The sequence below is a fragment of the Thermithiobacillus plumbiphilus genome, from assembly GCF_038070005.1.
Taxonomy (GTDB): Bacteria; Pseudomonadota; Gammaproteobacteria; order Acidithiobacillales; family Thermithiobacillaceae; genus JBBPCO01.
Genome location: NZ_JBBPCO010000015.1, coordinates 1 through 56,134, shown reverse-complemented (window position 1 = coordinate 56,134; position 56,134 = coordinate 1). Strand labels below are relative to the sequence as shown.

The 56,134-nt window shown below is 62.7% G+C and carries 56 protein-coding genes (1 of these 56 cut by a window edge); 20 read left to right on the top strand and 36 right to left on the bottom strand.

Features of this window, described 5'->3' with window-relative positions; all coding sequences use genetic code 11:
* A protein-coding gene (locus WOB96_RS13435; RefSeq protein ID WP_341371811.1) for a hypothetical protein crosses the window boundary here: on the bottom strand, positions 1–61 show its beginning. 395 nt of this gene lie to the left of the window's left edge; the window shows 61 of its 456 coding nt (coding positions 1–61); its start codon is at positions 59–61; its stop codon lies beyond the left edge, outside the window.
* Between the two features lie 15 nt (positions 62–76).
* The gene (locus tag WOB96_RS13430) at positions 77–3,022 is read right to left on the bottom strand and encodes a M4 family metallopeptidase (protein WP_341371810.1); all 2,946 of its coding nucleotides are present in this window, start codon (positions 3,020–3,022) and stop codon (positions 77–79) included.
* Between the two features lie 321 nt (positions 3,023–3,343).
* On the opposite strand from WOB96_RS13430, the gene WOB96_RS13425 reads away from it, so the two are divergent.
* Entirely contained in the window at positions 3,344–4,864 is a 1,521-nt protein-coding gene (locus tag WOB96_RS13425; protein ID WP_341371809.1) for a SulP family inorganic anion transporter, read from the top strand.
* 112 nt (positions 4,865–4,976) lie between these two features.
* Here the strand turns inward: WOB96_RS13425 and groL are convergent, their stop codons facing one another.
* The 4 genes from groL to WOB96_RS13405 form a co-directional block, all read right to left on the bottom strand.
* Complete coding sequence (gene groL / locus WOB96_RS13420) at positions 4,977–6,623, bottom strand: chaperonin GroEL (protein ID WP_341371808.1); 1,647 nt, start codon at positions 6,621–6,623, stop codon at positions 4,977–4,979.
* A gap of 42 nt (positions 6,624–6,665) precedes the next feature.
* On the bottom strand, positions 6,666–6,956 hold the full coding sequence (gene groES, locus WOB96_RS13415; RefSeq protein WP_341371807.1) for a co-chaperone GroES: 291 nt from the start codon (positions 6,954–6,956) through the stop codon (positions 6,666–6,668).
* Between the two features lie 118 nt (positions 6,957–7,074).
* Entirely contained in the window at positions 7,075–7,503 is a 429-nt protein-coding gene (locus WOB96_RS13410) for an FxsA family protein (protein WP_341371806.1), read from the bottom strand.
* A complete protein-coding gene (locus WOB96_RS13405) occupies positions 7,496–8,269 on the bottom strand; it encodes an alpha/beta fold hydrolase (RefSeq protein ID WP_341371805.1) in 774 nt (257 codons plus the stop codon). The genes WOB96_RS13410 and WOB96_RS13405 overlap by 8 nt, the downstream gene beginning before the upstream one ends.
* Before the next feature lie 342 nt (positions 8,270–8,611).
* On the opposite strand from WOB96_RS13405, the gene cutA reads away from it, so the two are divergent.
* From cutA to WOB96_RS13390, 3 genes are read left to right on the top strand one after another with little or no spacing between them, the layout of a single operon-like run.
* A complete protein-coding gene (gene cutA / locus WOB96_RS13400; protein ID WP_341371804.1) occupies positions 8,612–8,956 on the top strand; it encodes a divalent-cation tolerance protein CutA in 345 nt (114 codons plus the stop codon).
* A 43-nt stretch (positions 8,957–8,999) separates the two neighbouring features.
* Positions 9,000–10,817, top strand: coding sequence for a protein-disulfide reductase DsbD (locus tag WOB96_RS13395; protein WP_341371803.1), 1,818 nt, complete (start codon positions 9,000–9,002; stop codon positions 10,815–10,817).
* 10 nt (positions 10,818–10,827) lie between these two features.
* Positions 10,828–11,391 carry a TlpA family protein disulfide reductase gene (locus WOB96_RS13390; RefSeq protein WP_341371802.1) on the top strand — a complete coding sequence of 188 codons (564 nt, stop codon included), beginning with the start codon at positions 10,828–10,830 and terminating at the stop codon, positions 11,389–11,391.
* A gap of 82 nt (positions 11,392–11,473) precedes the next feature.
* Here the strand turns inward: WOB96_RS13390 and WOB96_RS13385 are convergent, their stop codons facing one another.
* The 22 genes from WOB96_RS13385 to WOB96_RS13280 all read right to left on the bottom strand — a co-directional run bounded on the left by WOB96_RS13385 (position 11,474) and on the right by WOB96_RS13280 (position 34,010).
* Complete coding sequence (locus tag WOB96_RS13385) at positions 11,474–12,040, bottom strand: GNAT family N-acetyltransferase (RefSeq protein ID WP_341371801.1); 567 nt, start codon at positions 12,038–12,040, stop codon at positions 11,474–11,476.
* A gap of 42 nt (positions 12,041–12,082) precedes the next feature.
* Positions 12,083–13,306, bottom strand: a complete 1,224-nt coding sequence (locus WOB96_RS13380; protein WP_341371800.1) for an acetylornithine transaminase — start codon at positions 13,304–13,306, stop codon at positions 12,083–12,085.
* A gap of 75 nt (positions 13,307–13,381) precedes the next feature.
* On the bottom strand, positions 13,382–14,290 hold the full coding sequence (locus WOB96_RS13375) for a DMT family transporter (RefSeq protein ID WP_341371799.1): 909 nt from the start codon (positions 14,288–14,290) through the stop codon (positions 13,382–13,384).
* 256 nt (positions 14,291–14,546) lie between these two features.
* On the bottom strand, positions 14,547–15,641 hold the full coding sequence (locus WOB96_RS13370) for a CgeB family protein (RefSeq protein WP_341371798.1): 1,095 nt from the start codon (positions 15,639–15,641) through the stop codon (positions 14,547–14,549).
* The gene (locus tag WOB96_RS13365) at positions 15,638–16,753 is read right to left on the bottom strand and encodes a CgeB family protein (protein WP_341371797.1); all 1,116 of its coding nucleotides are present in this window, start codon (positions 16,751–16,753) and stop codon (positions 15,638–15,640) included. Before WOB96_RS13365 ends, WOB96_RS13370 begins: the two co-directional genes overlap by 4 nt.
* A gap of 10 nt (positions 16,754–16,763) precedes the next feature.
* Positions 16,764–17,945, bottom strand: coding sequence for a glycosyltransferase family 4 protein (locus tag WOB96_RS13360; protein ID WP_341371796.1), 1,182 nt, complete (start codon positions 17,943–17,945; stop codon positions 16,764–16,766).
* Positions 17,942–19,258, bottom strand: a complete 1,317-nt coding sequence (locus WOB96_RS13355) for a TIGR04295 family B12-binding domain-containing radical SAM protein (protein ID WP_341371795.1) — start codon at positions 19,256–19,258, stop codon at positions 17,942–17,944. Before WOB96_RS13355 ends, WOB96_RS13360 begins: the two co-directional genes overlap by 4 nt.
* Positions 19,255–21,255 carry an NAD-dependent epimerase/dehydratase family protein gene (locus WOB96_RS13350; protein ID WP_341371794.1) on the bottom strand — a complete coding sequence of 667 codons (2,001 nt, stop codon included), beginning with the start codon at positions 21,253–21,255 and terminating at the stop codon, positions 19,255–19,257. Before WOB96_RS13350 ends, WOB96_RS13355 begins: the two co-directional genes overlap by 4 nt.
* Positions 21,252–22,370, bottom strand: coding sequence for an NAD-dependent epimerase/dehydratase family protein (locus WOB96_RS13345; protein ID WP_341371793.1), 1,119 nt, complete (start codon positions 22,368–22,370; stop codon positions 21,252–21,254). The genes WOB96_RS13350 and WOB96_RS13345 overlap by 4 nt, the downstream gene beginning before the upstream one ends.
* Before the next feature lie 43 nt (positions 22,371–22,413).
* Positions 22,414–23,445 (bottom strand): UDP-glucuronic acid decarboxylase family protein, encoded by a 1,032-nt coding sequence (locus WOB96_RS13340; protein WP_341371792.1) that lies wholly within the window; start codon positions 23,443–23,445, stop codon positions 22,414–22,416.
* Between the two features lie 353 nt (positions 23,446–23,798).
* Complete coding sequence (locus WOB96_RS13335; protein ID WP_341371791.1) at positions 23,799–24,041, bottom strand: hypothetical protein; 243 nt, start codon at positions 24,039–24,041, stop codon at positions 23,799–23,801.
* A 54-nt stretch (positions 24,042–24,095) separates the two neighbouring features.
* Complete coding sequence (locus WOB96_RS13330; protein WP_341371790.1) at positions 24,096–24,734, bottom strand: BON domain-containing protein; 639 nt, start codon at positions 24,732–24,734, stop codon at positions 24,096–24,098.
* Between the two features lie 67 nt (positions 24,735–24,801).
* A complete protein-coding gene (locus WOB96_RS13325; RefSeq protein ID WP_341371789.1) occupies positions 24,802–26,394 on the bottom strand; it encodes a bifunctional metallophosphatase/5'-nucleotidase in 1,593 nt (530 codons plus the stop codon).
* A 22-nt stretch (positions 26,395–26,416) separates the two neighbouring features.
* Positions 26,417–26,710: a hypothetical protein gene (locus WOB96_RS13320; protein WP_341371788.1), complete on the bottom strand. Its 294-nt coding sequence runs from the start codon at positions 26,708–26,710 to the stop codon at positions 26,417–26,419.
* A gap of 75 nt (positions 26,711–26,785) precedes the next feature.
* Positions 26,786–27,529 (bottom strand): DUF4142 domain-containing protein, encoded by a 744-nt coding sequence (locus WOB96_RS13315; protein WP_341371787.1) that lies wholly within the window; start codon positions 27,527–27,529, stop codon positions 26,786–26,788.
* Positions 27,530–27,559: 30 nt separating this feature from the next.
* Complete coding sequence (locus WOB96_RS13310) at positions 27,560–28,426, bottom strand: SDR family oxidoreductase (RefSeq protein WP_341371786.1); 867 nt, start codon at positions 28,424–28,426, stop codon at positions 27,560–27,562.
* A 57-nt stretch (positions 28,427–28,483) separates the two neighbouring features.
* Positions 28,484–28,618 carry a hypothetical protein gene (locus tag WOB96_RS13305; RefSeq protein ID WP_341371785.1) on the bottom strand — a complete coding sequence of 45 codons (135 nt, stop codon included), beginning with the start codon at positions 28,616–28,618 and terminating at the stop codon, positions 28,484–28,486.
* Between the two features lie 13 nt (positions 28,619–28,631).
* Positions 28,632–29,546, bottom strand: a complete 915-nt coding sequence (locus tag WOB96_RS13300; protein WP_341371784.1) for a hypothetical protein — start codon at positions 29,544–29,546, stop codon at positions 28,632–28,634.
* 325 nt (positions 29,547–29,871) lie between these two features.
* Complete coding sequence (locus tag WOB96_RS13295; RefSeq protein WP_341371783.1) at positions 29,872–30,462, bottom strand: hypothetical protein; 591 nt, start codon at positions 30,460–30,462, stop codon at positions 29,872–29,874.
* Positions 30,463–30,594: 132 nt separating this feature from the next.
* On the bottom strand, positions 30,595–32,547 hold the full coding sequence (locus tag WOB96_RS13290) for a hybrid sensor histidine kinase/response regulator (RefSeq protein WP_341371782.1): 1,953 nt from the start codon (positions 32,545–32,547) through the stop codon (positions 30,595–30,597).
* Positions 32,548–32,715: 168 nt separating this feature from the next.
* Positions 32,716–33,309 (bottom strand): response regulator transcription factor, encoded by a 594-nt coding sequence (locus WOB96_RS13285; protein WP_341371781.1) that lies wholly within the window; start codon positions 33,307–33,309, stop codon positions 32,716–32,718.
* The gene (locus tag WOB96_RS13280) at positions 33,306–34,010 is read right to left on the bottom strand and encodes an ATP-binding protein (RefSeq protein WP_341371780.1); all 705 of its coding nucleotides are present in this window, start codon (positions 34,008–34,010) and stop codon (positions 33,306–33,308) included. Before WOB96_RS13280 ends, WOB96_RS13285 begins: the two co-directional genes overlap by 4 nt.
* A 375-nt stretch (positions 34,011–34,385) precedes the next feature.
* Between WOB96_RS13280 and rph the strand changes: the two genes are divergently transcribed.
* Together rph and rdgB are read left to right on the top strand one after the other, a co-directional pair.
* Positions 34,386–35,105, top strand: coding sequence for a ribonuclease PH (gene rph / locus WOB96_RS13275; protein ID WP_341371779.1), 720 nt, complete (start codon positions 34,386–34,388; stop codon positions 35,103–35,105).
* Entirely contained in the window at positions 35,106–35,726 is a 621-nt protein-coding gene (gene rdgB / locus WOB96_RS13270) for an RdgB/HAM1 family non-canonical purine NTP pyrophosphatase (protein WP_341371778.1), read from the top strand.
* 70 nt (positions 35,727–35,796) lie between these two features.
* Here the strand turns inward: rdgB and WOB96_RS13265 are convergent, their stop codons facing one another.
* From WOB96_RS13265 to mpl, 3 genes are read right to left on the bottom strand one after another with little or no spacing between them, the layout of a single operon-like run.
* Positions 35,797–36,114, bottom strand: a complete 318-nt coding sequence (locus WOB96_RS13265) for a PepSY domain-containing protein (protein WP_341371777.1) — start codon at positions 36,112–36,114, stop codon at positions 35,797–35,799.
* Between the two features lie 59 nt (positions 36,115–36,173).
* The gene (locus WOB96_RS13260) at positions 36,174–36,788 is read right to left on the bottom strand and encodes a flavin prenyltransferase UbiX (RefSeq protein ID WP_341371776.1); all 615 of its coding nucleotides are present in this window, start codon (positions 36,786–36,788) and stop codon (positions 36,174–36,176) included.
* Positions 36,785–38,143 carry a UDP-N-acetylmuramate:L-alanyl-gamma-D-glutamyl-meso-diaminopimelate ligase gene (gene mpl / locus WOB96_RS13255; RefSeq protein WP_341371775.1) on the bottom strand — a complete coding sequence of 453 codons (1,359 nt, stop codon included), beginning with the start codon at positions 38,141–38,143 and terminating at the stop codon, positions 36,785–36,787. The genes WOB96_RS13260 and mpl overlap by 4 nt, the downstream gene beginning before the upstream one ends.
* Before the next feature lie 98 nt (positions 38,144–38,241).
* On the opposite strand from mpl, the gene WOB96_RS13250 reads away from it, so the two are divergent.
* The gene (locus tag WOB96_RS13250; RefSeq protein WP_341371774.1) at positions 38,242–38,610 is read left to right on the top strand and encodes a hypothetical protein; all 369 of its coding nucleotides are present in this window, start codon (positions 38,242–38,244) and stop codon (positions 38,608–38,610) included.
* Positions 38,611–38,637: 27 nt separating this feature from the next.
* On the opposite strand, the gene WOB96_RS13245 is transcribed toward WOB96_RS13250, so the two are convergent.
* Positions 38,638–39,213, bottom strand: a complete 576-nt coding sequence (locus WOB96_RS13245; protein WP_341371773.1) for a hypothetical protein — start codon at positions 39,211–39,213, stop codon at positions 38,638–38,640.
* A 182-nt stretch (positions 39,214–39,395) separates the two neighbouring features.
* On the opposite strand from WOB96_RS13245, the gene WOB96_RS13240 reads away from it, so the two are divergent.
* Together WOB96_RS13240 and WOB96_RS13235 are read left to right on the top strand one after the other, a co-directional pair.
* Positions 39,396–39,914 (top strand): Slp family lipoprotein, encoded by a 519-nt coding sequence (locus tag WOB96_RS13240; RefSeq protein WP_341371772.1) that lies wholly within the window; start codon positions 39,396–39,398, stop codon positions 39,912–39,914.
* 5 nt (positions 39,915–39,919) lie between these two features.
* Positions 39,920–40,447 (top strand): Slp family lipoprotein, encoded by a 528-nt coding sequence (locus WOB96_RS13235; RefSeq protein ID WP_341371771.1) that lies wholly within the window; start codon positions 39,920–39,922, stop codon positions 40,445–40,447.
* Between the two features lie 7 nt (positions 40,448–40,454).
* On the opposite strand, the gene WOB96_RS13230 is transcribed toward WOB96_RS13235, so the two are convergent.
* The 3 genes from WOB96_RS13230 to WOB96_RS13220 form a co-directional block, all read right to left on the bottom strand.
* Positions 40,455–42,008: a DHA2 family efflux MFS transporter permease subunit gene (locus WOB96_RS13230; RefSeq protein ID WP_341371770.1), complete on the bottom strand. Its 1,554-nt coding sequence runs from the start codon at positions 42,006–42,008 to the stop codon at positions 40,455–40,457.
* A complete protein-coding gene (locus WOB96_RS13225; RefSeq protein ID WP_341371769.1) occupies positions 42,005–43,024 on the bottom strand; it encodes an HlyD family secretion protein in 1,020 nt (339 codons plus the stop codon). The genes WOB96_RS13230 and WOB96_RS13225 overlap by 4 nt, the downstream gene beginning before the upstream one ends.
* Before the next feature lie 126 nt (positions 43,025–43,150).
* The gene (locus tag WOB96_RS13220; protein ID WP_341371768.1) at positions 43,151–43,639 is read right to left on the bottom strand and encodes an LEA/WHy family protein; all 489 of its coding nucleotides are present in this window, start codon (positions 43,637–43,639) and stop codon (positions 43,151–43,153) included.
* Between the two features lie 123 nt (positions 43,640–43,762).
* On the opposite strand from WOB96_RS13220, the gene WOB96_RS13215 reads away from it, so the two are divergent.
* From WOB96_RS13215 to WOB96_RS13185, 7 genes are all read left to right on the top strand, one after another.
* On the top strand, positions 43,763–44,908 hold the full coding sequence (locus WOB96_RS13215) for an MlaE family ABC transporter permease (RefSeq protein ID WP_341371767.1): 1,146 nt from the start codon (positions 43,763–43,765) through the stop codon (positions 44,906–44,908).
* Positions 44,908–45,705 carry an ABC transporter ATP-binding protein gene (locus tag WOB96_RS13210; RefSeq protein WP_341371766.1) on the top strand — a complete coding sequence of 266 codons (798 nt, stop codon included), beginning with the start codon at positions 44,908–44,910 and terminating at the stop codon, positions 45,703–45,705. The genes WOB96_RS13215 and WOB96_RS13210 overlap by 1 nt, the downstream gene beginning before the upstream one ends.
* Positions 45,706–46,659 carry an MlaD family protein gene (locus WOB96_RS13205; RefSeq protein WP_341371765.1) on the top strand — a complete coding sequence of 318 codons (954 nt, stop codon included), beginning with the start codon at positions 45,706–45,708 and terminating at the stop codon, positions 46,657–46,659.
* Complete coding sequence (locus WOB96_RS13200) at positions 46,656–47,318, top strand: ABC-type transport auxiliary lipoprotein family protein (RefSeq protein WP_341371764.1); 663 nt, start codon at positions 46,656–46,658, stop codon at positions 47,316–47,318. Before WOB96_RS13205 ends, WOB96_RS13200 begins: the two co-directional genes overlap by 4 nt.
* Before the next feature lie 335 nt (positions 47,319–47,653).
* On the top strand, positions 47,654–48,577 hold the full coding sequence (locus tag WOB96_RS13195) for a sigma-70 family RNA polymerase sigma factor (protein ID WP_341371763.1): 924 nt from the start codon (positions 47,654–47,656) through the stop codon (positions 48,575–48,577).
* A 77-nt stretch (positions 48,578–48,654) separates the two neighbouring features.
* Positions 48,655–49,053: a ClpXP protease specificity-enhancing factor gene (locus WOB96_RS13190; protein ID WP_341371762.1), complete on the top strand. Its 399-nt coding sequence runs from the start codon at positions 48,655–48,657 to the stop codon at positions 49,051–49,053.
* Between the two features lie 160 nt (positions 49,054–49,213).
* Positions 49,214–49,843 carry a transglycosylase SLT domain-containing protein gene (locus WOB96_RS13185; protein ID WP_341371761.1) on the top strand — a complete coding sequence of 210 codons (630 nt, stop codon included), beginning with the start codon at positions 49,214–49,216 and terminating at the stop codon, positions 49,841–49,843.
* A 43-nt stretch (positions 49,844–49,886) separates the two neighbouring features.
* Here WOB96_RS13185 and metE read toward each other — a convergent pair whose 3' ends face one another.
* The gene (metE, locus tag WOB96_RS13180) at positions 49,887–52,229 is read right to left on the bottom strand and encodes a 5-methyltetrahydropteroyltriglutamate--homocysteine S-methyltransferase (protein WP_341371760.1); all 2,343 of its coding nucleotides are present in this window, start codon (positions 52,227–52,229) and stop codon (positions 49,887–49,889) included.
* A 226-nt stretch (positions 52,230–52,455) separates the two neighbouring features.
* Between metE and WOB96_RS13175 the strand changes: the two genes are divergently transcribed.
* From WOB96_RS13175 to WOB96_RS13160, 4 genes are all read left to right on the top strand, one after another.
* A complete protein-coding gene (locus WOB96_RS13175) occupies positions 52,456–53,385 on the top strand; it encodes an MBL fold metallo-hydrolase (protein WP_341371759.1) in 930 nt (309 codons plus the stop codon).
* A gap of 33 nt (positions 53,386–53,418) precedes the next feature.
* On the top strand, positions 53,419–54,702 hold the full coding sequence (locus WOB96_RS13170; RefSeq protein WP_341371758.1) for an NAD(P)H-binding protein: 1,284 nt from the start codon (positions 53,419–53,421) through the stop codon (positions 54,700–54,702).
* On the top strand, positions 54,702–55,169 hold the full coding sequence (locus WOB96_RS13165; protein WP_341371757.1) for a DUF2269 family protein: 468 nt from the start codon (positions 54,702–54,704) through the stop codon (positions 55,167–55,169). Before WOB96_RS13170 ends, WOB96_RS13165 begins: the two co-directional genes overlap by 1 nt.
* 143 nt (positions 55,170–55,312) lie before the next feature.
* A complete protein-coding gene (locus tag WOB96_RS13160) occupies positions 55,313–56,071 on the top strand; it encodes a hypothetical protein (protein WP_341371756.1) in 759 nt (252 codons plus the stop codon).
* Positions 56,072–56,134 lie beyond the last annotated feature (63 nt).

Genomic DNA, 56,134 nt, shown 5'->3' with positions numbered 1-56,134 from the left:
CCGTCAGGCCAATCATGCCCAGGGCCAGGAGTGCGGTCGTACGAAGTGCGAATCCAGCCATCGGTCATCCTCCCCGTCATTTTTTCTGCTTGCGGCGCTGCCACTGTGCTGCACCCAGACCTGCCATCAGCAAGGTGAGCGCCCCGGCGTCGAGACCGCCACCACCGCCCATTGCAGATGAGCTGGGGGCTGGGCTGCCCTGGCTCTGGGCAGAGCTGGAAATGGAGGTCATATCAAGGACATTGATAGTGACATTTTCGCTGTCGCGCAATCCACCCGCATCCGTTGCGGTGAAAGTCACCGTATAGTTGCCGAGCGGACCGGCCTGAGGCCAGCTGAATTGTCCCGTAGCAGCGTCGAACCGCGCGCCCGACGGAAGTCCCGTTGCCGAGAGCGTGACCGTATCGGTATTGGCATCCCGTGCGCTCACCTGGAAATTGAGCGGCTGCCCCAGAACAGCCTGCCGGGCACCAATCGATGCCAGCTCCGGCGCGGTGTTGCTGACGGTCACCGTGACATCGTCGCTGGCGCTCTTGCCCTGACTGTCGGTGACCGTGAGCCGCGCGACCACCCTGCCGTTGAGTGGCGCCACGAAGCTTGGCACGGCGGTATTGGCTCCTGTCAGGCTGGCCGAGCCGCTGATCACCTGCCAGGCAAGGCTGATCCGCTGCCCTTCGGGGTCCTTGCTGCCAGAGCCATCGAGGCTGACAGTCGCGCCGGGGGCAGCGATCAGGTCCGGTCCGGCATTGGCCAGCGGCGCCTGATTGTCGACGTCCGCCAGGCAGGTATAGATGCGGACATCATCCACCCACCAGCCATCGCTCGCAACACGGTCGTCGGTGGCGATGCGGAAACGGAAGCGCACTGACTGTCCGGCCAGGCTGCTGAGATTGTAGAGGCTGGCGATATACCCATGACTCCTGCCGACGAAGGCCGAGTGCCCTGCCAGTGTGTTGCCATAATGACCATCCAGCTTGTCACTGTAGTTGCCACCATCAGCGAAGAGACTGGCGGCATCCTGCCAGTTCGCGCCGTTGTTGACCGAATACTCCAGCACACCACCGTCATAGTAGATGTCAGCCTCGCCATCTGCCTCGAAGTCATAGCTGTGACGGAAATGCAGAAAGGCATTGGCAGGCAGCATGACGGCACTGGGCATGACGGCGATATCATCCGCCACGGAACTCATCCCCTTGCCCCAGAGCGCCTGTTTGCCGGAACTGACATTCTGGGTATCCAAGCGCCAGGATGCCTGACTGCCGTTCAGGGTGCTCACCGTCCAGCGCAGCGTGGGGCTTTCCAGATCATCGGAAAAGAGATCTCTGGGCTGGGACCCGGCCGGACAGGGATCCGGCTGGGGCTGGAAACTGTTAACGGGCTCCGCCTGCATTTCCACAGCTTCGGTGGCCTGGCGCACCATGTCGCACTCGGCACCATTGATCCCGGAGCCGGCATCGGCCGACAGATTCAGGCAGCCCTGATACAGGGCATTGGCCAAGTCCTTGTAGGTGGCACCCGAAGTCAGCAGCCGCGTCTGGGCCTCGTAATAGATCTTTGCGACCTTGTCGATGCCGAGCCCGGTGATGGTCCGGCCATTGAAACTGCCGCCTTCGACCATCAGGTAGGCGGCCTTGTTGTTGATGCCACTGTTGTGGTGCACCCCGCCGTTGTCCTGGAAGCCTTTATCAAAATCGTAATTGGGGCTGCTCATGCGATCCGGATCGCCAAAGCGGGTCGGGTCGGCCATGTCGCGGATCGCACCGATGCCGGGGATATCCTCGCCAATCTGCCATTTCACAGCGGCAGTATCGGTGCCGCTGTTGTTGCGCTGATCGATGAATTCGCCCCAGATGTCCGACAGCGACTCGTTGATGGCGCCAGACTGATAATAGTAGAAAAGTTTGGAGCTGTGCTGGGTGACACCGTGCGTCAGCTCATGGCCGACGACGTCATCAGCGCGCGAGAAGCCATCGCCATAGGCGATCTGACGGCCATCCCAGAAGGCATTCTGGTAACCGACGGCGCCGTAATGCGTCGAAGACAGCAGGGCCATGCCCTTGTTGTCGAGGCTGTCCCGCTGATGGGTGTTGAAATAGAAGTCGTAGGTATCCCTGGCATAGCGATGCGCAAGCTGCGCGTCCAGATCACCATTGGCGCAGGACGGATTGCCCTCGTCGCAGATCAGGCTGCCCGGCAGGGTTTCGGTGTTGCTGGCGGTATAGGTCTGGCGGCTGAGTGCCGCGTCGATCTGATTGAAGTGCAGCGCCACATTGCCGCTTCGGGCATCCACCAGCACCAGCTCGCGCACCGGCTCGCTGCCGCGGGCGCTCACTTCCAGCCGGTAAACCAGCCGGGTCGGCTCCTGCCCCGGTCCCAGCAGCCGCGGATCATAGATCGACAGCACCGGATCGCTCGCTTCGAGTTTCTCCGGCGCCAGCTTGCGCCATTTGGCGGTGGCCTGCAGCGCCGTCGACTGCGCGACACTGGCCGACAACATCGGGGTCACGGACAGGGAAAGATCCGGCGACAGCTCGCCGCTCATGGCGAGCAGGCCCCGCCCGCGCAGGTTCACCAACAGCTCGCCACCGATGACCGGAAGCCCTTGATAGAGTTGCTGATAACGCGAGGTGCTGCGCCCGTCCTTGCCATCCTGGCGCTTGAGCAACTGCATGGCTTGCCCCGTCCCCCGCGCGCCAAACAGCGGGGCATAGCGTTCCAGGGCCGCCTGGGCCGGATCGTCCCCTTTCAGGCCGCTGACTGCCGCGGGCAAGGCCAGTGGCGCGAGCGGATCGGCGCCGATAAAGGTGAGCTGTCCGGTCTTGCCGTGCCGGTCCATGCGGGCACCGCGCTGCTGGAGTTCGCCGAGCGCGGCCTGCATGCCGGCAGAGCTTACGGCCAGGGGCACGACATCACTGCCCGTACTCGAGGATGATTCGGAGCTGCTGTAACAACCAGAGAGAATCAGGGTGAGGGCAGCGGCGGAAAAAGCGAGCGTTCGACGCAGGGAGCATTTCGGTAACATGCCCCCTAACTAGTTGAATTCAGATGTTTTGCAAGGTGGAAAAAGAAGCCGGCGAAACCACTCTGGATTGCCGTGAGTTCTCATGACAAGTATAATCCGCCACGACATGTAGACCATACCCATTCCCCTTGCTGCTCACCGGAGCGGCCTCGCATTCAGGCAGGCGCATTCCTCATGCGTTGAAGCCTGTCGTCTTCGCTTTACACGCCATATTCAGCCAGACAGCTCAGGTCTCCTCGGGAGCGGCACGGAATTCATCCGGAGCCCCAGGCCATTGACGCCTGGACGCGGGACCAGCAGCTGTCAGTCTAAGGAGAATCCATGTTTGACCTGATCAGTAAAAACTCACCCTCCAATCTCAGGGTCGAGGCCCTGTCGGGGCTGACCGTGGCCCTGGCCCTGGTGCCGGAGGCGGTGGCCTTTGCCTTCGTGGCCGGCGTGAACCCGCTGGTGGGTCTCTATGCCGCCTTCATGGTGGGCCTGATCACCGCTGTGATCGGTGGGCGCGGCGGCATGATCTCGGGCGCCACCGGCGCCTTGGCCGTGGTCATGGTGGCCCTGGTCGCCCAACATGGGGTGGAGTATCTCTTTGCCACCGTGGTGCTCATGGGGCTGATCCAGATCCTCGCGGGCGTGTTCAAGCTCGGCCGCTTCATCCGCATGGTGCCGCACCCGGTGTTTCTCGGCTTCGTCAATGGCTTGGCCATCGTGATCTTTCTGGCGCAACTGGAACACTTCAAGGTGAAGACGCCGGATGGCGGTACAGGCTGGATGAGCGGCATGGATCTTGGGTTGATGCTGGGGCTCATCGCCCTGACCATGGCCATCATGCATTTCCTGCCGCGCCTGACCCGCGCCGTGCCTTCCGCCCTGGCGGCCATCGTGGTGGTGACGCTGCTGGTCATGGGTCTGAATCTCGAAACCCGCAGTGTCGGGGATCTGGCCTCGATTGCCGGCGGCCTGCCGGCTTTCCACCTGCCAATGGTGCCGATCAACCTGGAGACACTGTGGATCATCCTGCCCTATTCACTGGTGCTGGCGGGCATCGGCCTGATCGAATCCCTGCTGACCATGAGCCTCATCGATGAACTGACCGAGACGCGCGGCAATGGCAACCGGGTCTGCGTCGGGCAGGGCGTGGCGAATACCGTGACCGGCTTTTTTGGCGGCATGGGCGGCTGCGCCATGGTCGGCCAGAGCATGATCAATGTCGAGTCCGGGGGCCGTAGCCACTGGTCGGGCATCTTCGCCGCGCTCTTTCTGCTGGCCTTCATCGTGGTGGCTTCGCCCTTGATCGAGATGATCCCGCTGGCGGCCCTGGTGGGCATCATGTTCATGGTGGTGATCGGCACCTTCGAGTGGGGCAGTCTGCGGCTCTTCTGTCGCGTGCCACGACCCGACATCTTCGTCGGTATCCTGGTGGCGGTGGTGACGGTGCTGACCGATCTCGCCATTGCGGTGATCACCGGCGTGATCGTCTCGGCCCTGGTGTTTGCCTGGCAACAGGCCAAGCGCATCGAGGTAAAGGCGACCCTCAACGAGCAGGGTTCCAAGGTCTACTCGCTGCAGGGCACGCTGTTCTTTGCCTCGGTCAAGAACTTCCAGGAACTGTTCGATCCCTTGAATGATCCCGAGGATGTCATCATCGACTTTCAGCAGGCCCGCGTGGTGGATCATTCCGGTATCGCCGCGATCGATGCCCTGGCCGAACGTTATATCAAGGCCGGCAAGCAGTTGCACCTGCGTCATCTGAGCGCGGATTGCCGCGAGTTACTGGAAAAGGCCGGCGATCTGGTGGAAGTGAACATTCTGGAGGACCCGCACTACCGGGTGGCGGACTAACAAATGGGCTGCACGGGCATCGGCCCGTCCAGCCCAGGCGAGCAGCAACAAGAAAGCCCCGCTTGCGCGGGGCTTTCCGTGTACGACAAAGGGGGCCGGGGCCCCCAGGGGCTTACATCATGCCCATGCCGCCCATGTCACCCATGCCGCCCATACCAGCGCCGGCATCGCCCTTGTCTTCCTTCGGCAGCTCGGAGACCATGGCTTCGGTGGTGATCATCAGACCGGCGACGCTGGCCGCCTTCTGCAGCGCGGTGCGGGTCACCTTGGTCGGGTCGATCACGCCCATGTCGAACATGTCGCCGTAGGTATCGTTACCGGCATTGTAGCCAAAGGCGCCCTGGCCTTCGACGACCTTGCCATACACCACGCTGCCTTCACCGCCGGCATTGGCGACGATCTGACGCAAGGGCTCCTCGATGGCGCGACGGATGATGTTGATGCCGACATCCTGGTCGTTGTTGTCGCCATGGAAGTCCTTCAGGGCCGCCTGGGCGCGGATCAGGGCAACGCCGCCACCGGGCACGATGCCCTCTTCCACCGCCGCACGGGTCGCGTGCAGGGCGTCCTCGACGCGGGCCTTCTTCTCCTTCATTTCCATCTCGGAGCCGGCACCGACCTTGATCACTGCCACGCCGCCGGCCAGCTTGGCTACGCGTTCCTGCAGCTTCTCGCGGTCGTAGTCGCTGTTGGCGTCTTCGATCTGGCGACGGATCTGGCTCACGCGGGCACTGATGTCGGCTTCGCTGCCAGCGCCGTCGATGATGGTGGTATTTTCCTTGTCGACGCTGATGCGCTTGGCCTGGCCAAGATCATTGAGGCTGGCATTCTCCAGCTTCATGCCGACTTCCTCGGAGATCACGTGACCACCGGTGAGGATGGCCATGTCTTCGAGCATGGCCTTGCGGCGATCACCGAAGCCAGGGGCCTTGACCGCAGCCACCTTGATGATGCCGCGGATGCTGTTGACCACCAGGGTGGCCAGCGCTTCGCCTTCGATGTCCTCGGCCACGATCAGCAGCGGACGGCCGGCCTTGGCCACCTGCTCCAGGATGGGCAGCAGGTCGCGGATGCTGGAGATCTTCTTGTCATAGAGCAGGATGAAGGGATTTTCGAGCTCGGCCGTCATCTTCTCCTGGTTGTTGACGAAGTAGGGAGACAGATAGCCGCGGTCGAACTGCATGCCTTCGACGACGTCCAGCTCGTTTTCAAAGCCGGAGCCCTCTTCCACCGTGATCACGCCTTCCTTGCCGACCTTCTCCATCGCTTCGGCAATGATGTTGCCGATGTTCTCGTCGGAGTTGGCGGAAATGGTGCCGACCTGGGCAATTTCCTTCTGGGTGTTGCAGGGCTTGGAGCTCTTCTTGAGCTCAGCCACGATCACCGTCACGGCCTTGTCGACGCCGCGCTTGAGGTCCATCGGGTTCATGCCGGCGGCAATCGCCTTCATGCCTTCGCGCAGGATGGCCTGGGCCAGCACCGTGGCGGTGGTGGTGCCGTCACCGGCTTCGTCGGAGGCCTGACTGGCGACTTCCTTCACCATCTGGGCGCCCATGTTCTCGAACTTGTCGGCCAGCTCGATTTCCTTGGCAACCGACACGCCATCCTTGGTGATGGTGGGGGCGCCGAAGGCCTTGTCGAGCACCACGTTGCGGCCCTTGGGGCCCAGCGTGACCTTGACGGCATTGGCGAGAATGTTCACGCCCTTCATCATGCGGTCGCGGGCGCTGTCACTGAAAGCTACTTGTTTGGCTGGCATCGTGTGAATCCTCCGTTACGAAAATGGTTGCAGCTCGTGTGGTCAGGCCTGAACGACGCCCATGATGTCGTCTTCACGCATGACCAGCAGTTCTTCGCCGTCCACCTTGACTTCGGTACCGGCATATTTGGCGAACAGCACGCGGTCGCCGACTTTCACATCCAGCGGGCGGACTTCGCCGTTTTCCAGGATCTTGCCATTGCCGGCGGCAACGACTTCACCCTGGACGGGCTTTTCCTTGGCGGTATCGGGAATCAGAATGCCGCTGGCGGTCTTCTGCTCTTCGTCCAGGCGACGGATGACAACGCGGTCGTGCAAGGGGCGAATCTTCATAGAGGTAAACCTCCTTCATGGTTCAGGGTGGGTGAGAAGAGTGTTGTTAGCACTCGAAGCTGGTGAGTGCTAATCTTATCCATGCGGATCAGGCTGTCAAGCCCCCTCATTAGTTTGCTTAATCTTCTCGACGGTATTCGCCTGAGAGCGTTTGCGGCCCCTGGGGCTTCTGGCGCCGCGTCAGAAAGGGCATGAGCCAGCGGGGCAGTACCCGCCGCAACAGGCCCTTGCGTACCGGCGGCAACAGCAGGAGCAGGCCCAGGGCATCGCTGACGAAGCCGGGCATCAGAAACAGCAGCGCGGCCAGCAGCCCGACCAGCCCTTCCAGGAAATCCAGGGCCGGCAGGCCGCCGGCCAATTGCCGCTGGCGAAAGAAGCGCCAGACCGCCATGCCCTGGCGGCGCAGCAGCAGGCTGCCGACGAAGATGCCACCAAACAGCAGCAGCAGGGTCGGCCCCAGTCCGAGCGCGCGCCCCACCAGCACCAGGCTGGCGAGATCGAGCGCACCGAGAATGATGAAAAACCAGACGATGGCAAGTCTATACATGCATGAGATCCTCTTCGGGCCAGCAGGCGTCCAGCGCGCCGAGCAAGGCCGCATCCGCACCACTGAGGCGGTGACCCACGCCAGGCAGGATGTCCAGAAGCACATGGGGACTGGAACGCGATTTTACAAACCGCATGCTGCGAGAAGGCGGCACGATCTCGTCGGCTGCGCCATGCAGAATGTGCACCGGACATGACAGCGTCGGCGGCCAGCGCAGGACATCATGGCGCCAGGCGTCCTGTACCAGGGTGAAATCGAGTTGATAATCCGTGCCGCCATAGTGGTCGGCAAAGCGGCGGGTGCCGGTATCCGCCCAGGCCTGACGCTCTGCTTCTGGCAGGCCCACATACAGATCCTGGATGAAGTTGAAGGCTGGTGCGATGAGCAGCAGGGCGTGGATGCGGGCAGGCCAGCGACTGGCGGCCAGCACCGACAGCCAGCCGCCCATGCTGGAGCCCACCAGCACGGCCGGGCGGGGTGCGATGAAGCGCAGCAGCAGATGCAGGTCGGCCAGCCCGCGGCTCAGGGTCTGGGCGGCAAAGCGCCCGTCCGAGCGCCCGACCCCGCGGGGATCATAACGGATCCAGCTACGACCCCGATGCTGTGCCGTTTGGGCCAGCAACTGGGCCTTGTGGCCATCCAGGGTGGCATTGAAGCCGGGTACATAGATGCCGACCGGCTGGCCAGCGGTCTCGTGGATCAGGCCAGCGAGGCGCTCGCCACTGGCGTGCAAGAGGGTAAAGGGACGTTCCGGACCGGAAGGCATGGAGGCATCATACGCGACCGCGTCGCGGAGCAGAACTACTAGCAACAATAAAAAAGGCGGCAGGAAAGCCTGCCGCCAAAACCACAAAGGAGGAAAGAAACATGCGCTCACAACCAGGCTTGGCTGCTCACAATCAATAAGACCAGAGTCTGATGCATTTGTTCCCGGGATCAGGAAATTTTTTGATTTGTGCATGGGACAACAAAAAAGGCGGCAGGAAAGCCTGCCGCCAAAACCACAAAGGAGGAAAGAAACATGCGCTCACAACCAGGCTTGGCTGCTCACACCAAATAAGACTTCCACAATCGAGTAAAGTTCACATCCGCCTTGCGGGGGATTTTCATGTTATCATCAGATACTACTGAACATGCCGACATCTATCTCACCTACTGCACTTGCCCGGACAGCGCCATCGCGGAAGGGGTTGCCCAGGCCCTGGTCAATGAGGGGCTTGCTGCCTGCGTGCACTGCCTGCCCAGTGGACTGTCCATCTATCGCTGGCAGGGCCAGATCGAACAAACCCGTGAATGCACCCTGCTGATCAAGGCCCCGGCCGTGAACTACCCGGCGCTGGAGGCGCGCATTCGCGCGCTGCACCCTTACGAATTGCCGGAGATCATCGCCGTTCCCCTCAGCGCCGGCCTGCCGGAATATCTGGACTGGATCAGGGAGTCCACCAAGGCATGAGTTTTGCTTGTAAGGGCAAAACCCTGAATGACGAGGTAAGCGAATGCACCGTTCCATCACGCATCTTGTTCTTTTGTGGATGCTGTCCATTTTCATTATCAGCCCGGCTCTGGCCGAGGACGAATTTCTGGAGCCGGAGCAGGCCTTTCAGTTCTCCGCCCGGCTGCTGGATCAAACCCATCTGGAAGTCACCTGGAAAAGCGCCAAGGGCTATTATCTCTATCGCGACAAGCTCAATGTCACGATAAAGCCGGAAACCGTCAAGGCCGGCAACTACCAGATGCCCCAGGGGGTCTCGCATGAGGATGAGATCTTTGGCAAACAGGTCGTCTATCCGGGCATGACGGTGCGCACCACCATCCCGCTGGTCTACAGCGGAGACAAGCCTGCCCAGATCACCGTTTCGAGCAAGTTTCAGGGCTGTGCCGATGCCGGGGTCTGTTATCCGCCGATGACCAGGGACATCAGCCTCAATCTCGCCAGCGCGCCGGCGGCAGGGAGTGCTGCGGCGGCAACAGCTCCCGCTTCGGCGGCAGCGACGGGCCAGGCAACGCCCCCCGCCTCGGAGCAGGACCAGTTCGCCGAGATCCTGCGCGGCAGTCTGCTGACCATCGTGGGTCTTTTCTTCCTGGCTGGACTTGCGCTGGCCTTCACGCCCTGCGTATTCCCGATGATCCCCATTCTCTCGGCCATCATCGTCGGCCAGGGCGAGCGGGTCAGCACCGGGCGGGCCTTTGGCCTGTCGCTGTCCTATGTGCTCGGCATGGCGCTCACCTATACCGTGATCGGCATGATCGCGGGCGTGACCGGCGCCTATCTTCAGGCCTTCTTCCAGAATCCCTGGGTGCTGGTGGGCTTCAGCATCGTGTTCGTGCTGCTGGCCCTGTCGATGTTCGGCTTTTACAACCTGCAGGTGCCGGCGGGCCTGCAGGCCCGGCTCTCGGGCATGGGCAAGGGCGGCAGCACCTTCAGCACCTTCGTCATGGGCATACTCTCGGCCCTGATCGTCGGCCCCTGCGTGGCGGCCCCCCTGGCGGGCGCCCTGCTCTATATCTCCCAGACCGGGGACGTGGTCCTCGGCGGCGTCTCGTTGTTTGCCCTGAGCCTGGGCATGGGCACGCCGCTACTCCTGATCGGCACCTCGGCGGGCAAGCTGCTGCCGCGCGCCGGTGGCTGGATGGATGCCGTCAAGTACGTATTCGGCGTGCTGCTGCTGGCGGTAGCGATCTGGATGCTGTCGCGCATCCTGCCGGCCTGGGCGACCATGGCCCTGTGGGCCACGTTGCTGATCATCAGCGCCACCTTCTTGCGCGTGCTGGATTCCCTGCCGCATGACGCCAGTGGCTGGATGCGCTTTGCCAAGGGCTTTGGCGTGCTCCTGATGGCCTACGGCCTGCTGCTGGGGCTGGGTGCCGTGACCGGCGCCAAGGACCCGCTGCGACCGCTGGAGGGCATCAGCTTTGGGGGAGGCCAGACCACGGCGGTGGCGGCCCCGGTTTTCCAGTCGATCAGCACGCCCGAGCAGTTGCGTCAGGCCCTGGCCAGCACACAAGGCAAGCCGGTGCTGCTGGACTTCTATGCCGACTGGTGCGTGGAATGCGTACGCATGGAGAACACCACCTTCCGCGATCCGCAGGTGCGCGAGGCCATGGGTGGCTTCCAGCTGCTGCGGGCGGATGTCACCGAAAACAATGCCGAACAGCGTGAATTGCTGAAGCAGTTCCAGCTGGTTGGCCCGCCCGCCATCCTGTTCTTCGATCCCGAGAGCCAGGAAATCCGCAACCTGCGCCTGGTGGGCTACAAGGATGCGACGGATTTCCTTGAGCATCTGGCGCGGGTAAACTCCAGCGCTGGCAAATAAAGGAGTGGACATGCGATCGAAGGCAATCATCTGGGCCCCGGTGATCTTTCTGGCCGGTGGCCTGGCCGGCTGGTTCGGCCACCAGGCCTTTCAATCCCCGCAACCCGCGCCAGTCTCGGTCATGGACAGCGCCACCGATGAAACAAGCAGCGTGGCGCCCAGCGTCGCCCTCCCCGACCTCGATGGCCGGGAGGTGAAGCTGACCGATTACAAGGGCAAGGTGCTGGTGGTCAATCTCTGGGCCAGTTGGTGCCCGCCCTGCCAGAAGGAAACCCCGGAGTTCGTGGAGTTGCAGAAGGAACTCGGTGGTCAGGGTGTGCAGTTCGTCGGCATCGGTGTGGATGAAGAGGAGCCGATTCGCGAGTTCGTCGCGCGCATGGGGGTGAACTATCCGATTCTGCTGGCCGGGGATCAGGGCGACCAGATCCTGCTCGACTTTGGTGATACCCAGGGCGCCCTGCCCTACACGCTCGTCATCGACCGCAGCGGCAAGGTGCGCGAGCGCCACCTCGGTTATTATCCGCAGGATGAACTGCGTCAGACCCTGCAGGGCCTGATTCCGGAAAAGGCCTGAAGCGCGGGTATTCCAGTATTCTCAAACGGGATAGTAGATAGCGGCCGCTTCATTGAAGCGGCCTTTTTCATGCAGATGCTAGTTAAGCGCCCAGACGTTTTTCCAACACTTCAAGCTGCAGGCCCTCGACTCTGGGGATGCCAAAGCGCGGATCGATGGGAAAGGGCAGCAACTCACCGGTGCGCCGATAGCCGCGGCGTTCATAATAGGCAATCAGTTCCTGCCTGAAACCGATGACGCTCATGCGCATCGTTTGCACCTGCCATTCCTCACGGGCAATGCGCTCGGCCTCATCGATAAACCGCTTGCCCAGACCCGCGCCCTGCAAGGTGGGCTGGATAGCGAACATGCCCAGATAGGCAGATCCGCCTTCCCGTTTCAGGTGCAGGGAGCCGGCGAGATCCGGCCCCTGATAGCCGAGCAGGATCAGGGAATCATCTGTTTCGATCAGCTCCCGCACCTCTCCGGCATCGGTGCGCTGGCCGCCGAGCAGGTCAGCCTCGGTGGTCCAGCCAGCCCGGCTGCTGTCGCCCCGATAGGCGGCATTGACGAGCCGCACGATGGCATCGACATCCGCCGCTTCGGCACGACGAAAGGACAGCGGGGCTGCTTTTGCGGAGATCATGATCCCCTGACTGGTTTCAGACATCGCGAAATTCCTTGGCGCGATTGGGCCAATCAGATCACCCACTCAGGCCATCAGGGCCAGTGCCGGTTCGTCTGACTGCGCACATACCAGGCCCAGGGCATCGAGACTGGCGGCCAGGCGCCGGATCATCTCGTCGATCTCCGCCCGGCTGATGTTGAGCGCCGGCATGAAGCGCAGGATGTTGACGCGCGGGGCGTTGAGCAGCAGGCCGAGATCCCGCGCGGCCTCCACGATGGCCGGTGCGATATCCTGGTTTAGCTGCAGCGCCACGAGCAGGCCCCGGCCGCGCACTTCACCCAGATCATAGTCCCGCGCCAGGCCGGCCAGTTGCGCCCGCAGGTAATCGCCAGCGTGATTCACGCCATCGAGAAAGCCGGGCGCGGTCACGGTTTCCATCACCGCGCAACCGGCCGCCGCCATCAGCGGATTGCCGTTATAGGTGCCACCCTGGTCACCCGGCGCAAAGCAGCAGACATCTCGATGCGCCACCAGTGCCGCCAGGGGCACGCCGCCACCCAGGCCCTTGCCAAGTGTCATGATGTCCGGCGAGATGCCGGCATGCTGATGGCCGAACAGCCGCCCGGTGCGCCCGATGCCGGTCTGCACCTCGTCCAGTATCAGCAGGATGCCCTTCTCGCGGGTCAGTGCACGCAACTCGCGCAGATAGTCATCCTCGGCCGGGATGACGCCGCCCTCGCCCTGGATGGGTTCGAGCATGACGGCCACGGTCTTTTCCGTGATCAGGTTGCGCAGCACGATCAGATCATTGAGCGGCGCCTTCAGAAAGCCCGGCACCTTGGGCTCGTAGAGCTCGCGCCACTGCGGCTTGCCCGAGGCCGACATGGTCGCAAGGGTGCGGCCATGAAAGCTGTTGTACATGGTGATGATTTCATGGGCGCCATTGCGGTGGATCTGGCCCCATTTGCGCGCGAGCTTGATCGCACCTTCGTTGGCATCGGCGCCACTGCAGGCCGGATAGACCTTGTGCAGGCCGCTGTGCTGGACGATCAGCTCCGCCAGCCGGATCATCGGCGCATTATAAAAAGCCGGACTGGGATTGAGCAGGGTCGTGGCCTGGCGCGTGATGGCGTCCACCACCACCTGCGGCGAGTGCCCCAGGCAGTTGACCGCCCAGCCCTGGATGAAATCCAGATATTCCCGGCCATCCTGATCGCGCAGCCAGGAACCCTTGCCCTCCATCATGACAATGGGCGGCCGGGGGGTGATGGTCATCAGGGAATCGAAATCCGGTATCTGCGCCGACATGCGCCGCTCCTCGCGCTGTGAGAAGCCCTGGAGGGCTTGGGTTGAAGTTGTATTTCAAGATAGTCGAAAAAATGACTACAGCCTATTTGCCCAGCCGCCATGCCTGTAGCGCAAGGCTCGCAACAGCGGCTCGCCCAGCTCGTGCAGGACAAGGCCCGCGAGGATCAGGGCTGTGCCGGTCCAGACATCCACACCCAGTGGTTCCTGATTGAACACATGCCCCAACCACAGGGCGCTGACCGGGGTGACCAGCGTGATCAGTGCAACGCGGCTGGCCTCCAGTTGCCGGAGCACCTGGTAATAGAGCATGAAACCCAGCACCGAGCCGATCAGGGCCAGATAACCAATGGCAACGCCGGCCTGCAGGGGCAGGTGCCGAGGCAGCTCGCCATCGAGCAGCAGCCAGCTCAGCAGAAACAGCGGGGCAGCAAGCCCAAGCCCGCCCACAGTGACATTCAAACCATCCAGGCCGGCGCTGATGCGCTTGATCCACACGGCACTGGCGGCATGGCTGAGCGTTCCCAGCAGCACCGCCAATATGCCGTATACCGCCTGGGGATGATGCTGCACACCCCGGCCAAAGATGACCAGCAGGCCCACAAGCCCCATGAGCATCCCAAGTACCCTGGCCGGACTGAAGGCCCGCCCCGGCAGCCAGATCGCGGCAAAGAGCCCGGTCGCCATGGGCATCAGCCCAAAGATGACCGAAATCCAGCCAGAGGGTATGTACTGCGCGGCCCAGTAAGTGCAGATCATGCTGGCGTAGATGCCAAGCCCTGCGGCGAGATAGGTGCGCCGGGCAGCCGGCTCGAAGGATAGGGACTTGCCCAGCGCGCGCAACAGGGCCAGGGCCAGCAGCCCGCCCAGCAGCATGCGGCTGCTCACGCCAAAGAGAAAGCCGCCGCCCGCAATACTCCACTGAAGCGCCAGCGGGGTGGTGCTCCAGATCAATATGACGCCGAAATAGGCCAGGGCCACCGGCATGCTCGCCTCCACAAAGAAAAAGGCCGCGAATCCTGGAAAGATCCGCGGCCTTGGATGGGGAAAAAATCAGTAAATCAGGTTTCCTCCCGGCGCACGGACATGCTGGCCACCCGTCGGATCAGGGCAGCCGGCAGGCAGATCAGGTTCACGCCGGGGATAAGATTCATGGCGGGGATTCTAGGCTCGCTCTGGCAGGCTGTAAAGGGGTGCCTGCCGCGGCTCAGGACCAGCCGCGGGGCACGGCGCCAGATGACCGTTATCCGGTAGCGCGCCGAGCGGACGCGTCCCGCCCCGCCAGCACGGCCTCCACCTGGGCGGCGCGATGGGCATAGGTGTGTGCCTCCAGCACCCGCTGGCGGGCCGCTTCGCCGATGGCGCGGGCACGAGGCTCATCGAGGTCGCGCAGGATGCGGGCCACCTCGGCGCCATTTTCTGCCACCAGGATCTCGCGCCCGGGCGCCAGAAACTGCTCGATGCCCTCCCAGGCGTCGGTGATGATACAGGCTCCCGCGCCTGCCGCCTCGAACACCCGGGTGGCTGGCGAAAAGCCGTAGCGGGCCATGCTGTCGCGGCTGATGTTGAGCACCGCCAGCGCCGAGCAGTTCAGGGCATTGTGATCACGGGTATAGACATGCCCGACATATTGCACGTTGGCCGGCATGGACTTGTCGCCCCAGCCGCTGCCACCGAGCAGAAAGCGTAGTTCCGGCAGCGCTGCGGCGGCGACCAGAAAGAAGCTCTCCATCCGCGCCTCGCGATCCGGCAGCCGGTTGCCCAGAAACGCCAGATCCACCGCGAAGCGGGGGTCGGCGGGCACGGGGTGGTGGGTCTCCGGGTCGAGCGCGTTGTAGATGGGCACGCAGAGCCGGGCGCCAAGGGCGGTATAGGCATCGACCACGGGATCGCCGCCGCCATAGGTGAAGATGACGTCATAGCGCGGGATGCAGGCGCGGAAGGGGTCTGCCGGATCGTGCTGCACGCGGTCCAGCGTGGCCGGGGCATCGACGTCCCAGAAGGCCACGCGGGTGCGAGGGCCCTGCAGCTCGAGCACGGCGGCCTCCAGCAGTTCGTCGAACACGCCGACGCCGCTGGCCTTGACCACGAGATCGACTCCCCGGGCCTCGGCCAGGGCCTGGCGCACGCCGGTCTCGCCCTCGCCCGGATAGACCACCACCCGCGCCCAGTCCGGGTCGGGGATGTCGCGGTTTTCCTGACGGCCATAGGCGTCGGGCTCATAGAAAGTGATTTCGTGGCCAAGATTGTGCAGGGCGCGGATGATGCCACGATAGTAGGTGGCGGCCCCATTCCAGTAGGCCGATACCAGGCTCGATCCGAAGAAGGCGATCTTCATGCGGACACCACCCGGCCCGCTGTCGGCGCCTCCAGGCTGGCGTAAATATCGAGCAGTTCATCCACGCGATGCTTGCAGGTATGACGCGCCAGGATGCTTTCAAGGCCACGCGCGGCCAGTTCGCGGGCGACTTCGGGTTCATTGGTCAGGGTATCGAGCATGTCGGTCATTTCTTCTCCATTGCGGGCGACCCAGAAATCCGTGCCGGGGCGGAACAGTTGCTCGGCATTCTCCCAGGGGGCGGACACCAGCGGAATTCCGCAGGCAAGCGCCTCAAAGACGCGGATGGTGGGGATGCCGGGCAGGATGCTGGCGTAGTAGCGGCGCGGCACGTGTACGGTGACGCGATAGCGGCTGAAGACCTCCGGGGCCTGATAGTTGGGCAGCCAGCCGGCGTAATCGATGCCGGCCTCATCGAGTGCTGTCTTGGCTTCATCGGGATAGCGCACGCCGTGCACCCGGGCCCTGAGCCCCAGCCTGCGCACCGGATCGAGCAGGAATTGATGCAGCTCGGCAGTGCGCTCGTCATCCCCCCAGTTGCCGACCCAGACCAGATCGCCAGCCTTGCTGGCCTCCAGGGGCCGGAACACGCGGGTGTCGGCGGCCTCATGCCAGGTCCAGGCCTGTTGCGCCCAGCCGCGCGCCAGGTAAATATCGCGAATGACGCCGCCAAAGGCCAGCACGCCGTCATAATCGCGCAGATCATAGGCGGCCATGCTGTCAGGCTCGCTGACGGCGCGGTGGTGGGTATCGTGAAAGAGTAGCCGGTAGCGGCGATTGCGGGCGCGGTGAGCGCCGACGCGCCGCACCAGGTCATGGCTGTTCCACTCGTGCACGATCACCAGATCCGCGCCATCCAGAATGGCATCGAGATCCAGGCTGGCTTCGCCATAAAGGTGGCTTTGCAGTTGCGGATAGGCCTGATGGAAACCCTCCACCGCCGCCCCCCCCTGCTCCGCCAGGAGATTCTGCAGGCTCCAGTTATTCGCGGGCTCATACACCTCGACCTCGTGCCCGCGAGCCAGCAGTTCGCTGACGATCCCGCGCAGAAAATGGGCATTGCCATGATTCCAGTCCGACAGCAGGGAATGATAGAACAGGACGATACGCAAGCTTCCCCCTTTACAGATAAACGCCGTGCGAGACCCGCGCGCCGGCGCCGAGCAGCGCGCCCATATCGACCTGGCCCAGGCTGGCGTGGCTGTCGATGGCCTGCTCATAGGCCGCGAGATAGGCCTCGGCCATGGCGTCGGTGGAGAAACCCGAAGCCCGGGCACGGGCACGCAGGCCGAGCACCTGACGACGCGGCGCGTCCTTGATCAGCGCCTGCAGCGCGCGATGCAGTTCATTGGGGTCATCCGGCGAGACGAAGATCGCCGCGCCATCCCAGTTTTCCCGCAGGCTGGGGATATCGCCCAGCACCAGGGCGCAGCCCGAGAGCCCGGCCTCCAGCACCGACAGGCCGAAGGGCTCGTAGCGGGCTGGCAGGGCATAGATGGCGGCGCGACCGAAATAGCTGGTGATGGTGCGCTGGCTCAGGGGGCCAAGCAGGCGCAGGTCCGGGTAATCGGCCCGGCCGCCATCCGGATGGCGGGTATCGCCGGCCACCAGCACCGGCCAGTCCAGACCTTGCGCGGCCTGGGCCAGCAGCCCGATGTTCTTGGCCTCGTCCCAGAGTCGCCCGCCGGCGAACACAAAGGCCTCCTTGGGCTGTGGCGCGAACTGGCGCAGGGTGCGGCCATTGGCGATCACCCGGGAATCCGGCAAGGGCCCGTAGAAGGCCCGCAGAGCAGTCAGCATGGTCCGGCTCGGGGCCACGACAAGGTCAGCCGCCTGCAATCCTGCGCGCACCACCTCCCGGTAGCGCGCCCAAGTATCGGGCGGCAGATCGCCATGCACACCCATCCACCAGGAGTAGACGCAGGAGTGGCCAACCACCAGCTTGGGCGCATGCCAGGGCAGATCCCCGTGGGCAAAGTGATTCAGATGCACGATGTCCGGCCGGAGCTCGGCCTCCAGATCCAGCAGCCAGTTACCGGCGCGGGCGAGATCCTGCCAGGGGTCCTCCATCCATTCGAGCCGGTGGTCGCTCTCATGCAGGCTGAGCCCCGGAATGTCGAGGGCCTGGGCCCGCTGGGCGGCCTTCATGGGACCGCCAAGCACCGCCAGTGCGACTTCTACTTCGCGGGCGGCGAGTGCGCGAGCGAGTTCCATGGCATAGGTCCAGACGCCACCGACGCAGTCGGCGCTCATCAGCACCCGGCGCACTGTCTGTTTGTCCTGCGTGGCTGGTGTGGCAATCATCGCTGGTCCTCCGGAATGCGGGAAATCGGCACGGCGCGTTCCAGCGCTGACAGCAGCAGGGGCCGCTCGCTCTGGATGTCGCTGAATTCATCGAACTGTTCGAGATAGGCGGCATGCGCCCGCTCCCAGGCCTGATCGTCGGGCATGCCCCAGCGCTTGCGGTAGTCCGGCGAGCCCGGATAGGCGAACAGCGGCACCGGCTTGTTGGCCCAGACGCCCTTTTCCATGAGATAGCTGCGCCAGGCTTCCACGGCATCCGGATCATCCGCGCGCGACTCCATCAAGGTGGCCTGCACGAAGGGCACGGTTTTCTTGGCATGGACCAGCCGCTCGGCCAGGGCTTCGGTGGAGAGTTTGCAGTTCTTGTCGAGCAGGGCCCGGCCTTCCTCGCTGATGCTTTCCACGCCGGCCTCGATGGATACGCAACCGGCCTGGCCCAGGAGATCGATCATGTCCGGCTTCCACAGATCGATGCGCGTCTGGATACCGAACTTCACCGGGCGCGTAACCAGGGCCTCCAGCAGTTCGCGCTTGGGCAGGAAGATCTCGTCGATGAAATAGATGTATTCCACGCCCTGTGCGATCAGGCCATCGAGTTCTTCCAGCACGGTGGTCAGCGGCCGGCGGCGATAGCCATCGCGGAAATTGTCCTTGGCGCAGAAGGAACAGTGATAGGGGCAGCCGCGCGAGGTCTCCATCTCGGCGCCGGGCGCCTGGGGATGATTGTCGAAGCGGTGATGGTGGTGATCGTGACGGCGCACCAGGCTCTCGGGCCAGCGCAGGGCCGGCAGGCGATCCATGTCGGCGGCCTGGGGGCCACCCTGCACCTTGATGTTACGGTCCTGGCCGTAATAGACGATGCCCGGCACGAAGGACCAGGCCTCGCGCTGGGCCAGTTGCGGCAGGACCTCTTCGCACTCGCCCATGACCAGCAGGTCCACGCCAAGCTTTTTCAGGGTGATGACCGGCGTGCTGGAGCCATGCGGGCCAACGCCGATCAGGGTGCCGCCGATGTCGCGCAGGTCCGCAGCGGTTTCCTGCGGCACGCGCAGCTCCGGCTGGGCGCAGCGCCAGAAGAGATAGCTCGGGGCGGTGGTGATCACCGTGAAGTCCGGCGCGAAGTCAGCCACGCGCGAGCGGACCTCTTCGCGGCTCAGGTGCTCCAGCAGGCCATCGACCAGCAGGACTTCGTGGCCCTCGTCTTCCAGCAATTGTTTCGCGTAGCCGTATTCCAGCGGCAGATGCGGTTCCGGACAGCCGAAATAGATGGAACCATCGAAGGTCCAGTGCGGGTTGACCAGGGCATACTTCATGGCAACACCTCCGCGGTCAGGCGTGGCGCGGCCTTGCGGCCACGCGTCTGCGAGAGCCAGTCATAGAGATAGCCCACGCCCTCCTCGACCCCGACCCGTGGACGCCAGCCGGTGGCCTGCTGCAGCTTGCGGGTATCCGAGACATAGTAGCGCTGGTCGCCCAGGCGCCAGGCACCGAAGCGGTAATCCGGCATGCGCCCATGCAGTCGCGCGATCACGTCCATCAATTCGAGCAGACTGGTGCTGTTGGCAGCGCCGCCGCCGACATTGAAGGCCCGGCCGCTGATCTGGTCGATGCGTTCCATGCTGGCGAGCATGGCGTCCATTAGATCTTCGACATAGAGAATGTCGCGCACCTGCATGCCATCACCGAAGAGGGTGATGCCCTGATTTTCCAGGGCGCGGATCAGAAAATGCGCCACCCAGCCCTGGTCCTCGGTGCCGAACTGGTGCGGGCCATAGATGCAGCTCATGCGAAACACCACGGCACGCAGATCATAGGCGCGGGCATAATCGAGCACGTACTGGTCGGCCGCGCCCTTGGAGCAGCCATAGGGGCTATGGAAATCCAGCCGCGCGTCCTCGCTGACGCCATTGGCGCGCAGTTCGGGGTTCTCCGGCTCATAGCGCCGGCCGAAGAGCCCAAGACCTACATGCTCCAGTGCGCCATAGACCTTGTTGGTGGAGGTGAACAGCAGGGGCGGCGGATTATCCTGGCGGCGGATGGCCTCCAGCAGCTTCAGGGTGCCGCGCGCATTGACCTCGAAATCATGCACCGGCTGGGTGAGGCTGGTGGTCACCGCCACCTGGGCGGCCAGATGAAAGACCTGGCTGGCGCGTGAGACGGCAAGGTTCAGGGCCGCGGTATCGCGGATGTCGGCAAACTCGAAATGGGCGCGATCGCCGTGGGTCTGGCGCAGCCAGTCGAGATTGCGCTCCACGCCGGCGCGCGAGAGGTTGTCGAGAATGATGACCGAGCGGCCCATGCCGAGCAGGCGGTGGGCGAGGTTGGTGGCGATGAAACCAGCCCCGCCGGTGATCAATACCGGGCGCTCCTTGAACTGCACCGGTCGACCGGGATTGGCGATCCAGGCACGGCGCTTCACGCCTTCAAGACCCTGTTCCGCCCAGACGCGATAGAGCAGCTTGGGCGTGCCATCGGTCTGGCGCAGGCCAAAGCAGAAGCGCTTGTCCGGGTCGGGCTCACCCCAGGCGCAATCGGACTTTTCGTGATCCCGCAGACCATACCAGTACACCCGCTCCACCGGCGCATCGAGCACCGCCAGGAACTCGTTCCACTGGCCCCGCTCCTGGAACTGGCCCGTGGCAAAGCCCGACTCGGTGATCCACAGCGGCATGTTGACACCCTGGGAGGTCAGGGTCTGGCGCACCTGGGCGATCTCTGTCGGCCAGCCGCGCCAGGCCGGGTTGTTGCTGCCCGGAAAGGCATAGAGCCCGAGGGCATCGAAGGCCGAGAGCACGCCCTTATTGCACAGACGCTTGAGCCACTTGGGGTGACGCGGCTGGATGCCCCCGAGCACCACCTGCTTGCCGGCGGCGCGGGCCGATTCGGCGGCACGCACCAGCATGCCGGAGAAACAGTCGTCCTCGCCGGGTTCGAGCACGCAGTCCGGATCACGCAGGAAGGGATCGAGCCACAGCTCCAGCCAGTCGAAATGCTTGCCATGCCTGGCCACGAAGAGCTTGATCCAGTCGGCATAGGCCTCGGGATCGTGGGGCGGCGTGGTGAGCCGGCTCAGGGCATTGAGAAAGGGCAGCGCATCCAGAAAGCAGGGCAAGACCCGCACTTCGCGCGCCAGACGCGGCATCAGCCAGTCGTACCAGCCCTCGCCCTCGGCAGAAAACCAGTCTTCCCAGGACACGCCGACGCGCAAGTCGGTGACCCGCAGCTCGCGCAGGTCCGTGAGCACCTGCTCCACCCGGTCCTGCTCACCGGGCCGGAACCACTCGACAAAGCCCAGGCTGGCCGGCTTCATAGCGCAAGCCCTCTCAGTGCCAGCTCGGCACGCGCCTCCTCCACCCGGTCGACCGCCTGCTGGCCTTCCAGCCAGTCGGACAGCTCCACCAGGCCTTCTTCCAGCGGCACCCGCGGATCGTAGCCGAGTTTTTCCCGGGCCAGGCTGATGTCCGCCACGCAGTGGCGAATGTCGCCGACCCGGTACTTGCCGGTGATCTCAGGAACGATGTGGGTCTTGCCAAGCGCGCGGCCCATGCGCTCGGCCACCTCGCGGATGGTGTACTGGCGACCGCTGGCGATGTTGAAGACTTCGCCGGCCGCCTCGGGCAGCTCCAGGCTCAGGCGACAGGCCCGGGCCACGTCATAGACGCTGACGAAGTCGCGCTGCTGGAAGCCGTCCTCATTGATCATCGGCGGCTTGTCGTTCAGGTAGCGCGAGGCGAAGATCGCCAGCACCCCGGTATAGGGATTGGATAGTGCCTGACGCGTGCCGAAAATATTGAAAAAACGCAGGCCGACGGTGGGGATGCCATAGGCGCGGCCGATCATCTGGCACATGCGTTCCTGATCGTATTTGGAGAGCGCATAGACCGAGGGCAGCGAAGGCGCCTTGCTCTCCGGCGTGGGCACGGGATGCAGCACCTCGCCGGCGGCATTGCGCACTTCCCAGTCGCCGGCCTTGAGCTGTTCGAGGCTGCGCTCCACACCAGGAGAAACGGCGCCGGACGGATCGCGGTACAATCCCTCGCCGTAGATGCTCATGCTCGAGGCCACGATCAGGCGCTCCACCGGGCGCTCGATCAGGGCTTCGAGCAGCACCGCCGTACCCATGTTGTTGACATCGGTGTAGTGGGCGATCTCGTACATGCTCTGCCCCACCCCGACCACCGCCGCGAAGTGATAAACGGCGTCGACACCTTCCAGCGCCTTGCGCATCGCCGCCGGATCCCGCACGTCGCCAATCTGCAGATCGACCTCGGGGCTGAGGTAATCGGGCCGGCCGGCATTCGGGCCATGCACCTGCACCGCGAGATTGTCCAGGGCGCGCACCCGATAGCCATGCGCCAGCAACTCATCAGCCAGATGCGAACCAATGAAGCCTGCCCCGCCGGTAATCAACACCAGTTTGCTCATGAAACCTCCCGATATCTGAATTCTCGTTGTGTTCGCGCCTGCCTCAGAGATTCAGGCGCAGCGACTGGGCCTCAGCGGCCGGATGGATGACGGTCTTTGGCCGCAGGGATGCAGGCCGCTTCTGGGCGCCGAGCTGCTGGTCGAAGTAGAGGATGGTCTTCAGCAGCCCCTCGTGCAGCTTGACGCAGGGCTCCCAGCCGAGTTTCTCGCGGGCTGTCGTCAGGTCCGGCCGGCGCTGCCGCGGATCGTCCTTGGGCAGGGGCTTGAAAACCAGCTTCGAACGCGAGCCGGTCAATTCCAGCACCTGCTGCGCCAGTTCCAGGATGGTGAATTCACCCTCGTTGCCGAGATTGATCGGTCCCGTCACATCCTCGGGAGAATTCATCAGGCGCACCAGGCCATCGACGAGATCATCCACATAGCAAAAGGAGCGGGTCTGATCGCCCTTGCCATAGATGGTGATCGGCTCGCCGCGCAGGGCCTGGACAATGAAGTTCGACACCACGCGGCCATCATTGGGATGCATGCGTGGCCCGTAGGTGTTGAAGATGCGCGCGACCTTGATGCTGACCTGATGCTGGCGGTGATAGTCGAAGAACAGCGACTCGGCGCAGCGCTTGCCCTCGTCGTAGCAGGCGCGGATGCCGTTGGGGTTGACGTGCCCGTGGTAGGACTCGGGCTGGGGGTGCATCTGCGGATCGCCATAGACCTCGCTGGTCGAGGCTTGCAGGACGCGGGAGCGGGTGCGCTTGGCAAGGCCCAGCATGTTCATGGCACCCAGCACGCTGGTCTTGGTGGTCTGGATCGGGTCGTTCTGATAATGCACCGGCGAGGCCGGGCAGGCCAGATTGTAGATTTCGTCCACTTCGACATGCAGGGGAAAGGTTACGTCATGACGCATGAACTCGAAGCAGGGGTGATTCAGCAGTTGCGCCACGTTTTCACGGGTGCCGGTCTGGAAATTGTCCAGGCAGAGGACTTCGTGCCCCTCATTGATCAGGCGTTCGCACAGATGCGATCCCAGAAAGCCTGCCCCACCGGTTACCAGAATTCTTCTTCTTTGGAAGTGCCTCATTGCCTCCTCCACTTACAGGACCATTTCGCAGAAGCACAAAGACGAGACATGTCTTCGGCGCGCAAGGGTGAAACCTGTCCGGCTCGATGCAGTGCGGGTATTCGGATGATGTGAATCCTCCTGATGCCTTGTCATTCCTGCGCGGCACGAACACTGACGGGGATCATGGTCCTTCCAATGTTCAAACCATGCGGATCGGCGGCAAGCGCGGAGATTGGACGTGCCAGGCTTCTGGACGCCAGACCATCTTAGATGCTTGAAAGAAGGATAAGGTGCAGAAAAGCAGGCCGGAATAGGACTAATTGCACCCACTCCGGCCTGGATACTGGGCCTTGGGCCCGAAAAAAACCTTTTCAGAAGGGCGTATTGTCATCCGGCGCATCATCCGCGCCACCTAGAGGCCGGGATTCCCTGCTCACCATCTCCAGCGCCAGATGATGCGCCATCTGCGCGCGGGAGATCAGACTGCCATGCGACCCCGACTCGCCGCACCGGCGCCAGGCCTCATCGAAGGCCCGCAGATAATGTTCGAGCGTCTGCCGGACCGCGGCATCATTATCCAGGTCCGGCGTCAAGGACTGCTTTTCCAGAGTCATCGCGCTTCTCCATGACGCCAGCCGGCACAGCGATCCGGCTGGCTCGAATTCCCTTCAGTGGCTCTGGATACGCAGGCTGTTGTGGATGTGGGTATGTTCGCCCGCCACCCGGGACACCAGCCACTCGGCGCGCTGGCGGTCTTCCCGGCTTTCCACGGCGCCCTGCAGCGTCACTTCGCCATCCTTGACCTGAATCTCGATGTCGCTGGCATCCAGCATGTCGTCATCGTAAAAGGCTTCATCCAGCCTTTCCTTCAGACGTGCGTCGGAGGGTTGATAGCCTTTCGGCCCCTTGCCACGATACCCGCCTCTTGCCGGAATCTGGCGTTCGGCAATGCCGGGCGGGTTGCGCTCCCAACTGTTCCAGGAGCGGTGGGTATCCATGCCGTGGCCACCCGGCTGGGCATCCCGGGCATACATCAGGTCACGGCGCTCGAAGCGCCCGCCATAGGAACTCGGAATGAACTCGATATTGTCCGGATCATAGTCATGCTGCTCGTCATGGGCATTCCTGACTTCGCGTGGCGCATGGCTTCTTGCCTGCGGATCGCGCCAGGGCTTGACCGAACGCTCGTCGTAATTGCCGGGCGTGACCTCCGGCCTTTGCATGTCGGGATGATGCTGACCACGCTGCGTCATTTCTCCCGGGGTATCCTGCCAGCCATATCCTTTCCGGGACTGGTCATTCGCCATATCGACCTCCTTATGTTTATGCAGGGAAATCTCATTCCCTGAAGATGTTCCAGTAAGATTTGGACAGCTACTCTTCGGCTTTGATCAATGTCACGTATCCAACCTTCGGCCGCAGTGGACCTGCCTGCCTGAAGCCTTTTTCCACCACTTCCGTCACGGTCTCTTCCGCTTTGCGGATGTCGGCGCCGTCGGCAAAGGTTTCATAGCGGTGGATGCCGGCCAGCATGCCGCTATGGGTCACCACGCGATAGCTGCGTTCCGGGTCCAGTGGCGAATCGCCCACCGCCACATCGCGGATGCGTTGCCCGCTGGGTCGGCTCAGGTCCACGGTCCAGCGCAGGCCGGCGGTCTGGATCAGGCCGCCCACCGCATCCATGGGATCATCGGGCTTCTGATTGGTGGCACTTTGTTCCAGGATCTCCTGGATCTGCGCGCCGGTCAGCCGCATGGTCACCAGCCTGGAAGGATGCGGCAGCAGGGTGTAGAGCTGCTCGCGGCGGATCGGGCCGGGCATCAGCGAAACGCCATAGCCCACCCCCGGCAGGAAGGCGACCTCTGCCTTGGCATGACGCATCATCATTTCCCCGGCCAGATGATCGAAGGGACTTTCGGATTTATACTGCCTGCCGATGCGCTCCGCCGCCTGACCGATCACCGCCTCCAGTTCGGCTTCATGCGGCTCGCGCATTTGCCTGACCAGTTTCTCGATGGCCGGATCGGGCGGGTATTGATCGCTCCAGAGTACATGACCCTGGCCCTGCACCGAGCTGATCCGGCCCTTTTCCATCGCAACACGCAGTTCACCGAGTACCGCCGAGTCCGACAGTGCCTGCACCATCCAGGTATTGCCGGTCCGCTCGGGGGGCTCGATGAAATCATGGGAATGGGCCCCGACGATGATGTCGATCCCCGGCACCTTGCGCGCCAGCAGGCGGTCCACCTTCGAGCCCTGATGCGAGAGCACCACCACCAAGTCCGCTTTCCTGCGCAACACCGGCACATAGCGCCTGGCGGCCTCGATGCCGCTCTCAAAGCGGAGCGACTCGGTGTTTTTCGGACTGCCGGTCTGCGCGGTGTTGTGATACCCCAGCGCCAGCACGCCCACTTTCAGCCCACCGATTTTGAACACCTGCACCGGCTCACCCAGGAATGGCTTGCCACTGGCCTTGTCGATGACATTGGCGCCGCGCATGGGGAAGCTAGCCAGTTCCTGCAACTTGCGGGTCTGTTCCGCCCCATAATCGAAATCGTGATTGCCCAGCGCCATGTACTGATAGCCCACGGCATTCATCAGGCGGATGGTCGCCTCGCCCTTGGTAATATTTCCCAGCAGGTCGTCGCTGAAGGTGTCCCCACCATGCAACAGCAGGACATTGTCGGCGCCCCGCTCGCGCCGGATCGACTCGATGGCGCTCGCCAGCCGGGCAAAGCCATTGACCTCGCCCTGATGCGGGAAGCTCTGGGGGCTGCGGCCGGGATCGCCGGTCTGGGCCGTGGCGTTGCCTGGCGCCACCGGAAAGGACAGATAGCGGCCATGCGAGTCATTGGTATGCAGAATGGTCACCGTGCCGGTCGCACCACTGGCAGCCAGCGCCACACTCGCACCCGCCAGCAGCAAGGCCCCTCCCAGCAGCGAGGCAAAACGCCTGAAATCTTTCATGAAGCCCCCAGTGCGAGCCCCATCAATGCTTGTCACGGCTGACCAGCTTGTTGAAGCGACTGTCCTCGCCCTTGGCAGTCTTGTCCTGATACAGCAAGGCCAGCTTGTTTTCCTCGAACTTGTCGAAAAACTCATCCCAGGAAATCTCCTCCAGCGAGTCCTTGCCGCTGTACCCCGGAAAATCGATGCGCAGCAATCCGGGATCTTCCTCCGGTTTACTGCCAGTGCCGCGTACCCGCGCCGGATGACCGCCCCGGGACTCGGCCCACTTGCGGATTTCTTCATGGTTTGTGGTGGTCCTGCTTTCCGCACTCATATTCGCCTCCATATTCAAGGCCAGCCTGAACCAGGCTGGCCACTGATCATTGCTCCGCCGCAGCACCTCGCCCGCTCACTCCATCTTGTCGTAGCTTTTCTTTTTTTCCGTCTCCGGCGGCGTGATCATGCTGGCATCACCGGAAGTCGCGCCGCTGCCCATGCCACCCGCCGTACCACTGCCGCTGGCGCCCTGATCAGGCGTGGTGGCGGCATCCGCCGGCGGCGTGCCCAGCCCCATGCTGGACGGCGGCGTGCTCGCCCCTTCACCAGCACTGCTACCGGCGGCACTACCCGATCCCGTACCCTGGCCGGACATGTTCGCCTTCAGGCTTTTCGCCATCATCAGGTGCTCCTGCAGAATCGGCAGGGTCTTGTTGACATACTCCCGCAGGTTCTTGTCCTTGACATTCACCTGGGCCTTTTCGTATTTCTCCACATCCTTCTTGTGGTCCTTCACCATCTCGTCCACATACTTGCGGTCGAACTCCGCGCCCTGCAGCTTCTCCAGCTCCGCATGCATCTGTTTGCCTTCGGCATTCAGCGCATTCGGCCAGTTGACCTTGAGCTTTTCCGCAATGGGCTTGAGCTGATCATTGGCCTTGCTGTGATCCGCCACCATGCGCCTTCCGAAGTCCTTGACCTCGTCGCTGGCAGCCTTTTCCTGGGCCATCCCGCCCACCTGTACCTCCATCAAATTGCCCTGTGCGGCCTTCTTCACGAATTCCACATCCTTGGCGAAACTGAGCGGGGCCAGCGCGAGCAGGCCGACAGCCGTCGCGCCCAGGAGTGCAAATTTCAGTGTCTTGTCGTGCATCATGACTTTTCTCCTTGGCAGTGACTGCGGTTTTCACCCATTCACCACCGTGCCGCCATTGGGATGCAGCACCTGCCCTGACATATAGGAAGCATCCGCCGAAGCCAGGAACACATAGCTCGGTGCCACCTCGTCGGGTTGGCCGGCACGCCCCAGCGGCACGTTCTTGCCAAAACTCTCCACCTTTTCTCCGGGGAAGGTGGACGGAATCAGCGGCGTCCAGATCGGGCCCGGCGCCACACCATTCACCCGAATGCCCTTCTCGGCCAGGTTCATCGACAGCGAGCGGGTAAAGGCCACGATTGCGCCCTTGGTCGAGGAGTAGTCCAGCAGTTCCGGGCTGCCCTTGTAGGCGGTCACCGAGGTCGTGTTGATGATGGAAGCCCCTTCCTTCAGATGAGGCAGGGCGGCCTTGGTCATGAAGAACATGCCAAAGATGTTGGTGCGGAAGGTGCGTTCCAGTTGTTCGGCACTGATCTCCTCCAGGCTTTTTTTCGGGTGCTGCTCGGCGGCATTGTTGACCAGCACGTCCAGACGTCCGAGCGTCTGGACCGTCTGCTCGACTGCCTGGCGACAGAAATTCTCGTCGCCGACGTCGCCCTTGATCAGCGCGCAACGCCGACCCTTCTCCTGTACCAGGCGGCGGGTCTCCTCGGCGTCCTTGTCCTCCTCCAGGTAAACGATGGCGACATCTGCGCCCTCCTTGGCAAAGGCGATGGCAACCGCGCGGCCAATGCCACTGTCACCGCCCGTGATCAGCCCTACCTTGCCCGCCAGCTTGCCGCTGCCGCGATAGCCCGGATCATCGGATTGCGGCCGCGGCTGCATCTCCGACTCATGTCCCGGCGGTTCCTGCTGCTGGGCCGGCTGTCCGGCGGGATGCGCTTGTTCCTGAGACATGTTCCCTCCTGGTCAAAGCAAGACAGGCCGGCGCAAGCAGCCCGGCCCGACGAGATTTCAGAGACGCCCCGTCAACAACAGCACCAGCAATACCAGCAATACGATGCCGCCGAGCCCGCCCACATAGACACTCTTGAGCAGCAGGGCCGCCAGCAACACCGCGATGACCAATCCCACCAGTCCGTAAGTCATGATGTTCTCCTTCTCAATAGAGCCGGTAGTTATAGATCCGGGCGATGGTCGAGGCACCCATCCAGCCGCCCAGAATGGCCATCAAAAGACCAATGGCACTACTGCCGAAGACCACCCAGAGCACCGCAGACGTGGCTTCGGAAGCCTTGTCCACCGCCTGGCGCGCATCCGTGCGCAACTCACTGCCCTGCTGACGCATCTGCACCGCGGCCCCATCGATGATCTGGTTCACCTGCGCCCGGTCCAGCGTGGTATTCGCGGCGAGCGTCTGCTTGGCGGCCTGGGTATCCCCGCGCACCAGGTCCGAGCCAATCGCGCCCAGGGTCTGCTGGTCAAGCTGTCCCAGGGCACGGCGCACCTCGGCCGGGCTCACCTGGCCATTCGGGCCCGCCTGATCGGCCGCCTGCGCCAGGGCCTGACTCAAGCGCTGTGTCATCTCGCTCTGAGCCGTGCCAGCCATCTGCGACACCACGGGATTCTGTGCCGCGCCGCCTGACGCGCCACCAGCCGCTTGCGCGCCCATGCCGGCCGCGCCACTGATCAGGTTCTGACCGGTCTGCAGCAGGTTGCTCAGGCCCATGCTGCCCAGTACCAGCACAGCCAGCGTCACCACGCCCCAGAGCGTCACGCCATGCAGCATACCCACCGCCTTCTCGGGCTTGCCTGCCAGACGTCCTGCCAGGAGCCCCCCCAGAAACATCGAGGCAATCCAGCTCACGAAAATCCAGAAGGCCGCGCCATAGGCCAGTCCCTTGCCGGACACATTGCCATCACTGGCGCCAACGATGCTGAAGCCCAGGGCAGATCCCAGCATGTTCAGCAGCCAGGCTAGGGCAAAGGTGAACACCAGTCCCGCAAAGATTGCTCCCCAGCTGATCTGAGCTGGCTGTCGCTCCTCGGCCAGCACGTCTTCGGTAATCACACTCATGGCAGATCTCCTTGTTATGATTCTTTGGATCGTTGTGATTCTTAGAACAGCTTAGAAAACAGCCAGAACAGGATCAGCAGACTGATAGGTACGCCAAGCAACCAACCGATGATGTAAAGCATGGTGATCTCCTCTTGTTAGGGTATGTGTGTCGTCGCGCAGGAAAATTCCAGCCTCCTGAAAGGTGGCCATTTCGATCACCAGGACGGCCGCCCACTGGATACGACAAGGAAATCTGAAAAGCGTTTTGTGCTCTGGGACCTTCGCCTGAGCGCAAAAAGGGCCGGCATGGGCCGGCCCTGGCGGGTGAATACCTGCTGCCGGCTCAGCTCGTCAGCACCTGCTCGGGATTCATGGTGTGCCGCATCAGATCCTTGGCACGGTCTTCCCCTGCCTGATCCTGGCTTTGCACCAGAACCGCGTAATGGCCATCCTTGACGGCATCCTTGATGATGGATTCGATCTGTCCGCGTCCCATGGCAATGCCCGTGCCGACCCCTGCACCTGCCATCGCACCCCAGGATGCCATCGCAGCAATGGCAATCACCGGCGCGGCAACGAAGAGCGTAGCACCCGCCGCTGTCATGGCCGCCACACCGGCAGCACCGGCTGCGCCGCCGATCGCGCCGCCGACAAGCGCACCTTTTACATGTTCCGTCAGGACCTCTCTCCCGACTTCGTCACTGTCCTTCGCTTCCAGCTTCGCATCGATACCACCATGCGCGGCACCGGCGCCCCCCTGGGGCGAGAGGGATTGCATGCCATCCCCCACTTCCCGCTGGGTGAGACTGTCCTCGGGGCCCAACAAGCTGATTTCACGCTCAGCAATGCCATGCTCGCGCAGATAGCGAACTGCCGCTTCCGCCGCAGGCCTGTCCTGATAGATACCCGCAACCTTGAAAGGGGGCTGATTCATGGAAGACTCCTGATCGTTTGAACTACGCGGCAGCCTGACGCCAGACACTGACGCCAGCAATGCCGGACATGATTCAACGATAAGGAATGGAGAGGTCCCCGACAATCGGACCAAGGGGTGAGAACGCCCCGCTCAGGGGCGTTCCAGGGCCGCATGCACGGCCTGAGAGAAGGTTTTCATTTCAAAAGGCTTCTGGATGAGACCCACTAAGTTGTCACTGCCAAGCTTGCCGACCGCGGTAGATTCATCGTAGCCGCTGCACAGGATCACCTTCACATCCGGACGGATGCGCGATATTTCCCGGTAGGCATCCTCGCCCCCCATGCGCGGCATGGAAAGATCCATGATCACCAGATCGATCTCGCTGGCCCTTTCCCCGAATATCCGCACCGCCTCCACGCCATCGGCCGCCAGGATCACCTGGTATCCCAGACGCTCCAGGATGCGCTGGCCAAGCGAACGCAGAATTTCCTCGTCATCCACGAACATCACCGTATGCGGCCCATGCACCATCTCCGTCGGCCGGCTGATCTCTTCGGGGAAGGGTTTGTCCGAGGCCGGAAGATAGACAGTGAAGGTACTGCCCTCGCCAGGCGTGCTCTCCACCTCGATGCCACCGCGATGGCTCTTGATGATGCCGAGCACCGCCGCCAGCCCCAGCCCGCGTCCCTGATTCTTGGTCGAATAGAACGGTTCGAAGATGCGCTTGATGGTCCTGGCATCCATCCCCGAGCCGGTATCGCTGACCTCGAACAGGGCATAGAGGCCCGGCTCCGGCGGATTGTAGCTCCGGAACTTGCGGGTCTTTTCTTCCGTCAAGGTCACCATGTCGGTCGTAATGGACAGCATGCCACCATCGGGCATGGCCTGACTGGCATTCAGACAGAGATTCATGATCACCTGCTGAATCTGCACCGGATCGGCCTCGACCGGTGGCATGCGCGATTGCAGGGCCTTGCGCACGATGATCGAACGCGGCATCTGCGAGCGCAGGATGGCCAGCATGTCCGTGACCAGGTGATTGATGTTGATCACCTCGGTCATGCGCTTGCCATTGCCGGCATAGGCCAGCAGTTCCTTGGTCAGGCCCGAGGCGCGCAGGGCCGCCTTGATGATGGTCTGCAGATCCTCATGGGCCACATGGCCCTCGGGCAGGCTTTCACGACCCAGCTCGGCACTGCTCAGGATGCTGGTCAGCAAGTTGTTGAAGTCATGCGCAATGCCACCCGCCAGCAGGCCGATGCTCTCCATCTTCTGCGAATGATAGAGCTGCTCCTGCAACTGCAGACGCGTCTCTTCCGCCCTCTTGCGCTCGGTGATGTCACGACCGATGGACACCCAGTGGGTGACCCGCCCCTCGGCATCGGCCATCGGCGACATGTCCAGTTCCTGCCAGAAAGTCTTGCCGTCCTTGGTATAGCACAGCAATTCCTCACGCACCGGCTTGAGCTTTTTCATGGCACGCGCCATGCGCTCCAGCACCGCCCGATCGGTCTCCGGCCCCTCGAAGCTCAGCGGCGGGCCACCCACCAGCTCCTCGGGGGTATAGCCGGTACGGCGATGACAGGCCTCATTGACGAACACCACCCGGGGCTGGCCATCGGCCTCGACGGATGCCAGCTCGGTGATCATGACGATGTCATTGAGGTGCTCCACCGATTTTTCCAGCAGGCGCAGCTGTTCCTCCAGCGCCTCGCGCTGCCGCCTTTCCTCGCTCTGCTGCAGGGCGCGGCGCACGCTGGGCACCAGGCGCGACATGCGCTGCTTGAGCACGTAGTCCGTCGCTCCGCTCTTCAGCGTCTCGATGGCCACTTCCTCGCCCATGGCGCCGCTGAGGATGATGAAAGGCACGTTCGGCCACATCTCGCGCGCGATCGCCAGAGCGCTGATGCCATCGAAGGACGGCAGGGTATAGTCGGCCAGAATGATGTCGTAGCCCCCCCGCTCCATCGCCTCGACGTAACTCGCGCGCGTCTCGACACGGGTGATCTCGTTGGCGATACCGTCGGCACTCAGCGTCCACTGGACCAGATCCGCATCCAGCGGATTATCCTCCAGGTACAGCACTTTCAAGGGTTCGGTCATAGACACAACTTTAAATGACAGGGAAGCCTTCCGGGCCTGGGGATTGCGCCCTGGGCTTGCAGATGAAAACAGCCGATTCGGCAGCTTGTGCCGCCCGTGAGCCAGCCAGGCTCTGGGCGGCCGCACCCGGCATACCGGAGCGAAGGCTGAGCGCAACGGACAATTGCATCAAGTGGGAAAGATATAGTGAAAGAACTCGGCGCGGCTGGAAACCCCACATTTTTCATAGATTCTGCTGATGTGCTGCTTCAGGGTTTTCTCACTGTTGCCGGTGACCGAGGCCATTTCCTGGGTGGACAGGCCCTTGAGCAGGAGCCGCGCCACCTCGCGTTCCTTTTCCGTGAGACTTTCATGGGCCAGGGCACGTTCGCGCAGCCCCACCAGTCCGCGCGGCTCTTCCCAGATGCGGTCCAGGATGCGCTTGAGTTCCGCGGCCCGGAAGGGCTTTTCCAGCAGATAGGAAGCGCCATGATTCAGGGCAACCTTCACCCGGTCGAGATCGGCGAATGAGGTCACCACCACCACCGGGGCGATCATGCCCGCCTTCTCGATCTCCTTGACGATCTCCAGCCCCTCCGGCTGACCGGCACCGAGCACGATGTCGGTCACCACCGCGTCATACACCCTTTCCTTGAGATGCTGTCGGGCTTCTTCCACGCTGGTCACCCAGCGGGTTTCGATGTTATATCCCTGCAATGCCTGGGACAAAGTCTGGGCAGCAACCGCTTCATCCTCGATGAGCAATACCTGTCTCGCTGTCATAATGTCCCTTCCAGTCGAATACGAAAATGAGTTCCCGAGTCGGATGTGTTCTGCAGCATCAGTTCCCCACCACCAGCACGCGTCAGCGCATGGGCAATGGCCAATCCCAGCCCCATGCCAGTGGGGCTTTGCGATACCAGCGGCTCAAAGGGCGCCCGGGCGACTTCCGGCGGCAAGCCCGGCCCGGAATCCTGTACCGAAAGCCAGACCACCCCTTTCTCCCGACTGGCGCTGAGCCAGAGCCGTCTGGGCTTGTCCTGCGGCTGACGGGCCAGGATCTCCAGACAATTGAGCATCAGATGCTCCAGTGCCTGAACCAGGAAACCCGGATTGCTCTTTACCACCAGATCATCCAGGCAGTTCATTCCCACGGCCACATCCATTTCCAGGGCCTGGGGCTGTATCAGCCCGATGGTCTCGTTCAGCACCTGGGCCAGACGGACAGGCGGAGTGCCGGCACCCTCGCCAGCGAACTCGGGCAACTGTTCCATGACACGCCGGATGCGGGCATGAACACGCTCCAGTTGCTCCAGCACCTGATCCCGAACCTCAAGCGCATTACCCCCCTGCCCGTCCAGTGACTCCAGCAGCAGGGTCGCATTGTGAAGCGGATTGCGGATGTCATGCAGCACGGCAGCAAGGGAAACCCATAGCGCTTGCCGATCGGCCTCGGCCCGCTTACGGCTCATGAGCTTGTTCACTTATCCATCCTTGATTTTCCAGGGTGCAGCGCCTTCCTGACCGCAATGGCCTGAATTGATGTCGCAGATCCACCCCGCCTCCCAAGACAGCTTCTTCCACATGGCCACTATAAGCGGTCGCCCGACAGCTGTAATGATCACCTTTGCCCTATTGACATGCATGTTATGGCTGAAAACCTTGCAAATCAAAGAAATGCCTGAAATCCGGATGCGCCGAAAGGCGGATCTGGACGGGGAACTTTTGGGCCATGAGACCTCCACGCCAAAGCATGCGAAACCTCCACCGATTATACACCTGGAAGCAGCAAGCGCGCTGGCGGTTCACAAGGCAGGCCCGAACACGTAGAATGCCTGTCCCGAAACAGGAGAATGCCCATGCGACCCAGCGGCCGAGCCTTAGACGCCTTGCGCGAGATCCAGATCACCCGCCATTTCACCAAACATGCGGAAGGATCCGTGCTGATCGCCTTTGGCGACACCCAGGTACTTTGCACCGCCAGCGTGGAAGAGAAGGTGCCGCCCTTCCTGCGCGGCAAGAACCAGGGCTGGCTGACGGCAGAATACAGCATGCTGCCACGCGCAACGCGTGAGCGCTGCAGCCGCGAGTCCACGCAGGGCCGCGTGGGTGGGCGCACTCACGAGATCCAGCGGCTCATCGGCCGCGCCCTGCGCTCCGTCATCAATCTCGAAGCCCTCGGCGACCGCACCATCTGGATCGACTGCGATGTGCTCCAGGCCGATGGCGGCACCCGCACCGCCAGCATCACCGGCGCCTTCGTCGCCATGGCCGATGCCCTGATGGTGCTCAAGCAGCGCGGCCTGATCCGCCAGTCCCCCCTGCGCGACTTCCTCGCCGCCGTCTCGGTGGGCATCGTCAACGGCCAGCCGGTGCTGGATCTCGACTATGCCGAGGACAGCAAGGCGGAAGTGGACATGAACGTGGTCATGACCGGCAGTGGCAAGTACATCGAAGTGCAGGGCACCGCCGAAGGGCAGGCCTTCAGCCATGATGAGTTGCTGGCCATGACCGAACTGGCCCGCCAGGGCATCGAAACCCTGATTGCCAAGCAGCGCACCGCGCTGGGCATGACCTGAATGGAACTGGTGCTGGCCACCGGCAACGCCGGCAAGGTGGCCGAGCTCGCGCCACTGCTCGCGCCACTGGGCATCCGCCTGCGCCCGCAAAGCGACTTCGGCGTTTCCGAAGCGGTCGAAAGCGGGCTTTCCTTCGCGGAAAACGCCCTGATCAAGGCGCGCCACGCCAGCCGCCGCGCGGGCCTGCCGGCACTGGCCGACGATTCCGGGCTCTGCGTGGACGCACTCGACGGCGCGCCGGGCATCTATTCCGCCAGGTATGCCGGACCCAGGGCGGGGGCCAGCGCCAACAACGAGAAATTGCTGCAGGCATTGATGGGCATCCCGGCCGGAAAGCGCGGGGCGCACTTTCATGCCACCCTGGCTTTCGTGCGTCATGCCAATGACCAGGAACCGCTGCTTGCAGAAGGACGCTGGTTCGGCACCATCCTGGATTCACCTCAGGGCGAGGGCGGCTTCGGCTACGACCCCCTGTTTTTCGTGCCGGAGTATGGCTGCAGTGCAGCGCAACTGGTACCGGGCATCAAGAACCGCGTCAGCCACCGCGGCCAGGCAGTGGCGCGATTCCTGTCACTGTTTCAGGAAAGACTCCGGACCGGCGAACTCAAACCCGGTATCTAAAGCGCCAGTCGTAAAAAAACCTGGCGCTAGTGCGCCAGGCCAGATTGGAGCAAAGTATCGCAATAAAGGGCTAATCCGGATTAGGGCCTTCGGCCTTGTTCTCCAGCACCTTGCCCGTGGCGGCATCTACCCCTACCTCCTGGGTTACTTTGCCGCGCCGGATGTCAAAGGAATACCGCAAGCCACTGCCGCCCTTCTCCTTCTCAAGTTCTTCAGCAACAATATTACCGGTGTAGGCATTCAGGGCAATCTTGCGAGCTTCCTGTAGCTTGACCTGCGCTGTTTTTTCATATTGCTGGCCATCATAGGCCTGGGCGACAGCACTGCTGCCAACCAGAACGGCGGCAACGCTGAGGGTGGAAACCAGCTGACTGAGTCTGATCTTCATAAGTCACTCCTTAAGTCCACCCACAATGGGTGGTATGAGAAGAGTTTAGAAAGATCAGCTTAACCCGTGCTTAAGCCCCAGCGCCGGCTTACCACCGTCTCGATCCCAAGCTGATCGAGGATGCGCGCCACCACGAAATCCACCAGATCATCCAGGCCCTGGGGCCGGTAATAGAACCCCGGACTGGCGGGCAGGATCACCGCGCCCAGCCGCGCGAGCTTGAGCATGTTCTCCAGATGGATCACCGAGACCGGCGCCTCGCGCGGCACGATGACGAGCTTGCGCTGTTCCTTGATGACCACGTCGGCGGCGCGTTCCAGCAGGTTATTGCAGAGTCCGTGCGCCACCGCCGCGAGCGTGCCGCCGGAGCAGGGACAGATCACCATGGCCTCCGGGGCGCTGGAGCCCGAGGCCACCGGCGCGAACCAGTCATTCTTGGCAAAGACCTGCAACTGCCCTGGTGCCGCGCCATAACGTTCCCCAAGCAGGCCGGCAGTAGCGGCCGGGTCCGGGGGCAGCTCCAGGCCGGTCTCTTCCTTCATCACGATACGCCCGGCATCCGAAACCATCAGGAAGACCGGCCGGCCGACCGCAATCAAAAGTTCCAGCAGGCGCAGGGCATAGGGCGCTCCCGAGGCCCCGGTGATGGCCAGCGCGATCGGCCTGCCGTTCACGCCTCACCCACGCGGGCGCGCAGGGCGCCGAGCAATTTCTCGTGCAGGCCGCCAAAGCCGCCATTGCTCATGATCAGCACCTGGTCCCCCGGCCTTGCCTCATCAAGGATCGCGTCCTGCAGGGCATCGAGATCAGCAAAAACCAGCGCGTGCCCCGCCAGACTACCGGCCACATCCCAGCCAAGCTCCGCCGGGCCATAGACGAAGGCTAGATCCGCACACTGCAGTGAGGGCCCGAGGCTCGCCTTGTGCACGCCCAGCTTCATGGTGTTGGAGCGCGGCTCGAGCACCGCCAGGATGCGCGCCGAACCCACCCGCGCACGCAGGCCCGCCAGAGTGGTCTCGATGGCAGTCGGGTGATGGGCAAAGTCGTCATACACCCGCACCCCATTCACCTCACCGCGCAGCTCCATGCGCCGCTTGACACTCCTGAAGCGCCCGAGTGCGGCGAGACTGGCCGCCACCGGCACCCCGGCATGGCGAGCCGCCGCGATCACCGCCAGGGCGTTCTGGACATTGTGCCTACCGAGCATGTCCCAGCGCACCTCGCCCACCATGCGGCCGTTTTCCATGACCCGGAAATGGCTGCCGTCGGCAGCGATCAGCTCCGCCGTCCACTGGCCGCCCGCTCCAAAGCCCTCCACCGGGGTCCAGGTGCCGCGCACCAGCACGCGCTGCAAATTGCCATCCTCGGCATTGCTTACGATCAGGCCCTGGCCCGGAATGGTGCGCACCAGATGGTGAAACTGCGTCTCGATGGCAGCCAGATCAGGATAGATGTCGGCGTGGTCATATTCGAGATTGTTGAGGATGGCGGTGCGTGGCCGGTAATGCACGAACTTGGCGCGCTTGTCGAAAAAGGCGGTGTCGTATTCGTCGGCCTCGACCACGAAGAAGGGTGTATCGGTATTGCGGGCCGAAACGCCGAAGTTGGCCGGCAAACCGCCAATCAGAAAGCCGGGATTGAGTCCGGCGTCCTCCAGCACCCAGGCCAGCATGCTCGAGGTCGTGGTCTTGCCATGCGTGCCGGCAACCGCCAGTACCCATTTGTCCTGCAAGTAGTGCCGCGCCAGCCACTCCGGGCCTGAGACATAGGGCAGGCCCTGGTTCAGCACGGCCTCGAGCTCGGGATTGCCGCGCGAGATGGCATTGCCGACCACCACCAGATCCGGCCTCGGCGAGAGGTTTTCCGGGAGATAGCCGCTCAGAAGCTGGATGTCCTGGCTTTCGAGATAGGTGCTCATGGGTGGGTAGACATTGACATCCGAGCCCGTGACCCGGTGACCGGCCTGTTGCGCCAGCACGGCAATGCCGCCCATAAAGGTGCCGCAGATGCCGAGAATGTGGATATGCATCGTCAATTCCTCAAAGGACCGCCGTGTAAACGGCAACCCGGAAAACCCGTTGTACTCACAGCGGGACATGAACCCGCCAAAACCCGAGGAGATAGACTATGCGCAAGCTTTTGCTAATTCCAGCCTTCGCCGCCCTGACCCTGGGCAGTGCCATTCCCGCCTTTGCCGGTCACGACGACTTCCGTCACCAACCTCGTCATACCAGCCTGGAGCATCGTTTTCATGAAGGCATCGAACGTGGCCAGATCAGCCATCAGGAGCGCCGCCACATTGGTGGCGAAATGGCCCGGCTACATGCTGCGGAACGGCATTTCGGCCGGGACGGCCACATCGATGGCCGGGAGCGCCATATCCTGAATGCGCGCCATGAACAGGTCAGCCGGAACATTGCCCGGGCTCGCCATGACCAAGACCGGCGCTGGGAAGATCGCCCTTATCAGGCTTATAACGGCGGCTGGCATCGCTGAGAGAGGATCGCAGGGGGCCAGGCCGTTTCAGTGCATGGCCCCCCGCCCCGGTCGTCCACCCTCAAACTGTTTATCGAGACTCTGACCGGCCATTTCGAAGAGACTGTTGAGCTTTTCCTGCACGTCCTGCAACAGGCCGTTCATTTCAGCTTCCTGCTGCAGCACCGGATGCTCTTCCAGGGAACGCTGCAACAGATCGCGCACGATGCCAATGCGTTCGAGCACTTCAAAGTAGGACCAGACATCCGGCGGACTGGCATTGGCAGCCGCCATTTCCTGGGTGTAATGCCAGATCAAGGCGGCACGCGTAATGGCCGCTGGCGCCGTATCCTCTTCGACTTCGACGGTCTGCCATTCCAGGCTGACCGGATCCTGCCAGTCGAGATAGGCATGAAAGCCTGTCTTTTTCTCCGTGGCGACGAACTCCATGCGCACGCCGACTCCCAGATCGGCCAGACGCGAGATCAGCTTTTCCGTATCCTCCCAGTCGGTGGCGTACTGGGGTGAGTGGACAGGTTCAGCGTAACCCATGACCAGGGTCTCGATGCGGCGGATATAGGCATCATCGATGTCAGCCAGCTTGGCAAAACTGAGATCATCCATCCTTCTGTCCTGATATTGGGTGCTTGCACGGCCTGCCCGGGGACTGCCCGCTTCAGACCAGGTTTCATATAAGCTACATATATCATATGCCAAACGAAAGGTCCCGGAGGCCAGAACGGCATGACAGAACGAAGCCCCAGAATCCAGGGTCTAAAATCTGGATGAGAAAAGTGGAGAACACCATGCGCCGGCATTATCTGCTTCTTGCGGTTTCGGTCCTGCTGGGAGCCTGCGCCACGACGCCGGCCCCCTTGAAAAGTGGCAATTTCGCAGAGGTGTCATTGCAGGCGGCCCAGAGCGGGCAGGGAATCGGACAACGGGTGCGCTGGGGCGGCAGCATCGAAAACACCCATCCGCGCCAGGCAGACACCTGCCTTGAGATCGTCAGCCGCCCGCTGGATGAAACCAGCCGGCCAGAGGAAACGGATCAGAGCCAGGGACGCTTCATTGCCTGCACACCGGGCTTTCTGGATCCGGCGGTCTACGCCAAGGGCCGGGAGGTCACGGTCACCGGCACCCTGCAGGCCCCGGAAACGCGCAGGATTGGCGAATTCCCCTACACATTCCCCCGGATTGCCGCGGATCACGTCCATCTCTGGCCGAAACGGCTGGAACCGGACTACGGCTATCCCTATCATGACCCTTTCTATGATCCCTTCTGGGGTCCCTGGCCTTATCGTCCCTGGCCCTACTACTGGTGACCAACATGAAAAATACAGCCCTTTCCCAACGGGCGGCATCCATCGCACTGCTCGCCTTGTCATTGGCACTCGGCGCCTGCGCCTCGGCACCTTTCAAGGGCGCCAGCCTGGAAGGCGCGGACCGGAATGTCACGCCGGCCCAGGTACTGTCGAATCCGCAGGCACAGCAGGGCAAGCGCGTGGTCTGGGGAGGACAGATCATCAGCAGCCAGAATCTCGCCGGGATGACCGAACTGACGATCCTGGCCTACCCGCTCGATGCCCGGACCACGCAACCGGAAACGGGCAAAGCCTCGCTGGGGCGCTTCATCATCCAGCAAAATGGCTATCTCGAAACGGCCGACTATGCTCCGGGGCGCCAGGTGAGCGTGGTCGGCAGCATCAGTGGCGTACGCCAGGCAAGCATTGGCGAGGCCAGCTATCGCTATCCGGTCGTGCAGGCGCAGCAACTGCATCTCTGGCCCAGGGAAACCGAAAGCAGCTATCGCGGCTCGCCCTTTCACTTTGGCGTGGGCGTCGGGATCGGCCTGTAGTAGGATCCTATTCCATGACCGGCGCTTCAACGCGCCCCCGCTGCTGATGCGCAGGCCGGCGCATGACCAGCAGAAAGGGCAGCATGACCACGAAGCTCAGGGCAATCATCCAGAACACGTCCACGAAGGCCAGCATCCGTGCCTGCGCCGCGACCTGCTGGCCCAGCAGCGCCAGGGTCTGCGGGTCCTCCAGGCTCATGTGCATATGATCCAGCCAGGCTGCCAGGGCCGGATTAAAGGGCTGCACATGGGCCCCGATCTCGTTCCAGGTCACCTGGTTCTGGCGTGACAGCACGGTGGTGGCCACGGAGATTCCCACCGCGCTGCCCACGGTGCGAAACAGGCTGAAAAGGCCGGCGGCCTCGGCAGCGGCCTGCCGCGGGATGGTTTCCAGGGCCATGGCGGACAGCGGCACGAAGATGAAGCCAAGCCCAAGTCCCTGTAGCAACCCGGGCCAGACCACCCACCAGATATCGATATCCAGACTGTAGTAGGTCATGTAATAGGTACCAAGGCCGGCGATGATCATGCCCGTGCCGATGATGATGCGCGGGTCGAAGCGCACGATCAGGCGCGAAACCACCAGCATGCTGAACATGGTGGCAATCCCGCGCGGCGCGATCACCAGACCGCTGGTCAACACCGGATAGCCGAGCAATTCCTGCAAGAGCAGCGGCTGGAGCGCCACCGTGCCGAACAGGCCAAGACCGAACACGCCCATCATCACAGTGGCAGTGGCGAAATTGCGGTCCTTGAAGAGCTTGAGGTTGACGATGTTATGGGGATTGTTCCAGCCCCGCAGCACAAAGGTGACCAGCGACAGGCCGCTGAGCAGCGCCATCGACAGGATGAAGTACGAGCTGAACCAGTCTTCCTGATTGCCGCGGTCGAGCACGATCTGCATGGCGCCGATGCCAAGCGCCATCAGCCCGAGCCCGGTCCAGTCGGTGGGCACCGTGCGCCGGGGCGTGTCCCGGATGTAGCGCAGCACCATGAACAAGGACAGCAGCCCCACCGGCAGATTGATGAGAAAGACCCAGCGCCAGTTGATGGCTTCGGTCAGATAACCGCCCAGGGTCGGCCCCATGATCGGCCCGGCCATCACGCCCATGCCCCAGAAGGCCATGGCGCGCCCACGCTGCTCTGGCGGAAAGGTATTGGACATGATCGACTGCGACAGCGGCACCAGGGGCGCGCCGAAAATGCCCTGGAGCAGTCGAAACAGCACGATTTCAGTGAGATTCTGAGCCAGCCCGCAGAGCACGCTGGCACTGATGAAACCGGTGATGCTGATCAGCAGGAAACGCTTCTGCCCCAGCCGATTGGTTAAATAACCGGTCAGGGGCGTGAAGATGGCGGCGGCCACCAGATAGCTGGTCAATACCCAGGTGATCTGGTCGGCACTCGCGCTCAGGGAACCCATCATGTGCGGCAGCGCGACATTCACGATAGTCATGTCGAGCACCTGCATCACCGTGGCCAGCATCACCGCGATGCTGATCAGGATGCGCTCGCTGCCCTGCGGCAGTTGAGCCGCAGCCGGGGCAGCCGCCGTGCTCATGGCCAGGGCCAGAACCAGGGTCTGGCCAGCGGTCCGGTATCGATGCTGACGCTGGCGCTGGTGCCGATGGGCAGGGGCAGGTGCGAATCCGGATTGACCAGATGGACGCGCACCGGCACGCGTTGCACCACCTTCACCCAGTTGCCAGTGGCATTTTCAGGTGGCAGCAGCGAAAAGGCCGCGCCACTGCCGCCACTGAGGCTTTCCACCACCCCGCGGAAGTCCCGGTCCGGATAGATGTCCAAGTGAATGTCGGCGACCTGCCCCGGGCGAATGCGGTGGATGGCCGTTTCCTTGTAGTTGGCGTCCACCCAGACATCGTGGTCATTGACGATGGCAAAGACCGGCTGGGCAGCACTCACCACGGCCCCTGGCCGCAGCGTCAGCCCGGCAATGACACCATCCGTAGGGGCATACACCCTGGTGTAGCCAAGGTCGAGGCGCGCCTGCTTGAGTGCCGCCTCACGCTGGCGTTGCTGCGCTTCTGGACCGGTTCCCGCCAGAGCCTGTCGGGCCTGCGCCACCCGTGCGGCTGCCGTGCGCACCGCCACCGCGGCAGCCCGCGCGGCAGTCCGGGCATCATCGTCCTGGGCGCGTGACAGATATTGCTGCAAGGCCAGTTGATGCACGCGCGCGGCATTGCGCGCCGCGTTGGCAGCCTGCACCCGGCTCTGGGCCAATTGCGCCTCGGCCGCCTGCAGGGCCGCCTCCGCCTCACTGTAGCTCTGGCGGGTGGTGTTCAGGGCCGCCTCGGCCTGCTCCACGGCAAGCTGGTAGGGCGCCGGATCGATGCTGAAGAGCAACTGGCCACGGCGAACCCGCTGGTTTTCCTGGACCGCCAGCCTGAGCACCGGGCCACCGACACGCGGGGCGATGCGCGTGACATCTGCCCCGACATAGGCGTCATCAGTGGCGGGATGACGCGTCTGCTCCCGGGTGTAGTGATAAAAGTATCCGGCGGCAATCAAAGACACGATTGCCGCCAACCCCAATTTGATCCAGCGCCTGGCCCGCATGTCCGCTCCAGATGAATAGACACTTACTGACCGTCCGGTCAGGGCAAAGTCTATGCCTCTCGCATCCCCCATTGCAAGCCCCTCCGGGGGAAGGACCGCTCCGGATGCCGACCGGCGCCAGGAACATCAGGGCTGCTGCGCCGGTCGGGCGCCGCTTGCGCCAAGCATGTTCCAGTCCAGTTCACCCTTCTGACGGAAGGGGATGGCAAGACCCGCCCCACGGCTCAGGTGCAGGGTGCCGCTGATTTCATAAGGCAGGCGCTGGCGTGCGGGCAGGTTCAAAAGCTGCTGTGCCAAACCCAGCATGCTGGTGCTGACATCGACCATGACCAGACTCGTGCCATAACCCGGCAGATCGACGCCCTGATTGCTCAGACCACGCGCAAAATGCTGACCGTCCAGATCGATGTTCACCTCCGCGGCATTGAGCTTCACGCCGAATGGATTGGGATTTTCCACCCGCAGGCCCACCAGGAATGTCTGGGAAAACAAATTGGCGTCCTTCAACTGCAGATCCGCCAGACTGACGCGTGGTTCCTCCAGCCCGGACAGGCTGGCGCAAGCGCCGAGCAGGGCCAGCAGGGAGACGAGGAAAATACGATTGACGATGCGCATGAATGGCTCCCGATCAGTATGCAGTAATTCAGAAACGCTGGAGGCCCGCCCTGGCTGACCGGACCGGGGCGCGTCGATCCGGGGGGATACTACAAACTCAGCGGGCCATGCTAGCATTCGGGCATGCAGAACGAAAACGACATTGCAGCTACCCGCAAGCCCGTCTGGCAGATCGATCCAGATCGGGCGCAGGGCGAGCAGCGCATCACCTTGCGGGGTTCCTGGACCTTGCTGGCCATCGGCACCGAGTTCAGCCATTTACGGACAACGCTGCGCGGGCTGGGCAGGCTGAGCCGCTGGGACCTGCGCGAAACAGAGGCCATGGATTCCGCTGGAGCCCTGCTGCTGTGGCGCGTCTGGGGAGAGCACATGCCTGCCGGCCTGACACTCACGGATGAGCAGCGCACCCTCTTTGAGCGACTTGAGGCCCTGCCGAAGGTCTCTCCCTTTCCAGCCCGACAAGCAAGCTGGCGCACGCCGTTGGAAAATGTCGGCATGCATGGCCTCCGGCTGGGCCGCCTCATCCTGGAAGCATTGACATTTTTAGGCGAGATCGTCCTGACCCTGCTGGACCTGCTGCGCCACCCCAGCCGCATCCCCTGGCGCGAAAGCTCCGCCACGCTCTACAAGAGCGGTCCCCAGGCACTCGGCATCATCGGTCTCGTCGGGCTGTCCATCGGCGTGGTGATCAGCTATCAGTCCGCCCTGACCCTGGCTGCCTATGGCGCCAATGTCTTCATCGTCAATCTGCTCGGCCTGAGCATCCTGCGGGAACTGGGGCCCATGATGGCGGCCGTGATCATTGCCGGTCGCAGCGGTTCGGCCTTCACCGCCCAGCTTGGGGTCATGCGCGTCACCCAGGAAATCGACGCCCTGCAGACCTTTGGCGTCTCGCCCCTGCGCCGCCTGGTCATCCCCAAGGTTGTTGCCCTGGCCATTGCCCTGCCCCTGCTGGTGCTCTGGGCCGACATCATTGCCCTGCTGGGCGGCATGGTCGTATCCAAGACCCAGCTCGGCATCAGTTACAATGCCTTCCTTTCCCTGTTTCCCAATGCCGTGCCAACTATCAATCTCTGGATCGGGGTGGGCAAAGGCATGCTGTTTGGCATCATCATCGCGCTGGTATCCAGCTTTTATGGCCTACGCGTCAAACCCAACACCGAAAGCCTGAGCCGCGAGACCACCAACGCCGTGGTCACTGCCATCACCCTGGTGATCCTCATCGATGCGGTATTGGCCTATCTGCTGGCCGATGTCGGGTTAAGCTGATGTCCTCCTCGCCAGTTGCCGTGAAAGTCAGGGGGCTGTGGACCTGCTTTGGCAAGCGGGTCATCCATCAGGATCTTGACCTGACGGTGCAGCGCGGGGAGATACTTGGCATTGTTGGCGGCAGTGGCAGCGGCAAGACCACCTTCCTGCGCGAATTGCTGGGTCTGATGCAGCCCGCGCGCGGCGAGATCTGCATCCTTGGCGAGCAGCTCGGCTCCCCGGGCGCCGGTAGCCAGCGCTGCCTGGGGCGCCGCTGGGGCGTGCTGTTCCAGCAGGGTGCGCTGTTCAGTGCCTTTACCGTGTTCGAGAACGTCGCCTTTCCCCTGCGGGAGATCAAGGCCCTGGACGAAACCAGCATCCGCGATCTGGTGATGCTCAAGCTCGGCCTGGTCGGACTCCAACCCAGTGACGCCTGCAAGATGCCCTCGGAACTCAGCGGCGGGATGATCAAGCGTGTTGCACTGGCACGCGCCTTGGTAATGGAGGCCGAACTGTTGTTCCTGGACGAGCCGACCTCCGGGCTGGACCCGGTTGCCGCGAACGACTTTGACCAGCTCATCATGGATCTGAAAAACGCGCTTGGGCTGACGGTAGTCATGATCACGCACGATCTGGATTCCCTGGCGACGGCCTGTGACCGGGTTGCGGTGCTTGCCGACAAGCACTTTCTCGCGGTGGACACCCTGGATGCGGTGGCCCGGGTGAAACACCCCTTCATCCGGGAATTCTTTCATGGCAAACGCGGTGACCGGGTCCTGAACTGTCTTGCGCACCCTCACCAGCAGAAGGACAGCTAAATGGAAAATCGCGCACATGCGCTGATCGCCGGAGTTTTCATCCTGCTGCTCGGCATCATCCTGGCGCTGGCCGCCTACTGGATCTCCCAGCGCGGGCCGCAACGTGTCCCCTATGACATACTGACACCCTATGCGGTGACCGGACTGAGCGTGCAGGCCCCGGTAAAGTACCGGGGCGTGCAGATCGGCATCGTCGATGAAATCGGCTTTGCTTCCCGGCGCCCCGGACTCATCCGCATCCGCATTGCGGTGGACCCGGACGCCCCTATCACCACCAAGACCTTCGCCCAGCTGAATTTCCAGGGCGTCACCGGCCTTTCCTATGTGGAACTGGCGGAATCCGGGCCGGGTGGAAAGCTGCTCGCCACGAACGGGAACACTCCGGCCGAGATCCCGATGAGGCAATCCTTCCTGGCGGAGTTCGGCTCCCTGGGCCAGACGCTTCTGGTACGACTGAACCAGCTGGTCGACAAGATGAACCAGCTCGGCGGCCCCGAAAACCAGGCCCACATCAACAATATCCTGGCCAATATCGAGACCATCACCCAGGATGTGTCAGACATGCAGGCAGCCCTGAATCCCAGCCTGCAGGAACTGCCGCAACTGATCGACAGCTCGGAACGCACCGTCAGCGAAACCCGACAACTGGTGCAGGACATGCGGGCGCTGACCCGCTCCGCCCAGGCGCAGGTCGAGCAGATCGGCGAAGCCAGCCAGTCCTTCTCCAGCCTTGGGCAGACCGGAAAGCAGATCGGACAACACATCAGCAACACCACCCTGCCCGAGCTGCATACCCTGATGAACTCGCTGACGCGCACCAGCGAAAGCCTCGATCGATTCGTCAACGATCTACAGCAACGCCCACAGAGCCTGATCTTCGGTCGCCGGCCAGCCGCCCCCGGGCCCGGCGAAAATGGCTTCGTCCCCCCAGCGCCCAAGGAAGCCACCCCATGAGATATCCGCTGTTGACCGCGCTGCTCGCCACGACGTGCCTGATCCAGGGTTGCACCTCCATCCGGCCGCCCGCAGAGGCGACGATGGTGCGTGAATACTCGCTGAGCGGCCTGCAGCCATCCGCCCGGCCGACCGGCCAGAAGCGTTTTCCTGTGGTCCTGCTGGTCTCCACCGCCGAGGCCCCGAGCTGGTTCCAGAATCCCTCGCTCTACTACCGCCTGGCCTACCGGGATGGCCGCGTCCTGCAACCCTATGCCAGAAGCCGCTGGGTAGGACCTGCCGCCGAACTGCTGACCCAGCGTCTGCATGCCTATCTCGCCGCGAGCGGATTGTTCAAGGCCGTGCTTGGTCCCGAGGATGGCGCCCGGGTGGACTATGCCCTGAGAGTGACCCTGGAAGACTTCAGCCAGGTGTTCCAGAGCCCCGACACCAGCTTCGGCCATGTACGGGCGCGCCTGACCCTGGTGGAGCTGGCAAGTCAGCGGGTGGTGGCCCAGCAGGTATTCGAGCAGGAAGTGCAGGCCCCCAGCGCCGACGCCCGGGGCGGCGTGATTGCACTGGATCAGGCCAGTGCCATACTGGTTGAAGCGGTGAATGGCTGGCTGGCAGACCTGGGGCCCGAGCAGCTCCGACCACAGCCCGGCCCCGACCAAACCTGAACGAATGCGTCATTAACTTGACACTATCTAAGGCCAAAGGGACATACACAGTTGGACCACGCCTGCAGCGTCAATCACCTGTCACTATCAGCCTAGATCTTCACCAAACCAGCCCGACAAAACCAAGACAGACAACGGTTTTTTGACACGCCGCACTGACACTTTTTGTCACCCATCTACACCATTCCCTCGCCAATCCCCTTATATCTCCTGCATCACAGCACCTGGTGCGCAAATTGCTATTAGCTAAGTGTAGAGAGTTGCACCGTGAAGCCATGCAGCCCTTGCGGGCATGACTTCGAAACTTGCTGATAGCCAACCATCAGGACCGCGCCATGGATAGCATGCTTTTGTCGGATTACGCCAACGATTCCTTCCACGATTTCCCCCTCAGCTACACGGGTCACAGCGCCGAACCTGAAGCCAAGCAAGAGGAAGAAGAGAAGGACCACACGCGCATCCCCGCCAGCTACCTCAGCGGAAAACGCACGACCTTCCTGAGCTGGGAAGAAGAACAGAGCCTGGTGGCGCGCGCCCGCGAAGGCGACGAGGAAGCCCGCAAGCAGCTGGTCGAAAGCCACCTCCCTCTGGTGATCGGCATTGCCCGGGGCTACAGCAACAAGGGGCTGCCGATCAACGATCTCATTCAGGAAGGCAACATCGGCCTGATCCGTGGCGTCGACCGCTTCTGCCCGGACATGGGAACCCGCCTGTCGAGCTACGCCACCTTCTGGATCCGGGAAGGCATGCAGCGCTCACTGATCCGCTCCCGCATCATTCGTCTGCCGGACTATCTGGCCAAGTCCCTGCACGCCCGCAAGCAGGCGGAAGAACGCCGGGAACAGGAAGCGCGTGCGACCAGCACCAGCACCAGCACCAGCACCAGCACCAGCCCAAAGCAGGATGCGCTTGATGCGGCGGCCGACATCCAGGTCTTTTCGCTGGACGCCCCCCAGGGTGAAAACAATGAGCATTCCTTTCTGGACAACTTGGTTGCCGATACCCTGGCACCGGAAGGCGCCCTGGATGAGGAGCGGGTCCGCAAGACCATCCGCAAGTGCCTGAAAGACCTGAGCAGTAAGCAGCGGGAAGTCATCGTGCTGCGTTTCGGTCTGCTGAGCGGCGAGCCCATGACCCTGGAAGAAGTGGCCACCGAAGTGGGCACCAGCCGCGAGGCCGTGCGGCAACTGCAGGTGCGCGCCCTGCGCTGCCTGCGCCAGTCCCTGGAGACCGCGGGCTGGGCCGGCATCGAAGGCTAAGCCGCCTGCACATGCCCCAGGAGATGCTGAAAAATCCGGCAGGATGCAGTATCCTTTGGCAAGCCTGAGGAGAATGCATGCTGCCGCCTAGCGCCAAACCCTACCTGTTGCGCGCCATTTACGAATGGTGCCTTGAAGAGAACCACACCCCGCATCTGGTTGCCTCGGTGGCCTATCCCGGCATCCAGATCCCGACCGGCTACTCCCAGGAGGGCCGGATCACCCTGAACATCGCACCACGCGCCACTCACGGCCTGGTCATGACGAATGACTGGATTAGCTTCATGGCCCGTTTCGGCGGCCGCCCCATGAAAGTCGAGGTACCGGTTGCCGCGGTCGCGGCGATCTTTGCCGCCGAGACGCAGGAAGGCCTGGTCTTCGATCTCACCCCCCCCACAGATACGCCGCCCCCGGCCTCCGAGGATGAAGCGGGAACGCCCCCGCCGCGCCGCCCCGGGCTGCGCGTGGTCAAGTAGCTCTGCACTGACGGTTCTTGTCACAAGTCCCCACCAGGAATGATGGGCTTGACATTTTTTGTCACATCCTCATCATTGTTGCCCAACATCAATGCTGGCAGAGATCTTGCAGCACCGTTCGATGCAGCGATCACTGCCCACCAGGAAGTCCGAACAACGCATGAAAAACCGGCACCTGTTTACATCCGCCCTGAGCTTCGCCGCATTGCTCTGCTGTACCACCATCCAGCCGGCCCAGGCCGATATCTATACCTATACCGATGAAGACGGCGTGCTGCATATCAGCAATGTCCGGCAGAACGGCCAGTACAAGCTCTACCTGCGTACCCCCAAGACCCATCCGCAACCCGGCGTGAAAAGCCCATCTGGCGGCTACCGCCTCCCGAGCCTTGCCCGCCGCGCCCAGTACGAACAGATGATCGAGGATGCCAGCCGCACCTATCAGGTGGACAAGGCCCTGGTGCATGCCGTGATCAGCGCCGAATCTGGCTACAACGCCAATGCCATCTCCCCCAAGGGCGCGCGCGGCCTGATGCAGCTCATGCCGGCCACGGCGGCCCGCTATGGCGCCATGAACCTGATGGATCCCTGGGAAAACATCCAGGCCGGCACCCGCTATCTCAAGGACCTGTTGCGCATGTTCAACAACGACATGCGCCTGGCGGTCGCCGCCTACAATGCCGGCGAAGGGGCGGTGCAGAAATACGGCAAGGTGCCGCCCTATGCCGAAACCGTGCACTATGTACCCAAGGTCCTGAATTTCTACGAACGCTACCGCGCCAGCATGTAAGCCAATCCTACAAGTAAGGGCCCCAGTCGGGGCCCTTTCGCATTCAAGCCAACCTGGCCCGGACCTGTTGCGTCGCAGCCAGCATGTTGGCCAGCGCCGGCCCAACCTCCTCCCAGCTGCGCGTCTTGAGTCCGCAGTCCGGATTCACCCAGAGCCGGTCCGCGGGGATGACCGTGGCGGCCTTTTCCAGCAAGCGCACCATCTCCTCCACGCCTGGGACGCGCGGCGAATGGATGTCATAAACACCCGGCCCGATCTCATTGGGATATTCAAAGACGCCGAAGGCATCCAGCAGTTCCATGGCGGAGCGTGATGTCTCGATCGTGATCACATCGGCATCCATGCTGGCAATGGCCGGCAGGATGTCGTTGAACTCGGCGTAGCACATGTGCGTATGGATCTGCACGTCATCGTCCACCCCGCTGGCGGCAATCCGGAAGGCCCGCGTCGCCCATGCCAGATAAGCATCCCAGTCCCGCGCCTTGAGCGGCAATCCCTCGCGCAGGGCAGGTTCATCGATCTGGATAATGCCGATACCGGCCCTGGCCAGATCAGTCACCTCATCGCGGATGGCGCAGGCGATCTGGGTCGCCGTATCGCGTCTGGGCTGGTCATCCCGCACGAAAGACCACTGCAGGATGGTGACCGGCCCGGTCAGCATGCCTTTCATGGGTTTTTCCGTGAGCGACTGGGCATGAAGCGTCCAGTCGAGTGTCATCGGCCGGGGCCGCGAGACATCCCCGAAGATGACCGGCGGCTTGACGTAGCGGGAGCCATAGCTCTGCACCCAGCCTGCCTGGGTGAAGGCAAAGCCCCTTAGTTGCTCGCCGAAATATTCCACCATGTCGTTGCGCTCGGCCTCGCCATGCACCAGCACGTCAAGCCCCAGCCGCTCCTGCTCGCGCACCGCATGCACGATCTCCTGGCGCATGATGCTTTCGTACTCAGCGGCATCGATCTCGCCCTTTTTGAAGTTGAGCCGGGCCTGGCGGATCTCGCGCGTCTGCGGAAAGCTGCCGATGGTGGTGGTCGGCAGGGCCGGCAGCTTGAAGCGCTGGCGCTGGGCGGCGCGACGCTGCGGGAAAGGCTGATTGCGTTGCGCATCTGCCGGCTGCAATGCGGCAACCCGGGCGCTTACGGCAGGATTGTGGATGCGCGGGGAGTGGCGACGACTCTCAAGTGCTGCGCGGGACTCGGCCAGTTGCGCCCTCACCGCCTCGGGCCCGGCATTCAACGCGGTCTTGAGGATATTCAGCTCTTCGAGCTTCTGTACGGCAAAGGCCATCCAGGACCTGAGCTCCGGGTCCAGGGCGCGCTCCTGCGCCAGATCCACCGGGCAATGAATCAGGCTGCAGGAGGGTGCGATCCAGAGCCGCTCACCCAGGTCATCCCGCGCCTTGCCGAGCAGCGCCAGGGCGGCATCGAGGTCGGTGCGCCAGATGTTGCGGCCATCCACCACACCCAGCGACAGCACCTTGTCCGCCGGATAATCACGCAGGAAGGCATCGAGCTGATCAGGCGCGCGCCGCAGATCCAGGTGCAGACCGGCGACCGGCAAACACTTGAGCGAATCGGCCTGATCGGCCACCGACTCGAAGTAAGTAGTCAGCAGGATCTGCGGTGCATCCGCAGTGGCCAGGGCCTGGTAGGCCGTATTCACGGCCGCCAGCCATTCGGGGGGCAGATCCAGCACCAAAGCGGGTTCGTCAAGCTGCACCCATTCGACGCCCTGGGCCTTGAGCCGGGCCAGCAACTCGGCATAGACGGGCAGCACATGCTTCAGCAGCTCCAGGCGGCTGAAGCCGGCATCCGCCGCCCGGGAAGCACCCGTACAACAGCCAGCCGCGTGAGTTGCCTCGCCACCATCCTGCACAGCCCGCTTCTCCTTGCCAAGCCAGAGATAGGTGATGGGTCCGACCAGTACCGGCTTGGGGCGAATGCCAAGCGTTTTCGCCTCGTCCACCACCTCGAAGATTGCCTTGCCAGACAGCCTGAAGCGCATATCCGCCGTGAATTCCGGCACGATATAATGATAATTGGTGTCGAACCACTTGGTCATTTCCATGGCCGGCTGAGTCTGGCTGCCGCGGGCCATGGCGAAATAGGTCTCCAGATCCACCATCTCACCTGAAAAGCCGTAGCGCGCGGGCACGGCGCCCAAGAGGGCCGTCATATCGAGCATGTGGTCATAGAAGGAAAAATCCCCGACCGGGATCAGATCCATCCCGGCTTCCTGCTGCAGGTGCCAATGTCGCTGGCGCAGCTCTCGCGCAGTGGCCAGCAATGCATCCTCATTGATCCCGCCTTTCCAGAAACTTTCCAGGGCCTTCTTCAGCTCCCGTTTCAGGCCGATGCGTGGGAAACCCAGATTGTGTGCGATGCTCATGAATCCTCCTTCAACTGATTGAGCTACGCACAGTGTGGGTCAGACACATGGATTCATCAAACTGATATCCATACTGATGAACATTCATTTTTTTCATGATACAAAGCCTGACGGGCTGAACAGGATTTCTTCTCCCGGACCCAAGGCAGATTTTTTGCCCTGAAATGGTTCTATACTCATTGCATACACCCTTGGGCCACAGGCCCGAAGCCACCGGAGGTCCGCCATGAACCGCCTGATCAATCTGCTTCTGCTTTGCATGCTCGGCATCACCAGCGCAATTGCCGCCAGTGACCTTCCCAAGCCCGAGGTCGTCAAGGTCAACGAGCGCGTCTATGCCCTGCTCGGCCCCCTGGGGCTGCCCAGCCCCGAAAATCAGGGCTACATGGTCAACAGCGCCGTGATCATCGGCAAGACTGGCGTCATTCTGGTGGATACCGGCTTTACCGACGAGATCGGCAGGCACCTGAACAAGACCATTCAGGGCATCACCGACAAGCCAGTCAGGCACATCATCAACACCCATCATCACGGTGATCATGTCCTCGGCAATGTCGCCTTTGGCAAGACAGACATCACCAGCTCGGAAAAGGCCAGGGAACTGGTCGAGACGACGGGCGCAGAATGGGTGGGCATCGTCGAGAACGCCGTGGGCCGCAAGTTTCCCAACACCAAACCCGTGCCCGCCACCCAGACCTATCCGGGACCTGGGCGCACCGAAAAGACCATCGATGGCGTGAAAATGGTCTTCATCGTGCCTAAGGGCTCACACACCCCGGGCGACCTGATGGTCTACCTGCCCGAAGACAAGGTGCTGATTGCCGGCGATGTCATGGTCAATGACATCGTCCCCAATTTCCGGGATGCCAACGCCAAAAACTGGATAGCCACCCTGGACGAAGCACAAAAGCTGCCCGCGCGCACCATCATCCCCGGACACGGCCCATTGGCGCGCCCAGCGGATCTGACCGCCATGCATGCCCGCATGGCCAGTCTGTATGAGGGTGTCGAAGCCGGTTACAAGGAGGGCCTGACCGATACCGAGATCCGCCAGAAACTGGATCTGTCCGACTGGAAAAAGTTGAAGAACTTCGATGAGCAGATGGGTCCCACCATTAACCGGATCTACCTGGAGGTCGAGGCAGCAAACTTCTAGGCGCTGCTCGGCAAGCCAGCGGGAGGTGCATGCATGCGCGTTCTGGTCACTGGCGCCAGCGGCTTCATTGGAAAACACCTGGTCCGGCATTTGCTCGATGCCGGCCACGAAGTCACCGGCTCCACCCGCAATCCGGCGAAGCTGCAACAGACCATACCCGGCCTGCGGGCGATTGCCGCCGACTTCGCCACCGATCATGATCCGGCGGTCTGGCAGCCCCGCGTGGCTGGCATGGATGTCGTCATCAATGCGACCGGCATCTTCGAGGAACGCGGCAAGCAAAACTTCATGGCAGTACATCGGGATGCCCCCATTGCCCTGTTTCGCGCCTGCCAAACCGCAGGCGTGCGGCGGGTCATCCAGATCTCGGCGCTTGGCGCCGATGCGCAGGCGAGCACTGCCTTTCACCTGAGCAAGAAGGCCGCTGATGACCAGCTCGCCAGCAGCTCGCTGGACTGGGCCATCATCTATCCCTCCATCGTTTACGGCCCCGGTGAGGCCAGCATGGGCTTTTTCAAGGCCATCGCCGCCCTGCCCCTCATCCCGCTGGTCGGAAACGGCGAACAGCAAGTACAGCCCATCCATGTCGAGGATCTCTGCCGGGGCATCCAGCGGCTGGTCGAGTCCCGCAAGCCCTTGCACACTCGCCTGCCAGCCGTGGGCCCCGAACCCGTCACTTTCCGACGACTCTTGGAGATCCTGCGCGCCTGGCTGGGCGACCGACCGGCCCCTATGCTCACCACCCCGCTGGCGCTGGCGCGTCCGGGCGCAGACCTCCTTGGGCGGCTTGGCGTGGCGCCCGTCAATGCCGACGGCATCAGCATGCTGCTGCGCGGCAATACCGCCTCGCCTGCTGCTTGGGTCGAGCGCACTGGTGTGAAGCCACGCAGCCTGCAACAAGCCTTTCCTCCTGGGGCTGCCACCGAGGCAGAACGCTGGCACGCTCGGCTCTTCTTCCTCAAACCGCTGCTGCGCTTGTCACTGGCCCTGGTCTGGATCATCACCGGCCTGCTCTCGCTGGGCATTTATCCGATTGCGGATAGCCATGCCCTGCTGGCGCGTACCGGCCTGCATGGCATTCCCGCCAGCATTGCGCTTTATGGCGCGGCGTTGCTGGATCTCGTGCTCGGGCTGGCGCTCCTGTTTCGCTATCACCTGCAAGGCATTGCCCTGCTGCAAATCCTGGTCATGCTCACCTTTTCGGTGATCATCGCCATAGCACTACCGGAATTCTGGCTGCATCCCTATGGGCCACTCCTGAAGAATCTGCCGATGATTACCGCCACCCTGGTGATGATGGCCCTGGAGAAGCGCTGATGGAATACGCACTGGTCAAGACCATTCACATACTCAGCGCCTTCCTGCTGTTTGGCACGGGTCTTGGCAGCGCCTTTTACAAGTACATGGCCGACCGCAATGGCGACCTGCGCAACATAGCCATCACCTCAAGGCATGTGGTGCTGGCAGACTGGCTCTTCACTGCCCCAACCGTCATCATCCAGCCCGCCACCGGGCTCTATCTGGCACACCTGGCGGGCTATCCCCTCAGCCAGACCTGGCTTTGGCTGTCCCTGTTGCTCTTCGTCATCGCGGGCTTGTGCTGGCTGCCGGTAGTCTGGCTCCAGATCCGGATGCGCGACATGGCCTGCCATGCCCTGGCGACTGACACCCCCCTGCCCGAGCGCTATCACCAGATGGCCCGCATCTGGTTCTGGCTTGGGATTCCCGCCTTCCTGGCCATCACCACGGTCATTTTCCTGATGGTTTTTAAACCATACGCTTGAGCGCGAACCGGGCCTATATCCGACGCTGGACCTAGGACCAGCAACTCTCGTGGGACAGAGGGGTCGGAGTAAAGGCATCCTGGTCCTACCGCACATCGGGATGCCTTGCAGAAAGCTGACTTACACCACACAGGAGATGGACCATGAACAAGCGCAACACGCTTTTGGCAGCCCTGATTGCTTCGTTGACCTTTGGTGGCGCCACTCTGGCGCATGCCACGGGCAGCTCCGAAGCAGGCAGCAAGAGTTCGGGCAGTCAGTCCTACAGCAGTGAGACAGGTAGTACGGAGTCTGCCAGCGGCACCGGGGGTTCAGACACCAGCGGCTCGGCTGGAAGCTCCAGCATGGGCGGCAGCACCGGCAGCATGGGCGGGACCAGCACTGGCTCCTCCCCGACCGAAAGTGACGGGGCCACGGGCAGCTCTTCCGGCGGAGCCGATAGTGCCTCTGGCGCCGGTGGCAGCACGACCTCGGGTGGCTCGGACTCAGGCAGCACCGGTGGCAGTAGCGGAGGCTCGGGTGATGCGACTTCCGGTGGCAGTACCGGGGGCGCCTCGGGCGGGGGAGTTGGTGGCGGTTCGAGCAGCCTTGAACAACCGAATATGAAAGTTGGCGCCCTCGGCCAGGACAGGATCATGCTGAGCATGGGTTCCAATGATCGCAATACGGGCGGCGGCTCGGCCGGGGGTAGCGGCTCTGGTTCCAGCGGGTCTGCCGGAAGCTCCGGCATGGATGGCTCTTCCGGAGGCATGGGTGGCGCTTCTGGTGGCAGCTCCGGCATGGGCAGTTCTTCTGGTAGCGACATGGGCGGCGGCTCTGCCGGAGGAATGGGTGGCGGATCCGGTGGCAGCTCCGGCATGGGCGGCAGCACGACTGGTGGTGCCTCCGGCGGCGGCAGCTGACCTTCTTCAAATCGACTGGTATCGGTGGAAGCGGATTCGCTTCCACCGATTTTTTATTTGGGC

Bases quoted from the DNA above. Each gene is read 5' to 3' on its own strand.
- WOB96_RS13185 (WP_341371761.1), top strand. From the start codon at position 49,214: ATGAAAAACCGGCACCTGTTTACATCCGCCCTGAGCTTCGCCGCATTG.
- WOB96_RS13220 (WP_341371768.1), bottom strand. From the start codon at position 43,639: ATGCGCATCGTCAATCGTATTTTCCTCGTCTCCCTGCTGGCCCTGCTC.
- WOB96_RS13235 (WP_341371771.1), top strand. From the start codon at position 39,920: ATGAAAAATACAGCCCTTTCCCAACGGGCGGCATCCATCGCACTGCTC.
- WOB96_RS13430 (WP_341371810.1), bottom strand. From the start codon at position 3,022: ATGTTACCGAAATGCTCCCTGCGTCGAACGCTCGCTTTTTCCGCCGCT.
- WOB96_RS13355 (WP_341371795.1), bottom strand. From the start codon at position 19,258: ATGAAGTATGCCCTGGTCAACCCGCACTGGACCTTCGATGGTTCCATC.
- cutA (WP_341371804.1), top strand. From the start codon at position 8,612: ATGTTATCATCAGATACTACTGAACATGCCGACATCTATCTCACCTAC.
- WOB96_RS13370 (WP_341371798.1), bottom strand. From the start codon at position 15,641: ATGAAGATCGCCTTCTTCGGATCGAGCCTGGTATCGGCCTACTGGAAT.
- WOB96_RS13305 (WP_341371785.1), bottom strand. From the start codon at position 28,618: ATGACTTACGGACTGGTGGGATTGGTCATCGCGGTGTTGCTGGCGGCC.
- mpl (WP_341371775.1), bottom strand. From the start codon at position 38,143: ATGCATATCCACATTCTCGGCATCTGCGGCACCTTTATGGGCGGCATT.
- WOB96_RS13405 (WP_341371805.1), bottom strand. From the start codon at position 8,269: ATGCCTTCCGGTCCGGAACGTCCCTTTACCCTCTTGCACGCCAGTGGC.
- WOB96_RS13350 (WP_341371794.1), bottom strand. From the start codon at position 21,255: ATGAAGCCGGCCAGCCTGGGCTTTGTCGAGTGGTTCCGGCCCGGTGAG.
- WOB96_RS13290 (WP_341371782.1), bottom strand. From the start codon at position 32,547: ATGACCGAACCCTTGAAAGTGCTGTACCTGGAGGATAATCCGCTGGAT.
- WOB96_RS13210 (WP_341371766.1), top strand. From the start codon at position 44,908: ATGTCCTCCTCGCCAGTTGCCGTGAAAGTCAGGGGGCTGTGGACCTGC.
- WOB96_RS13215 (WP_341371767.1), top strand. From the start codon at position 43,763: ATGCAGAACGAAAACGACATTGCAGCTACCCGCAAGCCCGTCTGGCAG.
- WOB96_RS13200 (WP_341371764.1), top strand. From the start codon at position 46,656: ATGAGATATCCGCTGTTGACCGCGCTGCTCGCCACGACGTGCCTGATC.
- metE (WP_341371760.1), bottom strand. From the start codon at position 52,229: ATGAGCATCGCACACAATCTGGGTTTCCCACGCATCGGCCTGAAACGG.
- WOB96_RS13395 (WP_341371803.1), top strand. From the start codon at position 9,000: ATGCACCGTTCCATCACGCATCTTGTTCTTTTGTGGATGCTGTCCATT.
- groES (WP_341371807.1), bottom strand. From the start codon at position 6,956: ATGAAGATTCGCCCCTTGCACGACCGCGTTGTCATCCGTCGCCTGGAC.
- WOB96_RS13325 (WP_341371789.1), bottom strand. From the start codon at position 26,394: ATGAAAGATTTCAGGCGTTTTGCCTCGCTGCTGGGAGGGGCCTTGCTG.
- WOB96_RS13195 (WP_341371763.1), top strand. From the start codon at position 47,654: ATGGATAGCATGCTTTTGTCGGATTACGCCAACGATTCCTTCCACGAT.
- WOB96_RS13265 (WP_341371777.1), bottom strand. From the start codon at position 36,114: ATGAAGATCAGACTCAGTCAGCTGGTTTCCACCCTCAGCGTTGCCGCC.
- WOB96_RS13385 (WP_341371801.1), bottom strand. From the start codon at position 12,040: ATGTCTGAAACCAGTCAGGGGATCATGATCTCCGCAAAAGCAGCCCCG.
- WOB96_RS13360 (WP_341371796.1), bottom strand. From the start codon at position 17,945: ATGATTGCCACACCAGCCACGCAGGACAAACAGACAGTGCGCCGGGTG.
- WOB96_RS13390 (WP_341371802.1), top strand. From the start codon at position 10,828: ATGCGATCGAAGGCAATCATCTGGGCCCCGGTGATCTTTCTGGCCGGT.
- WOB96_RS13230 (WP_341371770.1), bottom strand. From the start codon at position 42,008: ATGAGCACGGCGGCTGCCCCGGCTGCGGCTCAACTGCCGCAGGGCAGC.
- WOB96_RS13345 (WP_341371793.1), bottom strand. From the start codon at position 22,370: ATGAGCAAACTGGTGTTGATTACCGGCGGGGCAGGCTTCATTGGTTCG.
- WOB96_RS13250 (WP_341371774.1), top strand. From the start codon at position 38,242: ATGCGCAAGCTTTTGCTAATTCCAGCCTTCGCCGCCCTGACCCTGGGC.
- WOB96_RS13245 (WP_341371773.1), bottom strand. From the start codon at position 39,213: ATGGATGATCTCAGTTTTGCCAAGCTGGCTGACATCGATGATGCCTAT.
- rph (WP_341371779.1), top strand. From the start codon at position 34,386: ATGCGACCCAGCGGCCGAGCCTTAGACGCCTTGCGCGAGATCCAGATC.
- WOB96_RS13300 (WP_341371784.1), bottom strand. From the start codon at position 29,546: ATGAGTGTGATTACCGAAGACGTGCTGGCCGAGGAGCGACAGCCAGCT.
- WOB96_RS13330 (WP_341371790.1), bottom strand. From the start codon at position 24,734: ATGGCGAATGACCAGTCCCGGAAAGGATATGGCTGGCAGGATACCCCG.
- WOB96_RS13240 (WP_341371772.1), top strand. From the start codon at position 39,396: ATGCGCCGGCATTATCTGCTTCTTGCGGTTTCGGTCCTGCTGGGAGCC.
- rdgB (WP_341371778.1), top strand. From the start codon at position 35,106: ATGGAACTGGTGCTGGCCACCGGCAACGCCGGCAAGGTGGCCGAGCTC.
- WOB96_RS13340 (WP_341371792.1), bottom strand. From the start codon at position 23,445: ATGAGGCACTTCCAAAGAAGAAGAATTCTGGTAACCGGTGGGGCAGGC.
- WOB96_RS13425 (WP_341371809.1), top strand. From the start codon at position 3,344: ATGTTTGACCTGATCAGTAAAAACTCACCCTCCAATCTCAGGGTCGAG.
- WOB96_RS13190 (WP_341371762.1), top strand. From the start codon at position 48,655: ATGCTGCCGCCTAGCGCCAAACCCTACCTGTTGCGCGCCATTTACGAA.
- WOB96_RS13335 (WP_341371791.1), bottom strand. From the start codon at position 24,041: ATGACTCTGGAAAAGCAGTCCTTGACGCCGGACCTGGATAATGATGCC.
- WOB96_RS13165 (WP_341371757.1), top strand. From the start codon at position 54,702: ATGGAATACGCACTGGTCAAGACCATTCACATACTCAGCGCCTTCCTG.
- WOB96_RS13320 (WP_341371788.1), bottom strand. From the start codon at position 26,710: ATGAGTGCGGAAAGCAGGACCACCACAAACCATGAAGAAATCCGCAAG.
- WOB96_RS13205 (WP_341371765.1), top strand. From the start codon at position 45,706: ATGGAAAATCGCGCACATGCGCTGATCGCCGGAGTTTTCATCCTGCTG.
- WOB96_RS13285 (WP_341371781.1), bottom strand. From the start codon at position 33,309: ATGACAGCGAGACAGGTATTGCTCATCGAGGATGAAGCGGTTGCTGCC.
- WOB96_RS13315 (WP_341371787.1), bottom strand. From the start codon at position 27,529: ATGATGCACGACAAGACACTGAAATTTGCACTCCTGGGCGCGACGGCT.
- WOB96_RS13310 (WP_341371786.1), bottom strand. From the start codon at position 28,426: ATGTCTCAGGAACAAGCGCATCCCGCCGGACAGCCGGCCCAGCAGCAG.
- WOB96_RS13160 (WP_341371756.1), top strand. From the start codon at position 55,313: ATGAACAAGCGCAACACGCTTTTGGCAGCCCTGATTGCTTCGTTGACC.
- WOB96_RS13175 (WP_341371759.1), top strand. From the start codon at position 52,456: ATGAACCGCCTGATCAATCTGCTTCTGCTTTGCATGCTCGGCATCACC.
- WOB96_RS13410 (WP_341371806.1), bottom strand. From the start codon at position 7,503: ATGTATAGACTTGCCATCGTCTGGTTTTTCATCATTCTCGGTGCGCTC.
- WOB96_RS13295 (WP_341371783.1), bottom strand. From the start codon at position 30,462: ATGAATCAGCCCCCTTTCAAGGTTGCGGGTATCTATCAGGACAGGCCT.
- WOB96_RS13375 (WP_341371799.1), bottom strand. From the start codon at position 14,290: ATGCCGGTGGCCCTGGCCTATTTCGGCGTCATATTGATCTGGAGCACC.
- WOB96_RS13225 (WP_341371769.1), bottom strand. From the start codon at position 43,024: ATGCGGGCCAGGCGCTGGATCAAATTGGGGTTGGCGGCAATCGTGTCT.
- WOB96_RS13170 (WP_341371758.1), top strand. From the start codon at position 53,419: ATGCGCGTTCTGGTCACTGGCGCCAGCGGCTTCATTGGAAAACACCTG.
- WOB96_RS13380 (WP_341371800.1), bottom strand. From the start codon at position 13,306: ATGTCGGCGCAGATACCGGATTTCGATTCCCTGATGACCATCACCCCC.
- groL (WP_341371808.1), bottom strand. From the start codon at position 6,623: ATGCCAGCCAAACAAGTAGCTTTCAGTGACAGCGCCCGCGACCGCATG.